The organism is Streptococcus oralis subsp. tigurinus (assembly GCF_002093545.1).
In the GTDB taxonomy this organism is placed as follows: domain Bacteria; phylum Bacillota; class Bacilli; order Lactobacillales; family Streptococcaceae; genus Streptococcus; species Streptococcus oralis_C.
In genome coordinates this window covers 57,672-103,521 of record NZ_LNVF01000008.1, presented here as the reverse complement: position 1 = coordinate 103,521, position 45,850 = coordinate 57,672, and the positions used below count along the sequence as shown (strand labels likewise).

42 protein-coding genes and 2 tRNA genes (1 of these 44 running past the window's edge) are annotated in these 45,850 nt (G+C 41.2%); 36 read left to right on the top strand and 8 right to left on the bottom strand.

Annotated elements, in window-relative coordinates:
* A partial coding sequence (locus tag ATE34_RS11240; RefSeq protein WP_241500544.1) for a Cna B-type domain-containing protein occupies nt 1-2,669 on the top strand: 2,669 nt, incomplete at its 5' end.
* An 86-nt stretch (nt 2,670-2,755) separates the two neighbouring features.
* On the opposite strand, the gene ATE34_RS08640 is transcribed toward ATE34_RS11240, so the two are convergent.
* Both ATE34_RS08640 and gor read right to left on the bottom strand, forming a co-directional pair.
* Nucleotides 2,756-3,292 carry a biotin transporter BioY gene (locus tag ATE34_RS08640; protein ID WP_061598261.1) on the bottom strand — a complete coding sequence of 179 codons (537 nt, stop codon included), beginning with the start codon at nt 3,290-3,292 and terminating at the stop codon, nt 2,756-2,758.
* Nucleotides 3,293-3,436: 144 nt separating this feature from the next.
* Complete coding sequence (gene gor, locus ATE34_RS08635; RefSeq protein ID WP_084911669.1) at nt 3,437-4,783, bottom strand: glutathione-disulfide reductase; 1,347 nt, start codon at nt 4,781-4,783, stop codon at nt 3,437-3,439.
* Between the two features lie 266 nt (nt 4,784-5,049).
* Between gor and ATE34_RS08630 the strand changes: the two genes are divergently transcribed.
* The 4 genes from ATE34_RS08630 (at nt 5,050) to metG (ending at nt 10,313) form a co-directional block, all read left to right on the top strand.
* Entirely contained in the window at nt 5,050-6,234 is a 1,185-nt protein-coding gene (locus tag ATE34_RS08630; RefSeq protein ID WP_061598263.1) for an efflux RND transporter periplasmic adaptor subunit, read from the top strand.
* On the top strand, nt 6,218-6,919 hold the full coding sequence (locus ATE34_RS08625) for an ABC transporter ATP-binding protein (RefSeq protein ID WP_084911667.1): 702 nt from the start codon (nt 6,218-6,220) through the stop codon (nt 6,917-6,919). The genes ATE34_RS08630 and ATE34_RS08625 overlap by 17 nt, the downstream gene beginning before the upstream one ends.
* Nucleotide 6,920: 1 nt before the next feature.
* Nucleotides 6,921-8,180 carry an ABC transporter permease gene (locus ATE34_RS08620; protein WP_001180392.1) on the top strand — a complete coding sequence of 420 codons (1,260 nt, stop codon included), beginning with the start codon at nt 6,921-6,923 and terminating at the stop codon, nt 8,178-8,180.
* Between the two features lie 135 nt (nt 8,181-8,315).
* Nucleotides 8,316-10,313: a methionine--tRNA ligase gene (metG, locus tag ATE34_RS08615; RefSeq protein WP_084911665.1), complete on the top strand. Its 1,998-nt coding sequence runs from the start codon at nt 8,316-8,318 to the stop codon at nt 10,311-10,313.
* Between the two features lie 16 nt (nt 10,314-10,329).
* On the opposite strand, the gene ATE34_RS08610 is transcribed toward metG, so the two are convergent.
* From ATE34_RS08610 to coaA, 3 genes are all read right to left on the bottom strand, one after another.
* Nucleotides 10,330-10,863: a DNA topology modulation protein gene (locus ATE34_RS08610; RefSeq protein WP_000684221.1), complete on the bottom strand. Its 534-nt coding sequence runs from the start codon at nt 10,861-10,863 to the stop codon at nt 10,330-10,332.
* 52 nt (nt 10,864-10,915) lie between these two features.
* Nucleotides 10,916-11,152, bottom strand: coding sequence for a 30S ribosomal protein S20 (gene rpsT, locus ATE34_RS08605; RefSeq protein WP_001274000.1), 237 nt, complete (start codon nt 11,150-11,152; stop codon nt 10,916-10,918).
* A gap of 67 nt (nt 11,153-11,219) precedes the next feature.
* Complete coding sequence (gene coaA / locus ATE34_RS08600; protein WP_061598267.1) at nt 11,220-12,140, bottom strand: type I pantothenate kinase; 921 nt, start codon at nt 12,138-12,140, stop codon at nt 11,220-11,222.
* A 197-nt stretch (nt 12,141-12,337) separates the two neighbouring features.
* Between coaA and ATE34_RS08595 the strand changes: the two genes are divergently transcribed.
* From ATE34_RS08595 to ATE34_RS08555, 9 genes are all read left to right on the top strand, one after another.
* A complete protein-coding gene (locus ATE34_RS08595) occupies nt 12,338-12,745 on the top strand; it encodes a hypothetical protein (protein WP_061598268.1) in 408 nt (135 codons plus the stop codon).
* 199 nt (nt 12,746-12,944) lie between these two features.
* Nucleotides 12,945-13,535 carry a class I SAM-dependent methyltransferase gene (locus ATE34_RS08590; RefSeq protein WP_084911663.1) on the top strand — a complete coding sequence of 197 codons (591 nt, stop codon included), beginning with the start codon at nt 12,945-12,947 and terminating at the stop codon, nt 13,533-13,535.
* Nucleotides 13,532-14,809, top strand: a complete 1,278-nt coding sequence (locus ATE34_RS08585; protein WP_084911661.1) for a pyrimidine-nucleoside phosphorylase — start codon at nt 13,532-13,534, stop codon at nt 14,807-14,809. The genes ATE34_RS08590 and ATE34_RS08585 overlap by 4 nt, the downstream gene beginning before the upstream one ends.
* 19 nt (nt 14,810-14,828) lie before the next feature.
* Entirely contained in the window at nt 14,829-15,491 is a 663-nt protein-coding gene (deoC, locus tag ATE34_RS08580; protein ID WP_000773700.1) for a deoxyribose-phosphate aldolase, read from the top strand.
* Nucleotides 15,478-15,867 carry a cytidine deaminase gene (locus tag ATE34_RS08575; RefSeq protein WP_000246112.1) on the top strand — a complete coding sequence of 130 codons (390 nt, stop codon included), beginning with the start codon at nt 15,478-15,480 and terminating at the stop codon, nt 15,865-15,867. Before deoC ends, ATE34_RS08575 begins: the two co-directional genes overlap by 14 nt.
* Nucleotides 15,868-15,957: 90 nt before the next feature.
* Entirely contained in the window at nt 15,958-17,013 is a 1,056-nt protein-coding gene (locus tag ATE34_RS08570; protein WP_001036149.1) for a BMP family lipoprotein, read from the top strand.
* Nucleotides 17,014-17,151: 138 nt separating this feature from the next.
* Nucleotides 17,152-18,687 carry an ABC transporter ATP-binding protein gene (locus ATE34_RS08565; RefSeq protein ID WP_084911659.1) on the top strand — a complete coding sequence of 512 codons (1,536 nt, stop codon included), beginning with the start codon at nt 17,152-17,154 and terminating at the stop codon, nt 18,685-18,687.
* Nucleotides 18,680-19,738, top strand: coding sequence for an ABC transporter permease (locus ATE34_RS08560; protein ID WP_000038645.1), 1,059 nt, complete (start codon nt 18,680-18,682; stop codon nt 19,736-19,738). Before ATE34_RS08565 ends, ATE34_RS08560 begins: the two co-directional genes overlap by 8 nt.
* A 2-nt stretch (nt 19,739-19,740) precedes the next feature.
* Nucleotides 19,741-20,697: an ABC transporter permease gene (locus ATE34_RS08555; RefSeq protein ID WP_000029134.1), complete on the top strand. Its 957-nt coding sequence runs from the start codon at nt 19,741-19,743 to the stop codon at nt 20,695-20,697.
* 34 nt (nt 20,698-20,731) lie between these two features.
* On the opposite strand, the gene plsY is transcribed toward ATE34_RS08555, so the two are convergent.
* Nucleotides 20,732-21,373, bottom strand: a complete 642-nt coding sequence (gene plsY, locus ATE34_RS08550) for a glycerol-3-phosphate 1-O-acyltransferase PlsY (RefSeq protein WP_061598273.1) — start codon at nt 21,371-21,373, stop codon at nt 20,732-20,734.
* Nucleotides 21,374-21,508: 135 nt separating this feature from the next.
* Between plsY and parE the strand changes: the two genes are divergently transcribed.
* The 20 genes from parE (at nt 21,509) to ATE34_RS08450 (ending at nt 43,197) form a co-directional block, all read left to right on the top strand.
* Nucleotides 21,509-23,458: a DNA topoisomerase IV subunit B gene (gene parE, locus ATE34_RS08545; RefSeq protein WP_061598274.1), complete on the top strand. Its 1,950-nt coding sequence runs from the start codon at nt 21,509-21,511 to the stop codon at nt 23,456-23,458.
* A gap of 35 nt (nt 23,459-23,493) precedes the next feature.
* Entirely contained in the window at nt 23,494-25,011 is a 1,518-nt protein-coding gene (locus ATE34_RS08540; RefSeq protein ID WP_084911657.1) for an Abi family protein, read from the top strand.
* A gap of 213 nt (nt 25,012-25,224) precedes the next feature.
* Nucleotides 25,225-25,971, top strand: coding sequence for a DUF6261 family protein (locus ATE34_RS08535; RefSeq protein ID WP_061598275.1), 747 nt, complete (start codon nt 25,225-25,227; stop codon nt 25,969-25,971).
* 37 nt (nt 25,972-26,008) lie between these two features.
* Nucleotides 26,009-27,094 (top strand): hypothetical protein, encoded by a 1,086-nt coding sequence (locus tag ATE34_RS08530; RefSeq protein WP_061598276.1) that lies wholly within the window; start codon nt 26,009-26,011, stop codon nt 27,092-27,094.
* 167 nt (nt 27,095-27,261) lie between these two features.
* Nucleotides 27,262-28,080: an aminoglycoside 6-adenylyltransferase gene (locus ATE34_RS08525; RefSeq protein ID WP_061598277.1), complete on the top strand. Its 819-nt coding sequence runs from the start codon at nt 27,262-27,264 to the stop codon at nt 28,078-28,080.
* 236 nt (nt 28,081-28,316) lie between these two features.
* Nucleotides 28,317-30,797 (top strand): DNA topoisomerase IV subunit A, encoded by a 2,481-nt coding sequence (gene parC, locus ATE34_RS08520; RefSeq protein WP_084911655.1) that lies wholly within the window; start codon nt 28,317-28,319, stop codon nt 30,795-30,797.
* 115 nt (nt 30,798-30,912) lie between these two features.
* The gene (locus ATE34_RS08515) at nt 30,913-31,950 is read left to right on the top strand and encodes a branched-chain amino acid aminotransferase (protein ID WP_335340807.1); all 1,038 of its coding nucleotides are present in this window, start codon (nt 30,913-30,915) and stop codon (nt 31,948-31,950) included.
* Between the two features lie 112 nt (nt 31,951-32,062).
* A complete protein-coding gene (locus ATE34_RS08510; protein WP_084911651.1) occupies nt 32,063-32,293 on the top strand; it encodes a DUF2969 domain-containing protein in 231 nt (76 codons plus the stop codon).
* 49 nt (nt 32,294-32,342) lie between these two features.
* A tRNA-Tyr gene (locus tag ATE34_RS08505) sits at nt 32,343-32,423 on the top strand.
* A gap of 8 nt (nt 32,424-32,431) precedes the next feature.
* Nucleotides 32,432-32,503: transfer RNA gene (locus ATE34_RS08500), tRNA-Gln, on the top strand.
* Nucleotides 32,504-32,665: 162 nt separating this feature from the next.
* On the top strand, nt 32,666-33,868 hold the full coding sequence (rpsA, locus tag ATE34_RS08495; protein WP_001001617.1) for a 30S ribosomal protein S1: 1,203 nt from the start codon (nt 32,666-32,668) through the stop codon (nt 33,866-33,868).
* 82 nt (nt 33,869-33,950) lie between these two features.
* On the top strand, nt 33,951-34,448 hold the full coding sequence (locus ATE34_RS08490) for a GAF domain-containing protein (protein WP_084911649.1): 498 nt from the start codon (nt 33,951-33,953) through the stop codon (nt 34,446-34,448).
* The gene (gene dnaX, locus ATE34_RS08485; protein ID WP_084911647.1) at nt 34,448-36,109 is read left to right on the top strand and encodes a DNA polymerase III subunit gamma/tau; all 1,662 of its coding nucleotides are present in this window, start codon (nt 34,448-34,450) and stop codon (nt 36,107-36,109) included. The genes ATE34_RS08490 and dnaX overlap by 1 nt, the downstream gene beginning before the upstream one ends.
* A 27-nt stretch (nt 36,110-36,136) precedes the next feature.
* Nucleotides 36,137-36,331 (top strand): DUF3272 family protein, encoded by a 195-nt coding sequence (locus tag ATE34_RS08480; protein ID WP_001081605.1) that lies wholly within the window; start codon nt 36,137-36,139, stop codon nt 36,329-36,331.
* A gap of 151 nt (nt 36,332-36,482) precedes the next feature.
* A complete protein-coding gene (gene sufC, locus ATE34_RS08475; RefSeq protein ID WP_000114489.1) occupies nt 36,483-37,253 on the top strand; it encodes a Fe-S cluster assembly ATPase SufC in 771 nt (256 codons plus the stop codon).
* 27 nt (nt 37,254-37,280) lie between these two features.
* Nucleotides 37,281-38,543: a Fe-S cluster assembly protein SufD gene (gene sufD, locus ATE34_RS08470; RefSeq protein ID WP_084911645.1), complete on the top strand. Its 1,263-nt coding sequence runs from the start codon at nt 37,281-37,283 to the stop codon at nt 38,541-38,543.
* 10 nt (nt 38,544-38,553) lie between these two features.
* Nucleotides 38,554-39,780, top strand: a complete 1,227-nt coding sequence (locus ATE34_RS08465; RefSeq protein ID WP_084911643.1) for a cysteine desulfurase — start codon at nt 38,554-38,556, stop codon at nt 39,778-39,780.
* Nucleotides 39,767-40,195 (top strand): Fe-S cluster assembly sulfur transfer protein SufU, encoded by a 429-nt coding sequence (sufU, locus tag ATE34_RS08460; RefSeq protein ID WP_084911641.1) that lies wholly within the window; start codon nt 39,767-39,769, stop codon nt 40,193-40,195. Before ATE34_RS08465 ends, sufU begins: the two co-directional genes overlap by 14 nt.
* Nucleotides 40,196-40,260: 65 nt before the next feature.
* Complete coding sequence (gene sufB / locus ATE34_RS08455) at nt 40,261-41,673, top strand: Fe-S cluster assembly protein SufB (RefSeq protein WP_000797070.1); 1,413 nt, start codon at nt 40,261-40,263, stop codon at nt 41,671-41,673.
* Nucleotides 41,674-41,799: 126 nt separating this feature from the next.
* Complete coding sequence (locus ATE34_RS08450; protein ID WP_001020303.1) at nt 41,800-43,197, top strand: APC family permease; 1,398 nt, start codon at nt 41,800-41,802, stop codon at nt 43,195-43,197.
* A gap of 22 nt (nt 43,198-43,219) precedes the next feature.
* Here the strand turns inward: ATE34_RS08450 and ATE34_RS08445 are convergent, their stop codons facing one another.
* Nucleotides 43,220-44,068, bottom strand: coding sequence for a YitT family protein (locus ATE34_RS08445; protein ID WP_084911639.1), 849 nt, complete (start codon nt 44,066-44,068; stop codon nt 43,220-43,222).
* 143 nt (nt 44,069-44,211) lie between these two features.
* Between ATE34_RS08445 and ATE34_RS08440 the strand changes: the two genes are divergently transcribed.
* A complete protein-coding gene (locus tag ATE34_RS08440) occupies nt 44,212-45,048 on the top strand; it encodes a DegV family protein (RefSeq protein ID WP_000195447.1) in 837 nt (278 codons plus the stop codon).
* A gap of 105 nt (nt 45,049-45,153) precedes the next feature.
* On the top strand, nt 45,154-45,429 hold the full coding sequence (locus tag ATE34_RS08435; RefSeq protein WP_001284630.1) for an HU family DNA-binding protein: 276 nt from the start codon (nt 45,154-45,156) through the stop codon (nt 45,427-45,429).
* Between the two features lie 278 nt (nt 45,430-45,707).
* On the opposite strand, the gene ATE34_RS08430 is transcribed toward ATE34_RS08435, so the two are convergent.
* A protein-coding gene (locus ATE34_RS08430) for an L-lactate dehydrogenase (protein ID WP_000204720.1) crosses the window boundary here: on the bottom strand, nt 45,708-45,850 show its final stretch. 844 nt of this gene lie beyond the right edge of the window; only the last 143 of its 987 coding nucleotides appear in the window; the start codon falls outside the window, past its right edge; its stop codon occupies nt 45,708-45,710.

Genomic DNA, 45,850 nt, shown 5'->3' with positions numbered 1-45,850 from the left:
TTGAAACTGGTCAAACACGTGAATTGAATGCTGCGAACAACTGGCAAGCTATTTTCACCGATCTGGATGCAGATAAAGGTGGCACTCCAATCGCCTATACAATCGAAGAAGTTTCAGTCGCAGAATATGAGTCTAAGGTAACAGGAGATGCGACAACTGGCTACACCATTACCAATAGCTACACACCAGGCAAGACTCAAGTGCCAGTGAAGAAAGTTTGGAATGATAGTGACAACCAAGACGGCAAACGTCCAGATTCTATCACCGTTAAACTCCTTGCCGATGGTCAAGACACAGGTAAGACCCTTGAACTCAATAAAGACAACAACTGGTCAGGAAGCTTCACAGATCTTGATGTGAACAAGGCTGGTAAAGCGATTGTTTACTCAGTAGTCGAAGTAACTGTTACTGGCTACAATTCTGACGTTATTGGTGATGCTGTATCAGGCTTCACCATTACTAATAGCTACACACCAGGTAAGACTCAAGTACCAGTGAAGAAAGTTTGGAATGATAGCGAGAACCAAGACGGCAAACGTCCAGCGTCTGTTACAGTTAAACTTCTTGCCGATGGTCAAGACACAGGTAAGACCCTTGAACTCAATAAAGAGAACAACTGGTCAGGAAGCTTCACAGATCTTGATGTGAACAAAGCTGGTAAAGCGATTAAGTACACTATTGAAGAAGTTTCAGTCGTAGGCTACAAGTCTGAGGTGACAGGAGATGCGACAACTGGTTTCACTATTACCAATAGCTACACACCAGGTAAGACTCAAGTTCCAGTGAAGAAAGTTTGGAATGATAGCGAGAACCAAGACGGCAAACGTCCAGATTCTATCACCGTTAAACTTCTTGCCGATGGTCAAGACACAGGTAAGACCCTTGAACTCAATAAAGACAACAACTGGTCAGGAAGCTTCACAGATCTTGATGTGAACAAGGCTGGTAAAGCGATTAAGTACACTATTGAAGAAGTTTCAGTCGCAGAATATGAGTCTAAGGTAACAGGAGATGCCACAACCGGCTTCACCATTACTAATAGCTACACACCAGGTAAGACTCAAGTACCGGTGAAGAAAGTTTGGAATGATGCCGAGAACCAAGACGGCAAACGTCCAGATTCTATTACTGTTAAACTCCTTGCCGATGGTCAAGACACAGGTAAGACCCTTGAACTCAATAAAGACAACAACTGGTCAGGAAGCTTCACAGATCTTGATGTGAACAAAGCTGGTAAAGCGATTGTTTACTCAGTAGTCGAAGTAACTGTTACTGGCTACAATTCTGACGTTATTGGTGATGCTGTATCAGGCTTCACAATCACCAATAGCTACACCCCGGAAACAGTTAATGTAAAAGCAACCAAGAACTGGGATGACGCTAATAACCAAGATGGCAAACGTCCAACTAAGATTACAATCAATCTTTTAGCAGACGGTCAGAAAGTTGATTCGAAAGAAGTTCAAGCAGCCGCAGACGGAACTTGGACTGTCGAATTCACGAAATTAGCAAAATATAAAGATGGTAAAGAAATCAAATACACTGTAACCGAAGCAGCCGTAGCAGAATACGAATCAACTATTACAGACTTTACCATCACAAACAAATATGCTCCTAAAGCAATCGACTACAAAGTAACAAAAGTATGGAACGACGCGAACAACCAAGACGGCAAACGTCCTGAGTCCGTAACCGTTCAACTTTTCAAATCTGTAGATGGATCTAAACCAGTAGCCGTTGAAGGTAAGAAATTGACCTTGACAGCTAAGGATAAGACAGACGCTAACACCTGGGTAGCATCATTCACAAATCTTCCACAATACGAAGCTGGTAAAGAAATCACTTACTCTATCAAGGAAGTAGATGTGCCAGCTGGCTATGAAGCCTCTGTAACTGGTCAAGTGGTAACTAACACCCACAATCCAGATACAGTTATCCTTTCAGGAACTAAGGTGTGGAAAGATAACAACAACCAAGACGGCAAACGTACAACATCTGTGAAAGTTCAAATTCTTAACGGCGACAAAGTTGTTCAAGAAATTGAAGTATCAGAAGCAACTGGTTGGAAGTTCGAATCAAAAGCACTTCCTAAGTATGAAAATGGTACAGAAATCAAGTACACTGTCAAAGAAGTGGCTGTAAAAGAATATACCTCAACAGTTACTACGGACAAAGATGGTAAGTACACAGTTACCAATGAATACACACCAGAGAAAACATCTGTAAAAGGTAAGAAGATCTGGAAAGATGAAGAGAACAAAGACGGTATCCGTCCAGCATCTATCACAGTGAAACTTCTTGCCGATGGTCAAGACACTGGTAAGACTGCGGTAGCTTCAGAAGCAACTGGTTGGACTTATGAGTTTACAGGTCTTGAGCGTTATAAAGATACTAAAGGTACAGAATTCAAGTACTCTGTAGAAGAAGTGCCGGTTGAAGGTTATTCATCTAAAGTAGAAGGCTTCAATATCACAAATACGCACACTCCAGAAAAACCAACACCAGGTAAACCAAATGAACCAGGTAAACCAAATGAACCAGGAAAACCAGGACAAAAACCTCAACTTCCTAACACTGGTGAAAAAGCATCTAACGCAACAGTAGTTGCAGGACTTGCTTTGATGGCAGTGACCGGTGGATTGTACTTTGTAAGCCGTAAAAATAAATAATCTCTAGATGAGAGTTGATTTTTAGTTAGTTCTTAGGAAGTAATTGGAAAGGAAATAGTCCAGAACAATTGTTCTGGACTATTTTTTTATCTTGAGAAATAAGGAAGGCTTTTCAATCGTTCGAGTAGGGGGCGGCTAATGAAACTAATGGCAATAATCTTACCAAGGTCAGGGAGGATAAAGGGAAGGACACCGACAGCGAGTGCTTTGTCAAGTGGCATACCAGCAAGGAAGTGGAGGCTGAGAATTCCCCCGACAAAGACGAGTGAATCACCCAAGAGGTTGGCTAGGAAAATGCGGATATAGCCACTATTTTGATGGATGAGATAAGATGTAAGTCCTGCATAGACAAGGTCGAACCAAAGATAGCCTGAACTTGGACCGACTAAAACGTGAAATCCTGCACCTCCCCCTGCAAAGACAGGTAAACCAATGGCACCCAGCAGGAGGTAGAGAGCAACAGATAGAACGGCTTCTCTGGGTCTAAAAACAGTAGCAATCAGACCAATTGCAAAGTTTTGCAGAGTGAAAGGTACAGGACCGATAGGGAGACTGATTTGTGCCAATACGGCGATGAGAGCAGCACCGATAGCAGGGATGGCATAGATATGAGCTTTCTTCAAAACTGTTAACCTCTTTTCAAAATTATAGTAACTATTATACTAATTCAGGAACAAAAGTCAACCTATTCTTTCAACCAAGGTGACAATCTTTGTAACAGCCGATTTTGGAAGTAAAAAGAGACCTCAAGAGGTCTCTTAAAATAATTAGCGCATGGTCACAAATTCTTCAGAAGCAGTTGGGTGGATAGCTACTGTAGCATCAAAGTCTGCCTTGGTTGCTCCCATCTTGATAGCGACAGCGAATCCTTGAATCATCTCATCCACTCCGTAACCTAGCCCGTGAAGTCCAACAACTTTTTCGTCAGCACCAGCGGTGATGAGTTTGAAGCGAGATTCCTGACGATGGCTTGTAACAGCAGAGTACATAGATGCAAAGCTTGACTTGTAGACTTTGATGTTATCTTGGCCGTATTCTTTAATAGCTTGATCTTCAGTCAACCCCACGGTTCCGATTGCTGGGTGGGAGAAGACAACAGTAGGGATAGTTGTGTAGTCCATCTTAGCACTTGTTTTCCCATTAAAGAGACGTTCAGATAAGGTGCGTCCTGCCTTGATGGCTACTGGGGTCAGTTCTTTCTCTCCAGTAACGTCTCCAAGGGCGTAGATGCCATCTACAACTGTATTTTGATACTCATCCACTTGGATAAATCCACGTTGGTTGAGTGTAACGCCGGCCTTTTCTAAATCCAGACCATCTACATTTGGACGACGACCGGTAGCCCAGATAACTTGGCTTGCAATGTGACTAGAACCGTCTTCAAAATGAATCGTAATGCCTTGCTCTGATTCTTCTAGTTTGACGGGTACCTTGTGTGTGTGCAAAGGTAGACCTGTTTTTTCCATTTCATTGACAAGGCCTTCAACGATGTAGCTGTCAAACGTGCGCAAGGGACGATCGCGACGAACAAACAAATCAGTTTTTACTCCTAGTGCGTGGAGGACACCTGCTAATTCAACGGCGATATAGCCAGCTCCAAGAATCGTAACGGATTCAGGAAGTTGCTCCCAAGCAAAGACATCGTCTGAGCTACCACCAAGTTCAGCTCCAGGGATAGTTGGGATGCTTGGGCGAGCACCAGTCGCAATCACGATATGTTTGGCACGAATCAATTCACCATTAACGCTGACTGTGTGGGAATCAATGAAATGAGCACGACCTTCAATCAAATCAACACCGTTGCGCTTGAAACTTCCATCATAAGACGAGCGGGCACGATCGATGTAGGCTTCACGATTTTGACGAAGTTTTGCGAAATCAAATTGAACATCTGAACTCGTAAACCCATAGTCAGGACCGTAGTGGTGAAAGCTTTCAGCGATTTGCGCTCCATACCACATAATTTTCTTAGGAACACAGCCGACATTGACGCAGGTTCCACCTAATTTTTTCTCTTCGATAACAGCTGCTTTAGCACCGTGTTCGCCAGCGCGGTTCATAGTAGCAATGCCGCCGCTTCCTCCACCGATGGCGATGATATCATATTCTCTCATAGAAAACTCCTTATAGCTTTGATAGTCATATTCTATCGTTTTTATTTTTTGAATGCAAAAATCTGCTACGATAAAAAAATTATAAAAACGCTTGCCAAATTCAAAAAGATGTTGTATTATATATCTAGCACAATAATCCAATAAACGAATACCGAACGAAATAATGATCCTGAATTGTCATTGTTTCCATCTGAACTGTCATTGTTTGGGCTTGGTGTTTCTGATATAATGGGTTTTGTAAGGCAAAAATATAAAGGAGCTTGAAAATGAAAAGAAATAAAAAGGCAAAAAAATGGCAATTATACACAGCGATTGGTGTTGCCAGTGCTATTGTTATCGGTGCTGCGGGGATTTTGATTTTTAGACAACCTTCCCAGTCAGCAGTCAAGGATGAAACCTCTCATATCGTTACTGCTAAGGAAGGTTCCGTTGCTTCATCAGTTCTCTTGTCAGGTACGGTTACAGCAAAAAATGAACAATACGTTTATTTTGATGCTAGTAAGGGAGATTTAGATGAAATTCTTGTTTCGGTTGGGGACAAGGTCGAAGAAGGGCAGGCTTTGGTCAAATACAGCAGTGCGGATGCTCAAGCTGCCTATGATGCAGCCGATCGTGCAGTTGCAAAGGCAGACCGTCATATCGAGGAGTTAAACAAAGCTCGTGAAAATGCATCAGCTGCACCAGCTTTTCCACAGGTTCCAACAGAAGCTGGACTCCCAGAACAAGCGCAAGCAGCGACTTCTTCAGTATCTTCTATTGATTCTCAAATCAGTGATGCCAAGGATAATCGTGCAGATGCTGTGGCTCAGCTCAACAAGGCTCAAGCTCAGCTAGATGCTGCAACAGTCCTCAGTACACTAGAAGGGACTGTAGTTGAAGTTAATCGTAATGTTTCCAAAACGCCAACAGGTAATAGCCAAGTGGTAGTACATGTCGTAAGTAATGAAAACTTGCAGGTCAAAGGGGAGTTGTCTGAATACAACCTTGCCAACCTTTCTGTAGGCCAAGAAGTTACCTTTACTTCGAAGGTTTACCAAGATAAGAGCTGGACAGGAAAAATAAGCTATATTTCTGATTATCCTAAAAACAATGGAGAAGCAGCAAATGCAGCCCTTGGAGGGAATACTGGATCTAAGTACCCTTATACTGTTGATGTGACCAGCGATATCGGTGAGTTGAAACAAGGCTTCTCTGTCAGTGTGGAAGTCAAAAACAAGAGTAAAGCCCTCCTTGTTCCTTTGACAAGTGTCGTTACCGAAAATGACAAAAACTATGTCTGGATCGTTGACGACCAGAAAAAAGCGAAGAAGGTAGAAGTTGCTTTGGGGAATGCGGATGCAGACAACCAAGAAATTACTTCAGGTTTGACAGACGGAGCCAAGGTCATCAGTAATCCAACATCTTCCTTGGAAGAAGGAAAAGAGGTGAAGGCTGATGAAGAAACTAATTAGTCTCAAAAATATCTGTAGAAGTTATCGAAATGGTGACCAAGAATTGCAGGTCCTTAAAAATATCAATCTAGAAGTTCATGAAGGTGAGTTTGTTGCCATTATGGGACCATCTGGTTCTGGTAAGTCTACGTTGATGAATACCATCGGAATGTTGGATACACCAACTAGTGGAGAGTACTACCTTGAAGGTCAAGAAGTGGCAGGTCTTGGAGAGAAACAACTGGCCAAGGTCCGCAACCAGCAAATCGGCTTTGTCTTTCAGCAGTTCTTTCTCTTGTCCAAGCTCAATGCGCTTCAAAATGTCGAATTGCCCTTGATTTACGCTGGTGTTTCGGCTTCAAAGCGTCGGAAATTGGCGGAGGAATTTCTGGAAAAGGTTGAGCTAACGGAGCGCAGTCAGCATTTGCCTTCCGAGTTATCAGGTGGTCAAAAGCAACGTGTAGCGATTGCGCGTGCTTTGGTAAATAATCCCTCTATCATCCTAGCTGACGAACCGACAGGAGCCTTAGATACCAAGACAGGAAATCAAATCATGCAACTGTTGGTGGAGTTAAACAAGGAAGGGAAGACCATTATCATGGTCACGCATGAGCCTGAGATTGCTGCCTATGCTAAACGCCAGATTGTCATTCGTGATGGGGTCATCTCATCAGACAGTGCTCAGGTAGTAAAGGAGGAAAACTAAGATGCAGAATCTGAAATTTGCCTTTTCATCCATCATGGCCCACAAGATGCGTTCCTTCCTCACCATGATCGGGATTATCATCGGAGTTTCGTCTGTCGTCGTCATCATGGCTCTGGGAGACTCCATGTCCCGTCAGGTCAATAAAAACATGACCAAATCACAAAAGGATATCCATGTCTTTTTCTCTCCTATCAAAAGCAAGGACGGCTCCTTTACGCAGAAACAATCCGCTTTGACAGTCAGTGGGAAAGAAGAGGATGTTCATGTTGAACCACCAAAACCACTCGAATCTTGGGTCAAGGAGGCTGCTAAACTTAAAGGAGTAGACAGTTACTATGTCACCAACTCGACCAACGTTACCCTATCTTATAAGGATAAGAAGGTTGAACGAGCAACTCTGACAGGCGGAAATAGCACCTACATGAACGCAGTTGAAAATGAAATCGTTGCGGGTAGAAGTCTAAGACCGCAAGACTACAAGGAATTTGCCAGTGTGATTTTGTTGGATGAAGAACTAGCTAAGAGTTTGTTTGATAGTCCAGAAGCCGCGGTTAATCAAATCATCTCTGTCAATGAATTTAGTTACCGTGTGATTGGCGTTTATACTAGCAATGAAGCTAAAACTGCTAAAGCCTTTGGGATTGGTGGTCTTCCAATTACGACCAATATCTCTCTCGCAGCCAATTTTAATACTGATGAAATCTCGAACATCGTCTTTCGTGTCAATGATACCAGTCTAACGCAGACCTTGGGTCCAGAGTTGGCTCGAAAACTGACTGAGATTGCTGGTCTTCAGCAAGGGGAGTACCAAGTTGCGGATGCAACTGCCGCTTTCCAAGAGGTACAACAACTATTTGGTTTTATGACAACCATTATCAGTGCCATTGCAGGTATCTCTCTATTTGTTGGAGGGACAGGTGTCATGAATATCATGCTGGTTTCGGTGACAGAACGCACGCGGGAAATTGGTCTGCGGAAAGCTCTCGGAGCTACACGAGCTAATATCTTGGTTCAGTTTTTGATTGAATCCATGATTTTGACCTTGCTAGGTGGAGTCATCGGTCTTGGGATTGCTGCTGGAATGACTATGTTAGCCGGAGTGCTGCTTCAAAACATGATTGCAGGTATCGAAGTTGGGGTTTCCCTCCCAATCGCTCTCTTTAGCTTGGCTGTATCAGCCAGCGTTGGTATGATATTTGGTGTCTTACCAGCCAATAAAGCCTCTAAGCTTGATCCGATCGAAGCCCTTCGTTATGAATAAGATATAGAGCAGAAAAAACAAGATGGACATTTGTCTGTCTTGTTTTTGTATGGATTTTCCTATCGAAAATCACTAAAAATATGATATAATGAAGTGTTAGAAAAACAGGTTTCATTTGCCTGGAAAGGAAATATTATGTCTGAAAAGAATTTTTATATTACAACACCGATTTACTATCCATCTGGTAAACTTCATATCGGTTCTGCCTACACAACCATCGCTTGTGATGTCCTAGCTCGTTACAAACGCCTCATGGGCTACGATGTCTTTTATTTGACAGGCCTTGACGAGCATGGTCAAAAAATCCAGCAAAAAGCGGAAGAAGCTGGCATTACACCTCAAGCTTATGTTGATGGGATGGCGGTTGGAGTCAAAGAACTTTGGAAATTATTAGATATCTCATACGATAAATTTATCCGTACGACTGATGACTACCATGAAAAAGTAGTGGCGCAAGTCTTTGAACGCTTGCTTGCTCAAGATGACATCTACCTAGGTGAATATTCTGGTTGGTATTCAGTTTCAGATGAAGAATTCTTTACAGAAAGCCAGCTGGCAGAAGTATTCCGTGACGAAGCTGGAAATGTGACGGGCGGTATCGCTCCATCAGGACATGAAGTGGAATGGGTTTCAGAAGAGTCTTATTTCCTTCGCCTCAGCAAATACCAAGACCGTTTGGTTGAATTTTTCAAATCGCACCCTGATTTCATCACTCCAGATGGTCGTCTTAATGAAATGTTGCGTAACTTTATTGAGCCAGGTTTGGAAGACTTAGCGGTTTCTCGTACAACCTTTACCTGGGGAGTGCCAGTACCATCTAATCCAAAACACGTTGTCTATGTTTGGTTTGATGCTCTCCTTAATTATGTGACAGCTCTTGGCTACGATCAAGATGAACACGCAAACTTTGACAAGTTCTGGAACGGAACAGTCTTCCATATGGTTGGAAAAGACATTCTTCGTTTCCACTCAATCTACTGGCCAATCCTTCTTATGATGTTGGATATCAAATTGCCAGAACGTTTGATTGGTCATGGTTGGTTTGTCATGAAAGACGGTAAGATGTCTAAGTCTAAAGGGAATGTTGTCTATCCTGAAATGTTGATAGAGCGTTTTGGACTGGATCCACTTCGTTACTACCTCATGCGTAGCCTCCCAGTCGGTTCAGATGGAACCTTCACTCCAGAAGACTATGTAGGCCGTATCAACTATGAACTAGCCAATGACCTTGGTAACCTTCTCAACCGTACGGTTTCCATGATTAATAAGTATTTTGATGGAAAAGTTCCAGCCTATGTAGAAGGTGTGACTGAATTTGACAATGCTCTTGCTCAAGTAGCAGAGCAATCTATCTCTGACTACTATACACACATGGAAGCAGTTGACTATCCACGTGCCTTGGAAGCAGTATGGACTCTCATTTCTCGTACCAACAAATACATCGACGAGACAGCTCCATGGGTCTTGGCTAAGGATGAAGCACTTCGTGATCAATTGGCAAGTGTCATGAGCCACTTGGCAGCCAGCCTTCGTGTCGTTGCTCACTTGATTGAACCGTTTATGATGGAAACCAGTCGTGCAGTCTTGACTCAGCTTGGTTTGGCAGAAGTTGCTAGCCTTGAAAACTTGAGCTTGGCTGATTTACCTGCAGGTGTGACTGTAGTTGCCAAAGGAACTCCAATCTTCCCGCGTCTGGATATGGAAGAAGAAATCGCCTATATTAAGGAACAAATGGAAGGCAACAAGCCAGACGTCGAGAAAGAATGGAATCCAGAAGAAGTCGAACTCAAACTAAGCAAGGAAGAAATCAAGTTTGAAGACTTCGATAAGGTTGAAATTCGTGTCGCAGAAGTCAAAGAAGTTTCTAAAGTGGAAGGTTCTGATAAGTTGCTTCAATTCCGCTTGGATGCTGATGATGGTGAAGACCGTCAAATTCTCTCAGGAATTGCAAAATACTATCCAAACGAACAAGAATTGGTCGGCAAGAAAGTCCAAATCGTTGCCAATCTCAAACCTCGCAAGATGATGAAAAAATATGTCAGCCAAGGGATGATTCTCTCAGCTGAACATGATGGCAAATTAACCCTTCTCACAGTTGATCCAGCTGTACCAAACGGAAGTATGATTGGGTAATAGCAAAAAACCAACGTTAGGTACGTTGGTTTTTCTTGTTATATGCGAGATTATCTAAGAAGTGGTCTATCTCCTTTTGAGACCTGAGGAGAATTACTTTCTCTGGATAGGTTTCTTGAATCCCCTTGTAGCGTTCCTTAGCGGATTTGCTCCGCCCATCCCAGAGAATCCATCGGATAAAGTCCCAGTCAAAGCGTTCGGGGCAACCTGCAGCCATGCTTTCTCGGACCTTGCCTCGGTATGTGAGATACCGTTTAAGGGCTCGAAAGAGACAAGTCCATGGTGAAAAATTGAGAAAGATGATTTGGTCAGCTTGCTCCATCCTTTCCTCATAGCAGCACCAAGAGTAGTTTCCATCGATGACCCAGTCTGAGTGAGTGGTTAGGAATTTTTTCATCTCAGATTTCATCCAATCACGATCACTGTCTTGCCAATTTGGTTGAAATTGGAGGGTGTCCATATGCAGTTTGGGAATTGAGTAGAACTGGGATAACTTTTGTGCCAGGGTTGATTTCCCAGCACCAGAATAGCCGATAATTGCGATTTTCATTTTCTACCTTTTCGTAATGGAGGACAAAAAAACAGCCTCTACGGACTGTTTCTTATTTAGCAAGTTTAGCTGAAAGACGAGCTTTATCGCGGCTTGCTTTGTTTTTATGAATCAAACCTTTAGTTTCTGCTTTGTCGATAGCTGAGCTAGCAGCACGGAAAAGTTCTTCAGAAGGGTTTGCTTCGAAAGCTTTGATAGCAGTACGCATAGCTGATTTTTGAGCTGAGTTTTTTTCGTTTTGTTTAACGTTCAATTCAGCGCGTTTGATAGCTGATTTAATGTTTGCCAATGTTCTTACCTCCATATTTACTAACTATACCATTATATCTGAAAACTTAGGTTTTGACAAGGGGAAATTATTTTTTTAGGTAAATTTCATCGATTTCGTGGTTTTTAGTCTTGTGGAGAATGACCTCGGCGCGATTCCGTGTCGGTTCGATATAGTTTTGTAGATTTGAGAGATTAATACTGGTCCAAACCTGATGTGCAAAGGCTTCAACTTCTCCAATCGGCATTTGCGTAAAGCGGTGGTAGTAGCTGTTGGGATCATTTTGGGCAAAGCTGAGCAGTTTTAAGAAACGATCCAGATACCAACTTTCAATGTCCTCGACAGCAGCATCCACATAGATGGAGAAATCAAAGAAATCAGTGATGTAAAGGCGCTCATTTTGAGGATTTTGAAAGACATTGATGCCTTCAACAATAACAAAGTCCGCAGCTTTGACACGTTGTTTCTCTCCAGGAACGATGTCATACACTTCATGAGAATAGACAGGAATATCGACATCTTGCCCGTTCTTAAGGCGATCAAGAAAATTCAGCAAGGTTTCCATATCATAACTTTCAGGAAAACCTTTGCGATTTAATATATCTTGATCCATCAAGGTTTGATTGGGATAGAGAAAACCGTCAGTTGTCACCAATTCTACAGTAGCATCAGTAACTGTACGAGAGAGAAGGATTTGCAGAAGTCGGCTAGTTGTTGATTTCCCGACAGCAACACTACCAGAAACCCCAATGATAAAAGGCTGTGATTTGCTTTCACGTTGGAGGAAAATTCCTTTTGAAAATGCCAAATCATCCTTGGTGCGCTTGTAAATATGGATAAGATGGACAAGGGGAAGATAGACATCCGTTACGTCCTGCAGACTAATTTGGTCATTGAAACTCTTGATGGATTCTAACTCTTCCTCTGTCAAGGGAGGGGTTGTTTTGCGATGTAATGATTGCCAAGTATGGCGGCTGATTTTCTCAAAATGTAAAAATTCGTTGGTCATTTGTTTTCCCCTAGATATTTTGTCTATCATACCATAAAAAGCTAAAAAAATAAAGCGGTTTCTTGATGGTAGTAAGTCAATATCGTATAATAGAGATGGAGGTTGAATAGTTTAATGATGAGATAGGGAATGGTTTCTGAAGACTTATCAGTTATTGAAAGTGGGTTTTTTAGTTCGCAACTTATAGGAGGTATACAATGAAAATCTTGAGATGTTACATATTGGAACTCTGTTTTATTTTAAGTTTTACACTACCTTTTATAAGGGGAGCGAATGCGGATAATGGTAGACGCTTTGTAGAAACCTATTACGGTTTTACCTTCTTAATGGATCATCTCCTTGTAACAGTTATCTTTATCTGTTCACTCTTGATTGCTTGGCTAGTAAAAAAGCAGTGGACGAAATGGCTTGCTGCTGGTAGTTATCTATTTTTGATTTTGTGGATTGCTACAGAAGGATATCTATTCCGTATGTCACTAGAAGATTTGATACGACTTTGGACAAGTTTGGAAATCTTGACACAAACTTATCAGTTGGGCTTTTATCTAAACATCATATTGGGAGTCTTGTTGATAATAAAGTATTTTAAGGTTAAGAAATGGTAATAAAAATGCGCCTGATTACAGACGATTTGTTTTATCCTGACTATGATACTTTGTAGTTCCCGATAGATTGTAATGTATTTCTAATAATTGAAAGAGATTGAAGAAAAGGTTTTTTGACTAGGATTCTTCAGTCTTTTTCATTTTATCATCACTTTGTAAACGACTTACAATTCAAGCCAAATTATGGTAAAATAGTTTTATGAGTAAAATGTATTATGCAGAAAATCCTGACGCTGCTCACGACATACATGAGTTGAGAGTGGAGTTGTTGGGAGAAAAAATGACCTTTTTGACGGATGCGGGTGTTTTTAGCAAGAAAATGGTTGACTTTGGGAGTCAGCTTTTATTGAAGTGTCTGGAGGTTAACAAAGGAGAAACGGTCCTTGATGTGGGTTGTGGATATGGGCCTTTGGGCTTGTCCTTGACCAAGGCTTATGGAGTTCAGGCAACCATGGTTGATATCAATAATCGTGCTCTAGACTTGGCTCGACAAAATGCTGAACGAAATAAGGTTGAAGCAACGATTTTCCAATCCAATATCTATGAACAAGTTGAAGGGAAATTTGACCATGTTATTTCTAATCCGCCTATTCGAGCGGGTAAACAAGTTGTTCATGAGATTATCGAAAAGAGCAGAGATTTCTTGAAAGATGGAGGTGATTTAACTATTGTCATTCAGAAAAAGCAAGGTGCTCCGAGCGCCAAAAGCAAGATGGAAGATGTTTTTGGAAATTGTGAAATTATAAAGAAAGACAAGGGATATTATATCCTTAGAAGTGTGAAAGCATGAGAGCAGTTGATTTAATTCAAAAGAAACGAGATGGTCAAGAACTTACTTCAAATGAAATCAAGTGGTTAGTAGAAGGCTATGTGGCAGGAACTGTTCCAGACTATCAGATGTCTGCCTTTGCTATGGCGGTTTATTTCAAAGGAATGACGACACGAGAGATTTCTGACCTGACGATGAATATGGTTAAGACAGGTCAGGAGTTTGACTTGTCAGCTATTGATGGGGTTAAAGTTGACAAACATTCTACTGGTGGTGTAGGTGATAAGGTGACCTTGATTTTAGCTCCCCTTGTTGCTAGCTTTGGTGTGCCCGTGGCAAAAATGAGTGGTCGTGGACTAGGGCATACTGGCGGAACCCTAGATAAGTTGGAAGCAATCAAGGGTTACCAAGTTGAGCGTAGTCAAGAAGATTTCATCAAACAGGTGCAGGAAATAGGTGTATCTGTCATTGGGCAGTCAGATCAGTTAGTTAAAGCGGATAAACTTCTCTATGCCCTTCGTGATGTGACGGCGACTGTCGACACCATTCCTTTGATTGCGAGTTCTGTTATGAGCAAGAAAATTGCTGCTGGGGCGGATGCCATTTTGCTAGACGTGACTGTTGGTGAGGGTGCCTTTATGAAGACGGTTGATGAGGCGCGTGAATTGGCTCAAACCATGGTCGATTTGGGTAAGGCCGTTGGTCGAAAGACAGTAGCGGTTATTACCGATATGAGCCAACCCTTGGGACGAGCCATTGGCAATCGTCTCGAAATCCTAGAAGCAATTGAAATTCTTCAAGGAAAGGGTCGAGAAGATATTAGTCACTTTATTTGTGAACTAGCTCAGATTATGCTTGGTTTGGCAAATGTTGAGAAGACAGTTGAAGAAGTACGTCAACATCTTGAAAATGGCCAAGCACTGGCTAAGTTTGAAGAAATGGTAGCAGCTCAAGGCGGTGATTTAGAAGATCTCTATCGCCCAGTCAAGGTGGCGCATGTAGTAGATATCCCAGCTCAAGAGTCAGGTGTCATTTCAGCCCTTCCTGCGATGGAATTTGGGCTCTATGCCATGAGACTAGGAGCCGGTCGTGCAGTCAAGACTGATGACTTGGACTATGAAACTGGAATCGTTTTTGAGAAGAAGGTCGGTGACTCCGTTCAAAAGGGAGAAATTGTCGCAAAAGTTTATACAAATGGAAAAATTTCCCCTCAACTAGTTACAGAATTTCAAAAATATGTTAAAATAAATGATGGAGTGAAACGTTTGCAGGAAATAATTGAAATCATCTCATGAAAAAGAGAGGAATCCAAATATGAAATTAAACAAATACATTGATCATACGCTTTTAAAACAAGATGCAAGTCAAGAACAAATTGATCGTTTGCTATCTGAAGCACGTGAGTATGACTTTGCCAGTGTTTGTGTTAATCCCACATGGGTTAAACATGCGAAAACAGGACTTGAAGGCTCAGATGTAAAGGTTTGTACAGTAGTTGGTTTCCCCTTGGGAGCAACAACTTCTGCTGTGAAAGCTTTTGAAACAAAAGAAGCTGTTCAAAACGGTGCAGATGAGATTGATATGGTTATCAATGTTGGTGCTCTCAAATCAGGTAATCTTGATTTGGTTGAATCGGACATCCGTGCTGTCGTAGAAGCAAGTGGTGACAAGTTGGTTAAGGTCATTATTGAAGCTTGCTTGTTGACAGACGATGAAAAGGTTGTGGCCTGTCAATTATCCCAGAAAGCAGGCGCTGACTTTGTCAAAACATCAACTGGATTTTCAACTGGCGGTGCCACTATAGAGGATGTTCAGTTAATGCGTAAAACAGTCGGACCAGATATGGGAGTTAAGGCAGCCGGTGGAGCTCGTTCATATGCGGATGCTCTTGCTTTTGTGGAAGCAGGTGCTACCCGTATCGGGACATCTGCTGGCGTTGCGATTTTAAAAGGAGAATTAGCAGATGGCGACTACTGAGTTGATTGAACTAGCAATTGAAACCAGCAAACAAGCCTATGTACCCTATTCTCATTTTCCTATTGGAGCTGTTTTAGTAGCTAAGGACGGTAGTATTTATACGGGTGTGAACATTGAGAATGCTAGCTATTCTTTGACAAACTGTGGAGAGCGTACAGCGATTTTCAAAGCAGTTTCCGAAGGCCAAAGAGAGTTTTCAGAGTTGATTGTCTACGGACAAACTGAAAAACCTATCTCGCCATGTGGTGCTTGCCGCCAAGTGATGGCTGAATTTTTTGAACAAGATCTAAAAGTGACCTTAGTCGCTAAAGATAAATCGACGGTCGAGATGACGGTCGGGGAGTTACTTCCATACTCATTTACAGACTTAAATTAGTCTGGGTCACTCTTGCAGTGGCTGTGGTCTATGTGACCAAATAATCCAAACTTGCAACATCGTTGCACATCTTATTTAGGAGGTTCAGTAATGAACAAGAAACAATGGCTAGGCCTTGGTCTAGTTGCAGTAGCAGCAGTTGGACTTGCTGCATGTGGTAACCGCTCTTCTCGTAACGCAGCTTCATCTTCATCAGAAATGAAGACCAAAGCAGCGATCGTAACAGATACTGGTGGTGTTGATGATAAATCATTTAACCAATCAGCTTGGGAAGGTTTGCAAGACTGGGGTAAAGAACACAATCTTTCAAAAGATAAAGGCTTTACTTATTTCCAATCAACAAGTGAAGCTGACTATGCTAACAACTTGCAACAAGCGGCTGGAAGTTACAACCTGATCTTCGGTGTTGGTTTCGCCCTTAATAATGCAGTTAAAGATGCAGCAAAAGACCACTCTGACTTAAACTATGTCTTGATTGATGATGTGATCAAAGATCAAAAGAATGTTGCGAGCGTAACATTTGCTGATAACGAAGCAGCTTACCTTGCAGGTGTTGCAGCAGCTAAAACAACTAAAACAAAACAAGTTGGTTTTGTAGGTGGTATCGAATCTGAAGTTATTTCACGTTTCGCTGCTGGATTTAAGGCTGGTGTTGAGTCAGTAGACCCATCTATCAAAGTACAAGTTGACTACGCTGGTTCATTTGGTGATGCTGCTAAAGGTAAAACAATTGCAGCAGCTCAATACGCTGCAGGTGCAGACGTTGTCTACCAAGCAGCTGGTGGTACAGGTGCTGGTGTCTTTGCTGAAGCAAAATCTTTGAACGAAAGTAAAAATGAAGACGAAAAAGTTTGGGTTATTGGTGTAGACCGTGACCAAGCAGCAGAAGGTAAATACACTTCTAAAGATGGTAAAGAATCAAACTTTGTTCTTGTATCTACATTGAAACAAGTTGGTACAACTGTAAAAGATATTGCCAACAAAACAGAAAAAGGTGAATTCCCTGGCGGACAAGTTATTGTCTACTCATTGAAGGATAAAGGGGTTGACTTGGCAGTGACAAACCTTTCAGAAGAAGGTAAAAAAGCTGTTGAAGACGCAAAAGCTAAAATCCTTGACGGAAGCGTAAAAGTTCCTGAAAAATAATGGATAAAAGTCATTTCTTAGGAGGCGACCATCGGTCGCTTCTTTAAGAATTGAGGCAATTTTTTTGTCTCAATAGAACTTGTTAACACGATTAGCAGGTTTTATTGAAACAAAATAAACCTCGGAAAGGAAAAGCATATGGCACACGAAAATGTCATTGAGATGCGGGATATTACCAAGGTGTTTGGTGAATTTGTAGCAAACGACAAGATCAACTTGCAACTGCGAAAAGGTGAAATCCATGCACTTTTAGGAGAAAATGGAGCGGGTAAATCCACTCTGATGAATATGCTGGCAGGACTTCTCGAGCCAACTAGTGGTGAAATTGCGGTGAATGGTCAAGTTGTCAAACTAGATTCACCTTCTAAAGCTGCTAGTCTAGGAATTGGGATGGTTCACCAACATTTTATGTTGGTTGAAGCTTTTACAGTAGCTGAAAATATCATTTTGGGGAGTGAAATCACTAAAAATGGTGTGCTAGATATAGCTGAAGCTACTAAAGAAATCAAGGCTCTTTCTGAACGTTATGGTTTGGCAGTGGATCCTGCTGCCAAGGTGGCAGATATTTCCGTTGGTGCTCAACAACGTGTAGAAATCTTGAAGACACTTTACCGTGGTGCTGATATCCTCATCTTTGACGAACCTACGGCAGTATTGACTCCTTCAGAGATTGATGAGTTGATGACTATCATGAAAAACCTTGTCAAAGAAGGAAAATCTATTATTTTGATTACCCATAAACTGGATGAGATTCGTGCAGTATCCAATCGAGTGACGGTTATTCGTCGTGGAAAATCAATCCAGACGGTTGAGATTGCAGGGGCAACAAATGCGGACTTGGCGGAGATGATGGTAGGACGCTCTGTCTCCTTCAAAACGGAGAAACAGGCACCACAACCAAAAGAAGTGGTATTGTCTATCAAAGACTTGGTTGTTAATGAAAACCGCGGTGTACCAGCTGTGAAGAATCTTTCTTTGGATGTTCGTGCTGGTGAAATTGTCGGTATTGCAGGTATTGATGGCAATGGCCAATCTGAACTCATTCAAGCCATTACGGGTCTTCGTAAGGTTGAGTCTGGTAGTATTGAATTAAAAGGCAAATCAATCGTAGGGATGCATCCTCGACAAATTACGGAACTCAGTGTGGGGCACGTTCCTGAAGACCGCCACCGTGATGGTTTGATTTTGGATATGATGATTTCAGAAAATATCGCTCTTCAAACCTACTACAAAGAACCACTCAGCAAGAATGGTATCTTAAACTATGCGAATATCACTTCACATGCCAAAAAATTAATGGAAGAATTTGACGTCCGTGCGGCGAGCGAATTTGTCCCAGCAGCAGCTCTTTCAGGGGGAAATCAACAAAAAGCGATTATCGCTCGTGAGATTGATCGTGATCCTGATCTCCTTATCGTCAGCCAACCAACTCGTGGTTTGGATGTCGGTGCCATTGAATATATCCACAAACGCTTGATTGAAGAACGTGATAACGGAAAAGCTGTGCTTGTTGTCAGCTTTGAATTGGATGAGATTTTAAATGTTTCAGACCGAATTGCTGTTATTCATGATGGGAAGATTCAAGGTATTGTGTCGCCAGAAACGACTAACAAACAAGAACTTGGTATCTTGATGGCAGGCGGAAACTTGGGAAAGGAGAAGGATGATGTCTAAAAAGTTACAACAAATTTCGGTTCCCTTGATTTCCGTATTCTTAGGAATCTTGCTCGGAGCCATTGTCATGTGGATTTTCGGCTACGATGCTATCTGGGGTTATGAGGAGTTGTTCTATACAGCTTTTGGTAGTCTCCGTGGGATTGGTGAAATTTTCCGTGCCATGGGTCCTCTTATCTTGATTGGTCTGGGGTTTGCAGTTGCTAGTCGTGCAGGTTTCTTTAACGTTGGGCTTCCTGGTCAGGCACTAGCGGGTTGGATTCTTAGTGGTTGGTTTGCTTTGTCGCATCCGGACATGCCACGCCCAATGTTGATTTTAGCGACCGTAGTAATTGCTTTGATTGCAGGTGGGATTGTAGGTGCTATTCCAGGTATTCTCAGAGCTTATTTAGGTACATCAGAGGTTATCGTAACCATTATGATGAACTATATTGTTTTGTACGTAGGGAATGCCTTTATTCATTCTTTCCCGAAAGACTTTATGCAAAGTACAGACTCAACGATTCGTGTGAGTGCCAATGCCACTTATCAAACACCATGGTTATCTGAGTTAACTGGCAATTCTCGTATGAATATCGGAATCTTTTTTGCCATCATTGCTGTTGGTGTGATTTGGTTCTTGCTCAAGAAAACGACTCTCGGTTTTGAAATTCGTGCAGTTGGTCTAAATCCCCATGCCTCAGAGTACGCTGGTATTTCAGCAAAACGTACAATCATCCTATCAATGATTATCTCTGGTGCCTTGGCTGGTCTTGGTGGAGCGGTCGAAGGTCTTGGAACTTTCCAAAACGTTTACGTTCAGGGCTCATCATTAGCTATCGGATTTAACGGAATGGCAGTTAGTTTGCTTGCTGGGAATTCACCAATTGGAATTCTCTTTGCAGCCTTCTTATTTGGAGTTTTGCAAGTTGGTGCGCCAGGTATGAACGCTGCGCAAGTTCCGTCTGAACTTGTCAGCATTGTAACAGCGTCCATTATCTTCTTTGTCAGTGTTCACTATATTATCGAACATTTTGTCAAACCAAAAAAACAAGTTAAAGGAGGTAAGTAAGGATGTCTATTACAACATTACTCACCCTCTTGGTCTCTTCTATGCTGATTTACTCAGCACCACTTATTTTTACGAGTATTGGAGGAGTCTTCTCTGAACGTGGTGGTGTCGTTAACGTCGGCCTTGAAGGAATTATGGTTATGGGAGCCTTTTCTGGGGTTGTCTTTAACCTTGAGTTTGCAGAACAACTTGGAGCAGCGACTCCTTGGATTTCCTTGTTAGTTGCCGGTATCGTGGGAGCTATTTTCTCCCTCATTCATGCAGTCGCTACAGTTCATTTCCGTGCGGACCATGTTGTCAGTGGTACAGTATTGAACTTGATGGCTCCTGCCCTAGCAGTTTTCTTGGTTAAGGTTCTTTATAACAAAGGACAAACGGATAACTTAAGTCAGACCTTTGGACGTTTTGATTTTCCAGTTTTGGCTAATATCCCAGTGATTGGAGATATCTTCTTCAAGTCAACAAGTTTGCTAGGTTATATCGCGATTGCCTTCTCATTCTTTGCTTGGTTTATCCTCTTCAAGACCCGCTTTGGTCTTCGCCTTCGCTCTGTTGGTGAACACCCTCAGGCAGCAGATACCTTGGGGATCAATGTCTACAAGATGCGGTATCTTGGGGTTATCATATCAGGTTTCCTAGGGGGAATCGGTGGAGCGATTTATGCTCAATCCATTTCAGTTAACTTCTCAGTGACAACTATTGTTGGTCCTGGATTTATCGCTCTTGCTGCAATGATCTTTGGTAAATGGAACCCAATCGGTGCTATGCTTTCTAGTCTCTTCTTTGGACTTTCACAAAGTTTGGCTGTTATCGGTTCTCAATTGCCTTTCCTACAAGGAGTGCCAGCAGTTTACCTTCAAATCGCACCTTATGTCTTGACCATCCTTGTCTTAGCAGCCTTCTTTGGAAAAGCAGTCGCGCCAAAAGCAGATGGTATCAACTATATTAAATCAAAATAAGTGTACAAAAAAACGTCAGTTTCAAACTGGCGTTTTATTTGTTAGGATTTTGATGGGTTAGATTCAATCCCAAAGGAACGAGATTTTCAGTTTTATTTTTGATACGTGTGATATTATCCTTGTGACGAATGATAATCAAGCTAGCAAGTGCTAGGATAATCAGAATGAAGAGAGGGTCATAGTTGTATAGGATAAATCCAAATAGTGGAAATAGTAGAACTCCGATAACGGCTGCGATAGAAGCAGTAACGCTAGACAGTGAAATCATACTACCTAGATAGAGGGTTCCAAAAAATACAATCGCTAGATAGAGACAGAAAACAGGCGCAAATCCGAAAACAACTCCAGCGCTAGTTGCGACAGCCTTGCCCCCTTTAAATCCTGCAAAGATAGGGAAGGTATGTCCAATGACAGCCAAAAGTCCAAAGACGAGAGGTGATACACCTTGTAGGTGGAAAAGGATTGGAAGGAGAGTGGCCAAGGTTCCTTTAAAGAAGTCAATCACAAAGGTTGCCATACCCGCTTTCTTACCTAAAATACGGAAAGTATTGGTTGTTCCAGTATTTCCAGAACCATGCTCACGCAGATTTGTTTGAAAGAAGATTTGTCCAATCCAAAGACCAGACGGAATCGAACCTAGCAGATAAGCTAAAATTAATAATACAAATGTCATCATAGATCTATTATACCATGAAATGCTTTCGAAAGTCAGAGAATATCCTGTGAAATTGTGACGGCTGAATGGGAAAAATTTTGCAAAATCCCTAGAAAACCTGTAAAATAGAAAAGATGAACGAATAGGAGGTTCCTTGTGTCAAAAAAGGAAATCAATATTAATAACTACAATGATGACGCCATTCAGGTGCTAGAAGGGCTGGATGCGGTCCGTAAACGTCCGGGGATGTATATTGGTTCGACCGACGGTGCAGGTCTCCATCACCTAGTCTGGGAAATTGTGGACAATGCAGTCGATGAGGCCTTGTCTGGCTTCGGTGATCGCATTGATGTGACTATCAATAAAGACGGAAGTTTAACAGTAGAAGACCATGGTCGTGGGATGCCGACTGGTATGCATGCCATGGGAATTCCAACTGTCGAGGTTATCTTTACCATTCTTCACGCCGGAGGGAAATTCGGTCAAGGAGGTTATAAGACGTCTGGAGGTCTCCACGGGGTGGGGTCTTCTGTTGTTAATGCCCTATCAAGTTGGCTAGAAGTAGAAATCACTCGTGATGGCGCAGTCTACAAGCAACGTTTTGAAAATGGCGGGAAACCCGTCACAACCTTGAAGAAAATTGGTACAGCACCCAAATCTAAGACAGGTACCAAGGTTACCTTCATGCCTGACGCGACTATCTTTTCTACGACAGACTTTAAGTACAATACTATTTCAGAACGACTCAATGAGTCAGCCTTTCTCTTAAAAAATGTGACCTTGTCTCTGACAGACAAACGAACAGATGAAGCGATTGAATACCATTATGAAAATGGAGTCCAGGACTTTGTTTCTTACCTCAATGAAGACAAGGAAACCTTGACGCCAGTCCTATACTTTGAAGGCGAAGACAATGGCTTCCAAGTGGAAGTTGCCCTCCAGTACAATGATGGATTTTCAGATAACATTCTATCCTTTGTCAATAACGTCCGTACCAAGGACGGTGGAACGCACGAGACAGGACTCAAGTCTGCCATTACCAAGGTCATGAATGACTACGCACGTAAGACAGGTCTCCTCAAAGAAAAAGACAAAAATCTTGAAGGTTCGGATTACCGTGAGGGGTTAGCAGCGGTTCTTTCTATCTTGGTTCCGGAAGAACACCTCCAATTTGAGGGACAGACCAAGGACAAACTTGGAAGCCCTCTGGCTCGTCCTGTTGTGGATGGCATAGTATCTGATAAGTTGACCTTCTTCCTAATGGAGAATGGGGAGCTGGCTTCCAATCTCATTCGCAAGGCTATCAAGGCTCGTGACGCGCGTGAAGCGGCCCGTAAGGCGCGTGATGAGAGCCGAAATGGCAAGAAAAATAAAAAAGACAAAGGCTTGCTGTCTGGAAAATTGACCCCAGCCCAGTCTAAAAATCCAGCAAAGAATGAACTCTACCTGGTCGAGGGTGATTCTGCCGGTGGTTCTGCTAAACAAGGTCGTGACCGTAAGTTTCAGGCTATCTTACCTCTTCGAGGTAAGGTTATCAATACAGCCAAGGCTAAGATGGCGGATATTCTCAAAAATGAAGAAATCAATACCATGATTTATACCATCGGTGCGGGTGTGGGAGCAGACTTCTCCATTGAGGATGCCAACTATGACAAGATTATTATCATGACCGATGCGGATACCGATGGTGCCCACATTCAAACTCTTCTTTTAACCTTTTTCTACCGCTACATGCGTCCACTAGTCGAGGCAGGACATGTCTATATCGCCCTTCCGCCTCTTTACAAGATGTCCAAAGGGAAAGGCAAGAAAGAAGAAGTGGCCTATGCTTGGACAGACGGAGAGTTAGAAGAACTTCGTAAGCAGTTCGGTAAAGGCGCTACCCTTCAACGCTACAAAGGTCTTGGTGAGATGAATGCGGACCAACTCTGGGAAACAACCATGAATCCAGAAACCCGCACTCTTATCCGTGTTACAATTGAAGATCTAGCACGCGCTGAACGCCGCGTAAACGTCCTCATGGGAGACAAGGTCGAACCACGCCGTAAGTGGATTGAGGATAATGTCAAGTTTACGCTGGAGGAGAGTGGGGAGATGGTGTTTTGAGGAAATTGAAGGTATAGGTTACAGGAGATTTTAGAATGGGAAAAAATAAAAACAAGAAGAAAAAAGGTGTAGGAAGAATTATCAAGCTATTTAAAAATTACGGATATATTTCTACGGATAGTTTTGGTCAAGAAGGTGAGGAACTTCCATTTCAGTTTACTCCTGAGATGATAAAAGAAATAGATGGTATTGAGTACATTGAATATAGCAAAGAGGTAGAGTTTAATATAAAAAAAGGAGTGAATCTTAGAGATAAGAAAATTAGAGAAGCTGGTGACTTAAAGTTTGATTCTCGAAATTTAATTCAGGAAAAGCGTGTGGAATCAAAGTCCTATTTGGAACAAGTAAAAGAAAAATTTGATTTGTTTAATATTCAACTACCAACCAAAAATCAAATGGAAAACGAAATCAGAGAGTTTGAAGCTATAGTTGATCAGTCTACTGCTTCCAAGTTAAAAAAACTTTATGATTCTATTTTGGTAGATGATGATGCTATTTTATATGAATATCTGAAAAAAATTGGTTTTCAACCTTATATGTTAGATTATCTTGTTAATGGGTTTTTTATTGAAAAAAACTTAGGCAACTCTAAAATTATTGATGTCAAACATATTATTAAAATTGATGATATTGACAAAGTATTCAGAGAAAAGATATTAAGATGGATATTAGGAATTGAAAATTCATATAAGAGCTTATTAAGCAGGTTATCCACTCAGAGAGAGGGTGGAAATGAGATTGCTGTTAAAGTGGTAAAATATTGGAAAAACTCTACTGACAATGTTAAGATGGGTCAATATAAGAGAGCTCAAAATCGATATAAGTATCTAAGTTACTCAGATAAATTTGATTATATTAATTCCGATATAATACCATTAGATGACTTAATGGATCAAATGGATCTAAGTACTTTAGAATCTTTGCTTGTTAAGTTTGATGATTTTTCAAGAGAAAGTATTTCAACAGGGGGGCGTTTATTAACTCCTTTTGTTAGAGATATTGTTTTACATAAAGCAGTACTTTCAGACTTAAGAATTATAAGAAATGCAGCGGCACATGGAAGGTTTGTGATTCCAACTATAGTAAATCCTGACTATAATCCTAACTGGGATTTGGAGTTTGATAACCCTCTTGAAAGAACTAAAATTAAAGATTGGTTCATATTTAGTTATCTAAAACAGGTACTGATGTCCCAAGGATTTGACGAGCTTATATCAGTTAAGGTTGCACAAACCATTTTTGGTAATCCCTACAGAAAAGCTTGGTTTGAACTTAATTTTATTTATCATCGATTCATTAGTCTTTTTGATGAGAAAATGTATAATGATTTTAAAAACGAATCGAATTATTTCTTAGATTATGCCAGTGATTATGATAGAAATGAACAAGAAAAAAATGTCAATCCTATTTTAAAAGATATTGGAGACTTATCAACGCTTCCTCTGGATTTTCCTCCAGCTTATAGAATAATAGCAAATGAAGCATCACTTGCAGAACAAACAGCAATTCTTCATTTTTATCAAACAGGAATACATCTACAGAAGTATTTTTGATTTTTACTATTTTGAAACAATATCCCACACGAAAAATTACCTTCCCCAGTCCTAAAACAAGAAACCATACTTGAAGAATATCTTGTCTAGCGGGAAATAACTCAAAACACACATGTGTGTTTTGAGTTATTGGAGCAAAATACGAATATTTAGATATGTTCTGAATTATTTTAGAGCAAAAACTTAAAAATACATCATTGAAAGAGGAGTTTTATGAAAAAAGAATATGGAATCACGAGTTTAACTGTACGCAATTTAGAAAACAACGAATTCTTCCAACTTCTATCTGAGAGCAAGGACGAGTTGGGGGCTTTTACAAAAGCAAATAAGTCTGAGCAGGTTTACGCAACGAAGCTTGGGGATATGGAGAAACTTCTTGAGGCCTTGCAAGCAGGTTTGCACCGTTCCAAGGCCAGTCAAACGGTGGCTAGTCTGGAAGCATCTGATCGTGAGCGTGATGATGCGCTTTCTACCTTGACTGGCTTGGTCAAGGCCTTCTCTCGCGTGAAAGAGGCAGGTAGCAAGGAAGCTTACGACAAACTCAGCAAACTTTTCAAAAATTATGCTGGGCTAACGAGTATGAGCTACGAAAAAGAGACAGAAGCTATTAACCATTTGCTCAAGGAGCTAAAAGATACTGACTACCAAACTGCTCTTTCAACCCTGCATTTGACAACTCATGTAGAAACCTTGACAAAGGCGCAGGATCAGTTTGAAAAAGCCTATAAGGAGCGCTTGGCTGAGCAAAAAGGAAAGGCACCTAGTCAAAACAAGGAAGTACGAGCGAAACTGCAAGAAATCTATGACTTCCTTATGGACTTTACTGCAATCAATGCCTATGCTTATCCAGATAAGAAGCAGTATGCCGATCTCCGTGACCATCTCAACGCTATCCGTAGTCGCTATAAAAAACGCAAACCAGCTAAGAAGGCGAAGGAAGAAGCGACGGAGGCGAATTAAAAGTTTATCGTAAATACTTTTTTGCAAGGAGGATGTTATGCATGCTGAACAAAGAATATTACAAGGACTTGGATTAGAAAATCAAGAAGAATTACTTGGTTTTTTAGACCTTAGTAATAGAGTTGATAAAATTAAATTTTTCTATCCCGAATTTCAATTCAGCACAAATAATTTAATTGAAATTTCATGGGAAAATGATGGATATTTTAAGCTAATCGGCTCCGATAATAAAAAAACAAAGGGAACTACTTCTTTTAGAAGAGGATGGGAAACGATTTTAAAGTTTCCTGTTAGAAGCAATGATAGTGATGATTTGGGACCATTAAATGACACTCCGGATGCTTTTCCGAAAGGAAATATTCCAAAAGGGGATAGTGATGATTGGTACTTTCACAGAGGTCATGTTTTTGCTAGAAGATTCCATAAATATGTAGTTGGATATAAAATTTTAAATGCTGAACGTCAAGATACCCAAGAAAAGTGGTCTAAATTTTCTATCGATTCTCGGGATAAAAATCTTTTTACACAATTTTCTAAAGCAAATAAAGCGCAAGCAGAAATCGAAGAAAAAGTGTACCAGTTATTGCGAAGTGAAGAATCAGTCTATTATGAAGTGAAACTAGTCTTTAAAAATTCAAGTGACAAATATCCTATTGGAACTGAAATATTTTTTTTACCCATATCATCACCAGACGAGTTTGGCCACTATTTTATTCCAAATATTGATTCTGGTTTTGATTTAGAAAACTCACAAATGGAGTATGCAGATTTTTATAAGAATGGCTATAGCGAAGAAGATTATAGAGAGTGTTTTGCTGATAGTGATAGAAAACTTGGAAATTGGCAGATTAGTGAGCATGAAACTTGTTCTGTAGAGTCGAATAGTGGTAATTTTTCGATTAGGGGATTATCTAAGACAGTGATAGATAGTCTCATTGAAAATCTCAAAAAAAACAATAAAATAACTACATGTAGTAAGCATGTGCAATATGGTGAACAATGGACATTTTTAGGTCAAGCATTAACTCATTATCCTTCTACAGGTACGCTGTTATTACAGGGGAATAAATTGCAAAATTTTGAAAAGGTCAAACAATGCCTTTTAGACTATCTGTCTAAGTAATACTGACAGTACAATCTTGATATTAACTGATTCTAATAGACTAAATTAGAAAAGAAAGAAGAGTAATATGTAAAACAATTCGATAAAAAATCTGATTGACCATTTCTGTTATTTTATAGTCCTGCTCTTTTCAAAACTAATATAAATAAAAATTAGAAGGTATTCCTATGAGAACTGAACCCGAAATACTGAGATTGATTTTACAGACTGCCCAAACTTTACAAGTCGAGGCTGTCGCCATGTCTGGTTCACGGACAAATCCAAAAGCTCCAAAAGATGAGTTTCAAGATTATGATGTTGTTTATGTCGTGGACGACTTAGATAATCTGACGAGTAATCTTACTTGGTTGGACCAGTTTGGAACACGTGTCATTGAGCAGCATAATATCCTAGGCAACCGTCGTCTCTATCTCATGCTCTTTGAAGATGGCAATCGGATTGATTTGACTCTATGTCCTAAAATGCATATCAAAGAGTGGGTAGAAAGCGAAGCGGATTTCACGGTGCTAGAGGACACTAAGGGCTTGTTTGCGCCTTATTCTCCAAATCCTCAGCGTTACTGGACAAGTCCAGCTAGTGAGATAGAGTTTGAAAAAGCCTGCAATGAATTTTGGTGGGTGTCAGCCTACGTAGTCAAGGGAATCTGTCGCAAGCAACTACTCTATGCCACTGACCATCTCTACGGTATTTGTCAACAAGAACTCCTAAAGGTCTTGGCTTGGCAAGTTGCAGCTGATAAGAGGACGATTGATATTGGCAAGAACTACAAGTATCTCTTTAACTATTTACCTGCTGAGAAAGAGAAAGAATTCTTAAATTTGCTTGATTTTTCAAATGTAGAGAAACTTACTCAGGCATTGTTTGCTACAATTCAACTTTTCCACAGAGAAGCTCAAATCCTTGCTCAAAAGATGGGCTTTACCTACGATAAGGAAGTGGCTGAGAAGATGATGAGATATGCTGAGGAGAAACTTCCTAATCGCTAAATAATTAAGCAACGTATTTTAAACTACAGAAAGGGTCGTTTGGTTACTGAATGTAACTGAACACGGGACTAATTTCCCGTAAAATATCCTTTATTCTACAAAACCTACTCTACATTCTTTGAAAGGAGTTGAACACGCCCTAAATGCTGTGTGAAAAAGATAAATTCTCTTGTGAGCATCGCTCACTGCAATAATTTCCTATTTTCACTTTGCATTTTACGGGCTTTGTATCCTATATGAGTAATATCCAAAACATGTCCCTTGAGGACATCATGGGAGAGCGCTTTGGTCGCTACTCCAAGTACATCATTCAAGACCGGGCTTTGCCAGATATTCGTGATGGATTGAAGCCGGTTCAGCGTCGTATTCTTTATTCGATGAATAAGGATGGCAATACCTTTGACAAGAGCTACCGCAAGTCGGCCAAGTCTGTCGGGAATATCATGGGGAATTTCCACCCACATGGTGACAGTTCTATCTATGATGCCATGGTTCGTATGTCACAGGACTGGAAAAATCGTGAGATTTTGGTCGAAATGCACGGTAACAACGGTTCTATGGACGGAGATCCGCCTGCGGCAATGCGTTATACCGAGGCACGTTTGTCTGAGATTGCTGGTTATCTTCTTCAGGATATTGAGAAAAAGACAGTTCCTTTTGCTTGGAACTTTGACGATACCGAGAAAGAACCGACAGTCCTGCCAGCCGCATTTCCAAACCTCTTGGTCAATGGTTCGACTGGTATTTCGGCTGGTTATGCCACAGATATTCCTCCACATAATTTGGCTGAAGTCATTGATGCGACTGTTTACATGATTGACCACCCAACAGCCAAGGTGGACAAACTCATGGAATTCTTGCCTGGACCAGACTTCCCTACAGGAGCTATCATCCAGGGGCGTGACGAGATCCAAAAGGCTTATGAAACTGGGAAAGGGCGCGTAGTTGTTCGTTCTAAAACAGAGATTGAAAAGCTAAAAGGTGGTAAGGAACAAATCGTTATCACTGAGATTCCTTATGAAATCAATAAGGCCAATCTGGTCAAGAAAATCGATGATGTTCGTGTCAATAACAAGGTGGCAGGGATCGCTGAGGTTCGTGATGAGTCTGACCGTGACGGCCTTCGTATCGCTATTGAACTTAAGAAAGATGCCAATACGGAGCTGGTTCTTAACTATCTCTTCAAATATACTGACCTGCAAATCAATTACAATTTTAACATGGTGGCGATTGACAATTTCACACCTCGTCAGGTCGGGATTGTGCCAATCTTGTCTAGCTATATCGCCCACCGTCGTGAAGTGATTTTGGCGCGTTCCCGCTTTGACAAGGAAAAGGCTGAGAAACGTCTCCACATCGTCGAAGGTTTGATTCGCGTGATTTCGATTTTGGACGAAGTCATCGCCCTTATCCGTGCTTCTGAGAATAAGGCTGACGCTAAGGAAAACCTCAAGGTCAGCTATGAATTCACAGAGGAGCAGGCAGAGGCTATCGTTACCTTGCAACTTTACCGTTTGACCAATACCGACGTCGTTGTCTTGCAGGAAGAAGAAGCAGAGCTTCGTGAGAAGATTGCTATGTTGGCGGCGATTATCGGTGACGAACGAACTATGTACAATCTCATGAAGAAAGAACTTCGTGAGGTTAAGAAGAAATTTGCGACTCCACGTTTAAGTTCTTTAGAAGACACTGCGAAAGCAATCGAGATTGATACAGCTAGTCTTATCGCCGAGGAAGATACCTATGTCAGCGTGACCAAGGCAGGCTACATCAAGCGTACCAGTCCTCGTTCCTTTGCGGCTTCCACTCTGGAAGAAATTGGCAAACGTGATGATGATCGTCTGATCTTTGTACAATCTGCCAAGACAACGCAACACCTCTTGATGTTCACAACTCTTGGAAATGTCATTTATCGACCAATCCATGAGTTAGCAGATATTCGCTGGAAGGACATCGGAGAGCACTTGAGCCAGACTATTACCAACTTTGAAACTAACGAAGAAATCCTTTATGTGGAAGTGGTGGACCAGTTTGAAGATGCGACAACCTACTTTGCTGCAACTCGTCTTGGTCAAATCAAGCGCGTAGAACGTAAAGAATTTTCTCCATGGAGAACTTATAAGTCTAAATCTGTCAAGTATGCTAAGCTCAAAGACGAGACAGACCAGATTGTAGCAGTAGCTCCAATTAAACTAGATGATGTTCTCTTGATTAGCCAAAACGGTTACGCCCTTCGTTTCAATATCGAAGAGGTTCCGATTGTCGGAGCAAAGGCTGCAGGTGTCAAGGCTATGAACCTGAAAGCAGATGATTTGCTTCAGGCCGCCTTTATCTGTAACACCTCATCCTTCTACCTCTTGACCCAACGCGGTAGCTTAAAACGTGTTTCCATTGAGGAAATTCCAGCGACCAGCCGTGCCAAACGAGGTCTGCAAGTCTTGCGTGAGTTGAAAAACAAACCGCACCGTGTCTTTTTAGCAGGAGCAGTTGCAGATCAAGGACTTGTAGGTGATCTCTTCAGTACAGAAGTGGAAGAGAACGACCAAACACTGCTAGTCCAATCTAACAAGGGAACAATCTATGAGAGTCGATTGCAAGACCTCAACTTGTCAGAACGAACTAGCAATGGAAGCTTTATTTCAGACACCATTTCAGACGAAGAAGTTTTCGATGCTTACCTCAAAGAAGTCTTTAAAGAGGATAAAGCAAGTTCGTAAAAAGAATCAGCCCTCTGGGCTGATTTCTTTATGTTGAAAAAATTTTCAGAAAATTACAAATAATACTTGAAATTTTACTAGAAAAGTGTAGAATAGAACACATAGTTTGAATAGTATAAAGGAGAAACACATGACAGTTGCAATTGATTGGGAAAATCTTGGTTTTGCTTATATGAAATTACCTTACCGTTATATCGCTCACTACAAAAATGGTCAATGGGATCAAGGAGAATTGACAGAGGATGCAACCTTGCATATTTCAGAGTCTTCTCCAAGTCTCCACTATGGACAGCAAGCATTTGAGGGATTGAAAGCCTATCGTACCAAAGACGGCAGTGTTCAACTGTTCCGTCCTGACGAAAATGCCAAGCGTTTGCAACGTACTTGTGACCGTCTTTTGATGCCACAAGTTCCGACAGAAATGTTTGTAGAAGCTTGTAAAGCAGTTGTGCGTGCAAATGAAGAATACGTCCCACCATATGGAACAGGTGGAACCCTTTATCTTCGTCCACTTTTGATTGGTGTTGGGGATATTATCGGGGTTAAACCAGCAGAAGAGTATATTTTCACCATCTTTGCTATGCCGGTTGGTAACTATTTTAAAGGTGGTTTGGTCCCAACTAACTTCTTGATTCAGGATGAATACGACCGTGCAGCTCCGAATGGTACAGGTGCGGCCAAGGTAGGTGGAAACTATGCTGCTAGTCTCCTCCCAGGTAAAATGGCCAAGTCACGCCAATTTTCAGATGTTATCTACCTAGATCCAGCTACCCACACAAAGATTGAAGAAGTCGGATCAGCCAACTTCTTTGGAATTACAGCGAACAACGAATTTGTAACGCCATTAAGCCCTTCTATCTTGCCATCTATTACCAAGTACTCTTTGCTTTACTTGGCAGAACACCGCTTGGGCTTGACACCGATCGAAGGTGATGTTCCGATTGACAATTTGGATCGTTTTGTAGAGGCAGGTGCTTGTGGAACAGCAGCAGTTATCTCTCCAATTGGGGGCATCCAACATGATGATGAATTCCATGTTTTCTATAGTGAAACAGAAGTAGGTCCTGTAACACGTAAACTCTATGATGAATTGACTGGTATCCAATTCGGTGATGTTGAAGCACCAGAGGGATGGATTGTCAAAGTGGACTAAAAGACACGAAGTAAAGAAGAACTCCATAGCAGTTGTAATGGCTGAAATGGAGTTTTTTCTTGCTAGTTTGAGTATTTTCTTGTACAATAGAAAAAGTGAAAAGAGGTACAGTATGAGTAAAAAAGATAAGAAAATTGAAATTCAATTAACAGATGCTAAAGTGACTGTTGGAAAAGACAATTATGAAGGCTACGTTTTGACAATCGGGAAAAAGGTTATTGGCGAAATTGCCGAATTAGATAACCAATTTGCCATCATAAAGAATGGAAATGTCGATATTTTTTATAAAAAACTTGAAAAAGCTGTGGAAATTTTGATTGAAAACTATAATTTGACAAAATAATACTTGTTTTATTGAAAATTTCATGATATAATAGTTCTCGTTAAACATTGGAGAGATAGCGAAGAGGCTAAACGCGGCGGACTGTAAATCCGCTCCTTCGGGTTCGGGGGTTCGAATCCCTCTCTCTCCATTTATCAATGGGGTATAGCCAAGCGGTAAGGCAAGGGACTTTGACTCCCTCATGCGTTGGTTCGAATCCAGCTACCCCAGTTCTTAGGTAATAAATTCAAGATAAAAAGAAAATATCTTAGGGTATTTTATTTTTATAATTGAAAGACGTGAACGATATGAACATGTCCTTGCGGGTGCTTAGGAAAAAAATTATAAGTATGTCAAGTTTAGAAAAAACTTGATTGTTGGAGGATTTTTTAGATGAACGAATTTGAAGATTTGCTAAATAGCGTTAGCCAAGTTGAGCCTGGTGATGTTGTTAGTGCTGAAGTATTGACAGTTGATGCGACTCAAGCTAACGTTGCAATCTCTGGGACTGGTGTTGAAGGTGTCTTGACTCTTCGCGAATTGACAAACGATCGCGATGCAGATATCAATGACTTTGTGAAAGTAGGAGAAGTATTGGATGTTCTTGTACTTCGTCAAGTAGTTGGTAAAGATACTGATACAGTTACATACCTTGTATCTAAAAAACGCCTTGAAGCTCGCAAAGCATGGGACAAACTTGTAGGACGCGAAGAAGAAGTTGTTACTGTTAAAGGAACTCGTGCCGTTAAAGGTGGACTTTCAGTAGAATTTGAAGGTGTTCGTGGATTCATCCCAGCTTCAATGTTGGATACTCGTTTCGTACGTAACACTGAGCGTTTCGTAGGTCAAGAATTTGATGCTAAAATCAAAGAAGTTGATCCTAAAGAAAACCGTTTCATCCTTTCACGTCGTGAAGTTGTTGAAGCAGCTACTGCAGCAGCTCGTGCTGAAGTATTCGGTAAATTGGCTGTTGGTGATGTCGTAACTGGTAAAGTTGCTCGTATCACTAGCTTCGGTGCTTTCATCGACCTTGGTGGTGTTGATGGATTGGTTCACTTGACTGAATTGTCTCACGAACGTAACGTATCACCTAAATCAGTTGTAACTGTTGGTGAAGAAATTGAAGTGAAGATCCTTGATCTTAACGAAGAAGAAGGACGCGTATCACTTTCACTTAAAGCAACAACACCTGGACCATGGGATGGCGTTGAGCAAAAATTGGCTAAAGGTGATGTAGTAGAAGGAACAGTTAAACGTTTGACTGACTTCGGTGCATTTGTTGAAGTATTGCCAGGTATCGATGGACTTGTTCACGTATCACAAATTTCACACAAACGTATCGAAAATCCCAAAGAAGCTCTTACTGTTGGTCAAGAAGTTACTGTTAAAGTCCTTGATGTTAATGCTGATGCAGAACGCGTATCACTTTCTATCAAAGCTCTTGAAGAACGTCCAGCTCAAGAAGAAGGACAAAAAGAAGAAAAACGTGCTGCTCGTCCACGCCGTCCAAAACGTCAAGAAAAACGTGATTTCGAACTTCCAGAAACACAAACAGGATTCTCAATGGCTGACTTGTTCGGTGATATCGAACTTTAATCAAATTGATAATCACAAAATCCTTTGTTTAAAACAAGGGATTTTTCTTTTGTCTCTTTCTCATTTTTGATATAATAGTTCTATGTTAGATTCAGAAAAACAATCACAATATCAATTGTTAAACGAGGAACTCTCTTATTTACTAGAGGGTGAGAGCAACGTTCTTGCCAATCTTTCTAATGCTAGCGCCCTCCTAAAATCTCGCTTTCCGAATACTGTTTTTGCAGGTTTTTATCTGTTTGATGGTAGCGAGTTGGTTTTAGGTCCTTTTCAGGGTGGCGTTTCTTGCATTCGCATCCCACTTGGGAAGGGCGTGTGTGGAGAAGCGGCTGAGTTTCAAGAGACTGTTTTAGTAGGGGATGTGAGCATCTATCCAAACTACATTTCTTGCGATAGTAAAGCTAAGAGTGAAATCGTAGTTCCCATGCTTAAGAATGGTCGATTGCTAGGTGTTTTAGACTTGGACTCATCTCTTATCGATGATTATAATGCTATTGACCGCGATTACTTGGAACAATTTGTCGCTATTTTGCTTGAGAAGACAGAATGGGACTTTACGATGTTTGAGGAGAAAGCCTAATGTATCAAGCACTTTATCGAAAATATAGAAGCCAGACTTTTTCACAACTAGTAGGTCAAGAAGTTGTGGCTAAAACCCTAAAACAAGCGGTCGAGCAGGAAAAGATTAGTCATGCTTATCTTTTCTCAGGCCCTCGTGGAACCGGGAAAACTAGTGTTGCCAAGATTTTTGCCAAGGCCATGAACTGTCCAAATCAAGTGGACGGTGAACCATGTAATAACTGCTATATCTGTCAGGCTGTGACAGAAGGTAGCCTAGAAGATGTTATCGAAATGGATGCCGCTTCGAATAACGGAGTCGATGAAATCCGTGAAATTCGTGATAAATCCACCTATGCTCCTAGTTTGGCACGTTATAAGGTCTATATCATAGACGAGGTTCATATGCTGTCTACAGGAGCCTTTAATGCGCTTTTGAAGACTTTGGAAGAACCAACTCAGAATGTTGTCTTTATCTTGGCGACCACCGAATTGCACAAGATTCCTGCAACCATTTTATCTCGTGTCCAACGTTTTGAGTTTAAATCGATCAGAACGCAAGATATCAAAGAGCATATCCAAACAATTTTGCAAAAAGAGAATATCAGTTCTGAACCAGATGCTGTAGAAATCATTGCTAGACGGGCTGAAGGTGGGATGAGGGATGCCTTGTCTATTTTGGATCAAGCCTTGAGTTTGACGCAAGGGAATGAGCTCACGACTGCCATTTCTGAGGAGATTACAGGCACTATTAGTCTATCAGCACTTGATGATTATGTAGCTGCCTTGTCCCAGCAGGATGTTCCAAAAGCGCTTGATTCTTTGAATCTTTTGTTTGAAAATGGCAAGAGCATGACTCGTTTTGTGACGGATCTCTTGCAGTATTTGCGTGATCTACTGGTTGTTCAGACAGGTGGCGAAAATACTCATCATAGTCCAATTTTTATGGACAATCTAGCTCTTTCTCAGGAAAGTCTCTTTGAAATGATTCGTCTAGCGACAGTGAGTTTAGCAGATATGAAGGCCAGCTTGCAACCTAAGATTTACGCTGAGATGATGACCATACGTTTAGCTGAAATCAAGCCTGAATCTGCGCTTTCAGGAGCTGTCGAAAGTGAAATTTCTGCACTGAGACAGGAAGTCGCCCGTCTCAAACAAGAACTTGCCAATGTGGGCACAGCTCCTAAACAAGTTGCGCCTGTTCCTAGTCGTCCAGCCCCTTCCAAGACAGTCTATCGAGTAGATCGTAATAAAGTTCAGTCTATCCTGCAAGAAGCTGTCGAAAATCCTGATTTAGCGCGACAAAACTTGGTTCGTCTCCAGAATGCATGGGGAGAAGTAATCGAAAGCTTAGCTGGTCCGGATAAGGCTCTTCTCGTAGGTTCTCAACCAGTTGCGGCAAATGAACACCATGCCATTCTGGCATTTGACTCCAATTTTAATGCTGGTCAAACCATGAAACGTGATAATCTCAACACCATGTTTGGTAATATCCTCAGTCAGGCAGCAGGCTTTTCACCTGAAATCCTTGCTATTTCTATGGAAGAGTGGAAAGAGGTCCGTGCAGCATTTTCTGCTAAGGCTAAGTCCTCCCAGCCTGAAAAAGAAAGACAGATAGAGGAGAGTGTTATCCCAGAGGGGTTTGAATTTCTAGTTGACAAAGTGAGGATAGAGGAAGACTAAAGAAGGATTTCATGATACAATAATCATATGAATAGACAACAATTTATCATAATAGCATTATTTACGGCTGCTGAGACTTATTTTTTCAATGAATCTTTGATGACTGGTCGCTATGTTATGGCAGCTTTTTGGGCGATTCTACTCTTTCGAAATTTTAGGTTAAGTTACGTGATGGGAAAAATCGTAGACGCTATTGATCAACACTTAAACCGCAAGGATTAGCCCCCAGCTTCTAGACAAAATCAAAGCCTTTTAGGCTTTTTTTTGTTATACTAGTAGAGTATATTTATGGACCTTTTCTTTTATTTTTAGAGAAATGTAAGTGATTTCTTTAAGGGTAAAGGAAGTAGGCCAGAAAAAGAAAGGAATTATCATGTCAGTATTAGAGATCAAAGATCTTCACGTTGAGATTGAAGGAAAAGAAATTTTGAAAGGAGTCAATCTGACTCTGAAAACAGGAGAAATCGCAGCTATCATGGGACCAAATGGTACTGGTAAATCGACTCTTTCTGCAGCTATCATGGGGAACCCTAACTATGAAGTTACCAAAGGTGAGGTCTTGTTTGATGGTGTAAATATCCTTGAGTTGGAAGTGGACGAGCGTGCGCGTATGGGACTTTTCCTTGCTATGCAATACCCATCTGAAATTCCAGGAATTACCAACGCTGAGTTTCTTCGTGCAGCCATGAATGCTGGTAAAGAAGACGATGAAAAGATTTCAGTTCGTGAGTTCATCACTAAATTAGACGAGAAGATGGAATTGCTCAACATGAAAGAAGAAATGGCAGAGCGTTACCTTAACGAAGGTTTCTCTGGTGGTGAGAAAAAACGTAATGAAATTCTTCAACTCTTGATGTTGGAACCTACATTTGCCCTTTTGGATGAGATTGACTCAGGTCTTGATATTGATGCCCTTAAAGTCGTATCGAAAGGTGTCAATGCTATGCGTGGTGAAGGCTTTGGTGCTATGATCATCACTCACTACCAACGTCTTTTGAACTACATCACACCAGACGTGGTACACGTGATGATGGAAGGTCGTGTTGTCCTTTCTGGTGGTCCAGAATTGGCTGCGCGTCTAGAACGTGAAGGATACGCAAAACTAGCTGAAGAACTTGGCTACGACTACAAGGAAGAATTGTAATTTCCTCGTATCTTTTAGGAGAAGTAAATGACTAAAGAAACTATTAAACTTTTTTCAGAAACGCACGCTGAACCAAGCTGGTTGTCAGACCTCCGTCAAAAAGCTTTTGATAAGATTGAAAGTTTGGAATTACCAGTCATTGAGCGTGTCAAATTTCACCGTTGGAATCTGGGGGATGGAACCATCATAGAAAGTGAGCCTTCAGCAAATGTTCCAGATTTCACTGCACTAGATAATCACTTGAAATTGGTACAAGTTGGAACGCAAACTGTTTTTGAACAAACACCAGTTGAATTGGCTGAACAGGGTGTTATCTTCACAGACTTCCATTCAGCTTTAGAAGAAATTCCAGAGCTTATTGAGGAATTCTTCATGTCATCTGTTAAGTATGATGACGACAAGTTGGCAGCCTACCATACAGCTTACTTTAACAGTGGTGCTGTTCTCTACATTCCTGATAATGTTGAGATTAAAGAGCCAATCGAAGGGATTTTCTACCAAGATAGCGACAGCGATGTGCCATTTAACAAGCATATCCTTATCATTGCTGGTAAAAACTCTAAAATAAGCTATCTTGAACGTCTAGAGTCACGAGGTGGAGGCAGTGCAAAAGCAACTGCCAATATCACAGTTGAAGTGATTGCTCGTTCTGGTGCGCAAGTGAAGTTTGCTGCCATTGACCGTCTAGGTGAAAATGTCACTGCCTACATTAGCCGTCGTGGTAAACTAGGCAACGATGCAAGCATTGACTGGGCAATCGGTGTCATGAACGAAGGAAATGTTGTTGCTGACTTTGATAGCGACTTGATTGGGAATGGTAGCCATGCTGACCTTAAAGCCGTAGCTCTTTCAAGTGGTCGTCAGGTACAAGGGATTGATACGCGAGTGACTAACTACGGATGCAATTCTATCGGAAATATCCTCCAACATGGGGTTATCCTTGAAAAAGCAACTTTGACCTTCAATGGTATCGGTCACATCATCAAGGGCGCTAAGGGAGCGGATGCGCAACAAGAAAGCCGTGTTCTCATGCTTTCAGACCAGGCTCGTTCAGATGCTAACCCAATTCTTTTGATTGACGAAAATGACGTTACTGCAGGACACGCGGCCTCTATCGGTCAGGTGGATCCAGAAGACATGTACTATCTCATGAGCCGTGGCTTGGATAAAGCAACTGCAGAACGTTTGGTTGTCCGCGGTTTCCTTGGATCTGTAATCGTAGAGATTCCAGTCAAGGAAGTTCGTGACGAAATGATTGCAACTATCGAAGAAAAATTGTCAAAACGCTAAGGGGAAGCCTATGTTAGATGTAGAAGCGATTCGCAAGGATTTTCCAATTTTGGACCAGATTGTCAACGATGAACCTCTGGTCTATCTGGACAATGCTGCGACGACACAAAAACCACTAGCAGTTCTTGAAACGATTAACCGCTACTATGAGAAAGACAATGCCAACGTTCACCGTGGTGTTCATACCTTGGCTGAGCGAGCAACAGCTTCTTATGAAGCTGCTCGTGAAACCATTCGTAAGTTTATCAATGCAGGCTCTACAAAGGAAGTTCTCTTTACCAGAGGAACGACAACCAGTCTTAACTGGGTGGCACGCTTTGCTGAGGAAATTTTGACTGAGGGAGACCAGGTCTTGATTTCTATCATGGAACACCATTCTAATATTATTCCTTGGCAGGAAGCCTGCCGTAAGACTGGAGCAGAGCTTGTCTATGTTTATCTCAAGGACGGTGCCTTGGATATGGATGACTTGCGAGCTAAATTGACTGATAAGGTTAAATTTGTCTCCCTAGCTCATGCTTCAAATGTTCTTGGTGTTGTCAATCCTATCAAAGAAATCACCCAATTAGCCCACCAAGTTGGAGCTATCATGGTGGTGGATGGTGCTCAATCTACGCCTCATATGAAGATTGATGTCCAGGACTTGGATGTGGACTTCTTTGCCTTTTCGGGTCACAAGATGGCTGGTCCTACAGGCATCGGTGTGCTTTACGGTAAAGAAAAGTATCTGGAGCAAATGTCACCAATTGAATTTGGTGGTGAGATGATCGATTTTGTCTATCAGCAATCTGCCAGTTGGAAGGAATTGCCTTGGAAATTCGAGGCTGGAACGCCAAATATGGCAGGTGCAATCGGACTTGCTGCTGCAGTGGATTATCTGGAAAACATTGGTATGGATGCGATTGAAGCCCATGAACAGGAACTGATCGCCTACGTCTATCCAAAACTGCTGGCGATTGAAGGACTGACTATTTATGGTTCTCAGGACTTTGCTCAACGTTCGGGTGTTATTGCCTTTAATCTAAGCAATCTCCATCCGCATGACCTTTCAACTGCTTTGGATTATGAGGGAGTAGCCGTTCGTGCTGGTCACCACTGTGCGCAACCCTTGCTTCAGTATTTGGAAGTTCCAGCAACAGCTCGTGCAAGTTTTTATATCTACAACACCAAGGCAGATTGCGACAAGCTAGTCGATGCATTACAAAAGACAAAGGAGTTTTTCAATGGCACTTTCTAAACTAGATAGCCTTTATATGGCAGTGGTAGCAGACCATTCGAAAAATCCACATCACCAAGGGAAGTTAGAAGACGCGGAGCAAATCAGTCTCAACAATCCAACCTGTGGGGATGTTATCAATCTCTCTGTCAAGTTTGATGCAGAGGACCGTTTGGAGGATATCGCTTTTCTAAACTCAGGATGCACGATTTCAACTGCCTCTGCTAGTATGATGACAGATGCAGTTCTGGGCAAAACCAAGCAAGAAATCTTAGAACTTGCGACTATTTTTTCTGAAATGGTTCAAGGGCAAAAAGATGAGCGTCAAGACCAACTTGGCGATGCAGCCTTCTTATCAGGTGTTGCCAAATTCCCTCAAAGAATTAAGTGTGCAACCCTAGCTTGGAACGCTCTTAAGAAGACAATTGAAAATTAAAATAACAGATAAGGCAAGTTTCTTTTGTCTTATAAATCATTAGAAATGAAGAAAGAAAGGATATTATGGCTGAAGAAAGAGTAGAACCAAAACCAATTGACCTTGGTGAATATAAATTTGGTTTCCATGATGATGTAGAGCCTGTCCTATCGACAGGAAAAGGACTCAACGAAGGTGTTATTCGTGAATTATCTGCTGCCAAGGGGGAACCTGAGTGGATGTTAGAATTTCGTTTGAAGTCTTATGAAACCTTCAAAAAAATGCCCATGCAAACATGGGGAGCAGATTTGTCAGAGATTGACTTTGATGACTTAATCTACTACCAAAAACCATCTGATAAACCTGCTCGTTCTTGGGATGAAGTTCCTGAAAAAATCAAAGAAACCTTTGAACGTATCGGGATTCCAGAAGCTGAGCGTGCCTATCTAGCTGGAGCTTCTGCCCAGTATGAGTCAGAAGTAGTTTACCATAACATGAAGGAAGAATTTGAGAAGTTAGGTATCATCTTTACAGATACAGATTCTGCCCTCAAGGAATACCCAGACTTGTTCAAACAATATTTTGCGAAGTTGGTACCGCCGACTGATAACAAGTTGGCAGCCCTCAACTCGGCAGTGTGGTCTGGTGGAACCTTTATCTACGTACCAAAAGGGGTCAAGGTAGATATTCCGCTTCAAACTTACTTCCGTATCAACAACGAAAATACAGGTCAGTTCGAGCGTACCTTGATTATCGTTGATGAGGGAGCAAGCGTCCACTACGTAGAAGGATGTACAGCACCAACATATTCAAGCAATAGCTTGCACGCTGCCATTGTAGAAATCTTTGCTTTGGATGGAGCTTACATGCGCTATACAACCATCCAAAACTGGTCTGATAATGTCTATAACTTGGTAACAAAACGTGCCAAAGCCTTGAAAGATGCGACTGTTGAGTGGATTGATGGTAACTTGGGTGCCAAAACAACCATGAAATACCCATCTGTTTACCTAGATGGAGAAGGTGCGCGTGGAACCATGCTCTCCATCGCCTTTGCTAATGCAGGGCAACACCAAGATACGGGTGCCAAGATGATTCACAATGCTCCACATACAAGCTCGTCTATCGTGTCTAAATCCATCGCTAAAGGTGGAGGAAAGGTGGACTACCGTGGACAAGTAACCTTCAACAAGAACTCGAAGAAATCTGTTTCTCATATCGAGTGTGATACCATTATCATGGATGACTTATCAGCGTCAGATACCATTCCATTTAATGAAATCCACAACTCGCAAGTTGCATTGGAGCACGAAGCCAAGGTATCTAAGATTTCAGAGGAACAACTCTATTACCTCATGAGCCGTGGATTGTCAGAATCTGAGGCGACCGAGATGATTGTCATGGGATTTGTAGAGCCCTTCACAAAAGAACTTCCAATGGAATACGCGGTTGAGCTGAACCGCTTGATTAGCTATGAAATGGAAGGTTCAGTCGGATAAGAATATGCAAAATCTGAACAGGAATCCTTTCTGTTCAGAATTTTTTTCAAAAAAGAACCTAATAAATATTCACAAAAATGCTTTTATATGGTAAAATAAAACAATTACATTTAGTGGAGATGAAGTATGAATATTTTTAGAACCAAGGATGTTAGTCTGAGACAGACAGAGATGCGTCGCCATTTGAAATTGTGGGATTTGATTCTATTGGGAATCGGTGCTATGGTAGGGACGGGGATTTTCACCATTACAGGAACAGCGGCGGCTACTCTAGCTGGTCCCTCACTAGTGATTTCCATTGTGATTTCTGCCTTATGTGTTTCTTTATCAGCTCTCTTTTTTGCAGAATTTGCCTCTCGTGTACCTGCAACTGGAGGTGCTTATAGTTATCTCTATGCGATTTTAGGAGAATTGCCAGCCTGGATTGCTGGCTGGTTGACCATCATGGAATTCATGACAGCTGTTTCAGGTGTGGCGTCTGGCTGGGCAGCTTACTTTAAGGGCTTACTCAGTGATTATGGTATCTCCATGCCCCAAGCCTTAAATGGCACCTTCAACCCTGAACAAGGAACCTATATCGACCTTCTACCTATTTTGGTGCTGACCTTGGTAACAGGATTGGTTTTATTAAATTCCAAGGCAGCCTTACGCTTTAATTCGCTTCTAGTAATCTTGAAATTCTCTGCTCTAGCCTTATTTATCCTAGTTGGTATTTGGTACATCAAACCTGAAAATTGGTCGAATTTTGCTCCTTTTGGCTTTGGCCAGATTTATGGAGGAAGCACTGGGATTATGGCAGGTGCATCTTTGATGTTCTTTGGATTTCTCGGATTTGAGTCTATTTCCATGGCAGTTGATGAAATCCAAAGCCCGCAAAAAAATATTCCTCGTGGAATTGTCCTTTCTCTAACAATCGTCACCATTCTCTATGCCTTGGTAACTTTAGTATTGACAGGGATTGTTCACTACAGTAAGCTCAATGTGGACGATGCAGTAGCATTTTCATTACGGAGTATTGGTATCGGCTGGGCAGCAAATTATGTTTCGCTTGTAGCCATTCTAACCCTGATAACGGTATGTATTTCCATGACTTATGCTTTGTCTCGAATGATATATAGCTTAGCACGTGATGGACTTTTACCTCAAAGTTTTAAACAACTAAGCAAGACCAGTCGCGTTCCCAAAAATGCGACCCTCTTAACAGGAGTTGTTTCAGCCCTTGCTGCCGGAGTGTTTCCTCTAGCCAGTATTGCAGCCTTCCTAAATATCTGTACTCTAGCTTATCTCATTTTACTAGCCTACGGAATAATAAAACTCAGAAAAGATAAGGGTATGCCCCAAAAAGGAGAGTTTAAAACTCCTTTGGTGCCACTTTTGCCAATCCTTTCCATCCTTATCTGTGTTTCCTTTATGCTTCAATATAGTCTAGATACCTGGATTGCCTTTGGCATTGCTCTTGTAGTTGGTCTAGTCATCTACTTTACTTATGGTTATCATCATTCAACCCTCACAGAAGAAAAATAAAAGCTGGGAATTCCCAGCTTTTTTAATCTTTCACATAAGTAAATCCTTCACCCAGAATTTCATGAGCCTCAGTGATGGTGATAAAGGCTTGAGGGTCGATTTTGTGAATCATATCTTTCATTTTTACGATTTCGTTTCGACCGACGATACAGTAGATAATTTTTAAATCCTTTTTGCTGTAGTATCCTTGACCAGATATAAAGGTAACGCCACGGCCAAGCTCCTCATTAATCTTATCAGCCAGTTGGTCAGGATATTGAGTAATGATGATAAATCCTTTGCCAGCGTAACCCCCTTCGCCAATCAGGTCAATAACGCGAGCGATGATGAAGTCAAACAAGAGAGTGTAGGTCACAAGACGGAGATCTTGGAAAATAAGCAGAATTAACATTAAAATGAAAAAGTCAATTCCAAAGAGCAATTTCCCAATCGAAATATTGGTGTATTTGTTAAGGATGCGGGCAACGATATCAGAGCCACCAGTGGTTCCACCAGCATTAAAGATAATTCCTAAACCAACTCCCAGTAAAACCCCTGAGACTAAAGCAACGATGATGAGGTCACCTTGTAAATCAAACTGCAAGGGGATACGCTCAAAGATTGCAAGCCAAATAGAGAGAGAAATAGAACCCAGAAGGCTGGAGTAGAGGGTCTTAGGTCCAAATATTTTCCAAGCTAGGATAAATAAAGGGATATTAATCAAGAGATTCATCAATGAGACAGGGATTTTAAAAAGATAGTAGGTAATCAAGGTGATACCTGTCGCCCCTCCCTCAAATAGATGATAAGGAACAACAAAGTAGGTGAGACCAAAGGCATAGATAGCTGCTCCAAATATAATCGTAATAATCGGTTGAACTTTTCGAATCATAGCTGTTCCTCGCTTTTCTATAGATAGATTATACCAAAAATTCAGTTTTTTTAATTGGATTACTTATGATTTTTTATCATTTTTTTGATATAATAAGAGTGAAAAATCCCAATCCTATTGAGAAGAATAGAAAGATTGAACTTATGACACAAGTAAAAATTGTAACGGACTCTTCTGTTACTATCGAACCAGAAGTAGTTAAAGAATTAAATATCACTATTGTCCCCTTATCAGTTATGATTGATGGCGTACTCTACTCAGATGCTGATCTAAAAGAGGGGGAATTCCTTCATCTCATGCAACAAAGCAAGAATCTCCCTAAAACGAGCCAACCTCCAGTAGGAGTGTTTGCTGAAGTCTTTGAAGAGCTGGGAAAAGATGGCAGTCAGGTTGTTGCTATTCATATGTCTCATGCCTTGTCTGGAACGGTTGAAGCTGCTCGCCAAGGCGCAAGTCTCTCAAGTTCTGATGTGACTGTTATTGATAGTTCCTTCACAGATCAGGCTATGAAGTTTCAAGTTGTTGAAGCTGCAAAACTTGCTAAAGAGGGTAAAGATTTAGAAACTATTCTAGCACATATAGAAGAAGTGAAGAATCACACAGAGCTTTATATCGGTGTTTCGACTCTAGAAAACCTAGTGAAAGGTGGGCGTATTGGACGTGTGACTGGACTATTAAGCTCACTATTAAATATTCGTGTAGTGATGCAGATGAAAAACCACGAACTCCAACCAATCGTCAAAGGGCGTGGTGCGAAAACTTTCAAAAAATGGCTTGAAGAGTTAACGGTGGCCCTTACTCATAAATCAGTTGCAGAAATTGGAATTTCCTATGCTGGAACGAATGAATGGGCAAATGAGATGAAGAGTTTATTGCAAGCCTATGTTGAGAAACCAATCTCTGTACTGGAAACTGGCTCTATTATTCAAACTCATACTGGAGAGAATGCTTGGGCAATTCTAATCCGCTATAATTCCTAAAAAATAGAGAAAAATGTTTGAAATGGCGTTTTTGACTTGACCTATGGGCAATTTTAGGATATGATTATATTTGTTAATCAGAAATTATTTGGAGGATTTGTTAACATGGCAAACAAACAAGATTTGATCGCTAAAGTGGCAGAAGCTACAGACTTAACTAAGAAAGATTCAGCAGCAGCAGTTGATGCTGTATTTGCAGCAGTAACTGAATACCTTGCAGCTGGTGAAAAAGTTCAATTGATTGGTTTTGGTAACTTTGAAGTTCGTGAACGTGCTGCACGTAAAGGTCGCAACCCACAAACTGGTAAAGAAATCGAAATCGCAGCTTCTAAAGTTCCAGCATTCAAAGCTGGTAAAGCTCTTAAAGACGCTGTTAAATAATGAATTTAGAAAAAGCCTGTCATATCAAGCATTTGAGCTTGTGCGACAGGCTTTTTTGTTGCTTTGGGGCATTTTTGGGGCAAGAACTAATACTTTTCCATGACATCTGCCACGGTTGATTTCATTTCTTTAGTTATATATATAAATTTAGATGTTTTTTTCAACTGAGTATTTGGTATAATATATAACTTCTGAGATAAGTGGTCTTTTGAAAAATAGGGTTTAAGCCGTTACAGTAAAAGAAAAAAGGCTCCCATGAAATGAGAACCTTCTTTTAATTAGTTTTTAGAAGCTGCTTGGAATTCAGGATTTTTCCATGCTTCATCAATGATTGCTTGCAATTCTTTAGCAGATGCTTGCATTTTTTGAGTTTCCGCGTCGTTCAATGGGATGTTTACTGGACGAACGATACCGTGTGCAC

Bases quoted from the DNA above. Each gene is read 5' to 3' on its own strand.
- metG (WP_084911665.1), top strand. From the start codon at position 8,316: ATGTCTGAAAAGAATTTTTATATTACAACACCGATTTACTATCCATCT.
- parC (WP_084911655.1), top strand. From the start codon at position 28,317: ATGAGTAATATCCAAAACATGTCCCTTGAGGACATCATGGGAGAGCGC.
- ATE34_RS08625 (WP_084911667.1), top strand. From the start codon at position 6,218: ATGAAGAAACTAATTAGTCTCAAAAATATCTGTAGAAGTTATCGAAAT.
- sufC (WP_000114489.1), top strand. From the start codon at position 36,483: ATGTCAGTATTAGAGATCAAAGATCTTCACGTTGAGATTGAAGGAAAA.
- ATE34_RS08510 (WP_084911651.1), top strand. From the start codon at position 32,063: ATGAGTAAAAAAGATAAGAAAATTGAAATTCAATTAACAGATGCTAAA.
- ATE34_RS08450 (WP_001020303.1), top strand. From the start codon at position 41,800: ATGAATATTTTTAGAACCAAGGATGTTAGTCTGAGACAGACAGAGATG.
- ATE34_RS08540 (WP_084911657.1), top strand. From the start codon at position 23,494: ATGGGAAAAAATAAAAACAAGAAGAAAAAAGGTGTAGGAAGAATTATC.
- ATE34_RS08490 (WP_084911649.1), top strand. From the start codon at position 33,951: ATGTTAGATTCAGAAAAACAATCACAATATCAATTGTTAAACGAGGAA.
- ATE34_RS08465 (WP_084911643.1), top strand. From the start codon at position 38,554: ATGTTAGATGTAGAAGCGATTCGCAAGGATTTTCCAATTTTGGACCAG.
- ATE34_RS08435 (WP_001284630.1), top strand. From the start codon at position 45,154: ATGGCAAACAAACAAGATTTGATCGCTAAAGTGGCAGAAGCTACAGAC.
- ATE34_RS08630 (WP_061598263.1), top strand. From the start codon at position 5,050: ATGAAAAGAAATAAAAAGGCAAAAAAATGGCAATTATACACAGCGATT.
- sufB (WP_000797070.1), top strand. From the start codon at position 40,261: ATGGCTGAAGAAAGAGTAGAACCAAAACCAATTGACCTTGGTGAATAT.
- plsY (WP_061598273.1), bottom strand. From the start codon at position 21,373: ATGATGACATTTGTATTATTAATTTTAGCTTATCTGCTAGGTTCGATT.
- ATE34_RS08565 (WP_084911659.1), top strand. From the start codon at position 17,152: ATGGCACACGAAAATGTCATTGAGATGCGGGATATTACCAAGGTGTTT.
- ATE34_RS08570 (WP_001036149.1), top strand. From the start codon at position 15,958: ATGAACAAGAAACAATGGCTAGGCCTTGGTCTAGTTGCAGTAGCAGCA.
- ATE34_RS08445 (WP_084911639.1), bottom strand. From the start codon at position 44,068: ATGATTCGAAAAGTTCAACCGATTATTACGATTATATTTGGAGCAGCT.
- sufD (WP_084911645.1), top strand. From the start codon at position 37,281: ATGACTAAAGAAACTATTAAACTTTTTTCAGAAACGCACGCTGAACCA.
- ATE34_RS08560 (WP_000038645.1), top strand. From the start codon at position 18,680: ATGTCTAAAAAGTTACAACAAATTTCGGTTCCCTTGATTTCCGTATTC.
- gor (WP_084911669.1), bottom strand. From the start codon at position 4,783: ATGAGAGAATATGATATCATCGCCATCGGTGGAGGAAGCGGCGGCATT.
- ATE34_RS08555 (WP_000029134.1), top strand. From the start codon at position 19,741: ATGTCTATTACAACATTACTCACCCTCTTGGTCTCTTCTATGCTGATT.
- ATE34_RS08480 (WP_001081605.1), top strand. From the start codon at position 36,137: ATGAATAGACAACAATTTATCATAATAGCATTATTTACGGCTGCTGAG.
- dnaX (WP_084911647.1), top strand. From the start codon at position 34,448: ATGTATCAAGCACTTTATCGAAAATATAGAAGCCAGACTTTTTCACAA.
- ATE34_RS08440 (WP_000195447.1), top strand. From the start codon at position 44,212: ATGACACAAGTAAAAATTGTAACGGACTCTTCTGTTACTATCGAACCA.
- ATE34_RS08525 (WP_061598277.1), top strand. From the start codon at position 27,262: ATGAGAACTGAACCCGAAATACTGAGATTGATTTTACAGACTGCCCAA.
- ATE34_RS08595 (WP_061598268.1), top strand. From the start codon at position 12,338: ATGAAAATCTTGAGATGTTACATATTGGAACTCTGTTTTATTTTAAGT.
- coaA (WP_061598267.1), bottom strand. From the start codon at position 12,140: ATGACCAACGAATTTTTACATTTTGAGAAAATCAGCCGCCATACTTGG.
- rpsA (WP_001001617.1), top strand. From the start codon at position 32,666: ATGAACGAATTTGAAGATTTGCTAAATAGCGTTAGCCAAGTTGAGCCT.
- ATE34_RS08585 (WP_084911661.1), top strand. From the start codon at position 13,532: ATGAGAGCAGTTGATTTAATTCAAAAGAAACGAGATGGTCAAGAACTT.
- sufU (WP_084911641.1), top strand. From the start codon at position 39,767: ATGGCACTTTCTAAACTAGATAGCCTTTATATGGCAGTGGTAGCAGAC.
- ATE34_RS08620 (WP_001180392.1), top strand. From the start codon at position 6,921: ATGCAGAATCTGAAATTTGCCTTTTCATCCATCATGGCCCACAAGATG.
- ATE34_RS08610 (WP_000684221.1), bottom strand. From the start codon at position 10,863: ATGAAAATCGCAATTATCGGCTATTCTGGTGCTGGGAAATCAACCCTG.
- ATE34_RS08535 (WP_061598275.1), top strand. From the start codon at position 25,225: ATGAAAAAAGAATATGGAATCACGAGTTTAACTGTACGCAATTTAGAA.
- ATE34_RS08530 (WP_061598276.1), top strand. From the start codon at position 26,009: ATGCATGCTGAACAAAGAATATTACAAGGACTTGGATTAGAAAATCAA.
- ATE34_RS08590 (WP_084911663.1), top strand. From the start codon at position 12,945: ATGAGTAAAATGTATTATGCAGAAAATCCTGACGCTGCTCACGACATA.
- ATE34_RS08575 (WP_000246112.1), top strand. From the start codon at position 15,478: ATGGCGACTACTGAGTTGATTGAACTAGCAATTGAAACCAGCAAACAA.
- deoC (WP_000773700.1), top strand. From the start codon at position 14,829: ATGAAATTAAACAAATACATTGATCATACGCTTTTAAAACAAGATGCA.